The sequence below is a fragment of the Embleya sp. NPDC050154 genome (assembly GCF_044460165.1).
GTDB lineage: Bacteria > Actinomycetota > Actinomycetes > Streptomycetales > Streptomycetaceae > Embleya.
The window spans coordinates 115344-171987 of record NZ_JBITJP010000023.1; the positions used below are offsets into that span (position 1 = coordinate 115344).

The 56644-nt window shown below is 70.3% G+C and carries 55 protein-coding genes and 5 pseudogenes (1 of these 60 running past the window's edge); 39 read left to right on the top strand and 21 right to left on the bottom strand.

Annotated elements, in window-relative coordinates; translation table 11 throughout:
• Window positions 1–686 precede the first annotated feature (686 nt).
• On the top strand, window positions 687–1424 hold the full coding sequence (locus ACIBSV_RS37380) for a hypothetical protein (RefSeq protein ID WP_395871175.1): 738 nt from the start codon (window positions 687–689) through the stop codon (window positions 1422–1424).
• Between the two features lie 344 nt (window positions 1425–1768).
• Window positions 1769–1930: a hypothetical protein gene (locus ACIBSV_RS37385; RefSeq protein WP_395871177.1), complete on the top strand. Its 162-nt coding sequence runs from the start codon at window positions 1769–1771 to the stop codon at window positions 1928–1930.
• 258 nt (window positions 1931–2188) lie between these two features.
• On the opposite strand, the gene ACIBSV_RS37390 is transcribed toward ACIBSV_RS37385, so the two are convergent.
• Together ACIBSV_RS37390 and ACIBSV_RS37395 are read right to left on the bottom strand one after the other, a co-directional pair.
• The gene (locus ACIBSV_RS37390; protein ID WP_395871178.1) at window positions 2189–2401 is read right to left on the bottom strand and encodes a hypothetical protein; all 213 of its coding nucleotides are present in this window, start codon (window positions 2399–2401) and stop codon (window positions 2189–2191) included.
• A 46-nt stretch (window positions 2402–2447) separates the two neighbouring features.
• Entirely contained in the window at window positions 2448–2705 is a 258-nt protein-coding gene (locus ACIBSV_RS37395) for a hypothetical protein (protein WP_395871180.1), read from the bottom strand.
• A gap of 166 nt (window positions 2706–2871) precedes the next feature.
• Between ACIBSV_RS37395 and ACIBSV_RS37400 the strand changes: the two genes are divergently transcribed.
• Together ACIBSV_RS37400 and ACIBSV_RS37405 are read left to right on the top strand one after the other, a co-directional pair.
• A complete protein-coding gene (locus ACIBSV_RS37400) occupies window positions 2872–3348 on the top strand; it encodes a hypothetical protein (protein WP_395871182.1) in 477 nt (158 codons plus the stop codon).
• A 1034-nt stretch (window positions 3349–4382) separates the two neighbouring features.
• Window positions 4383–4814 (top strand): GNAT family N-acetyltransferase, encoded by a 432-nt coding sequence (locus tag ACIBSV_RS37405; RefSeq protein ID WP_395871184.1) that lies wholly within the window; start codon window positions 4383–4385, stop codon window positions 4812–4814.
• A 7-nt stretch (window positions 4815–4821) separates the two neighbouring features.
• On the opposite strand, the gene ACIBSV_RS37410 is transcribed toward ACIBSV_RS37405, so the two are convergent.
• The gene (locus ACIBSV_RS37410; protein WP_395871294.1) at window positions 4822–4959 is read right to left on the bottom strand and encodes a hypothetical protein; all 138 of its coding nucleotides are present in this window, start codon (window positions 4957–4959) and stop codon (window positions 4822–4824) included.
• On the opposite strand from ACIBSV_RS37410, the pseudogene ACIBSV_RS37415 reads away from it, so the two are divergent.
• Window positions 4913–5494, top strand: a pseudogene (locus ACIBSV_RS37415) (phosphotransferase); the annotation flags it as partial. The gene ACIBSV_RS37410 and the pseudogene ACIBSV_RS37415 sit on opposite strands and share 47 nt — an antisense overlap.
• A 44-nt stretch (window positions 5495–5538) precedes the next feature.
• Here the strand turns inward: ACIBSV_RS37415 and ACIBSV_RS37420 are convergent.
• Window positions 5539–6078 (bottom strand): hypothetical protein, encoded by a 540-nt coding sequence (locus tag ACIBSV_RS37420; protein WP_395871296.1) that lies wholly within the window; start codon window positions 6076–6078, stop codon window positions 5539–5541.
• 206 nt (window positions 6079–6284) lie between these two features.
• Between ACIBSV_RS37420 and ACIBSV_RS37425 the strand changes: the two genes are divergently transcribed.
• Window positions 6285–6542: a hypothetical protein gene (locus ACIBSV_RS37425; RefSeq protein WP_395871298.1), complete on the top strand. Its 258-nt coding sequence runs from the start codon at window positions 6285–6287 to the stop codon at window positions 6540–6542.
• Between the two features lie 15 nt (window positions 6543–6557).
• Here the strand turns inward: ACIBSV_RS37425 and ACIBSV_RS37430 are convergent, their stop codons facing one another.
• Window positions 6558–6704, bottom strand: coding sequence for a hypothetical protein (locus ACIBSV_RS37430; protein WP_395871186.1), 147 nt, complete (start codon window positions 6702–6704; stop codon window positions 6558–6560).
• Window positions 6705–6965: 261 nt separating this feature from the next.
• Between ACIBSV_RS37430 and ACIBSV_RS37435 the strand changes: the two genes are divergently transcribed.
• Window positions 6966–7088, top strand: coding sequence for a hypothetical protein (locus ACIBSV_RS37435; protein ID WP_395871187.1), 123 nt, complete (start codon window positions 6966–6968; stop codon window positions 7086–7088).
• A gap of 364 nt (window positions 7089–7452) precedes the next feature.
• Here ACIBSV_RS37435 and ACIBSV_RS37440 read toward each other — a convergent pair whose 3' ends face one another.
• A complete protein-coding gene (locus tag ACIBSV_RS37440) occupies window positions 7453–7689 on the bottom strand; it encodes a hypothetical protein (RefSeq protein ID WP_395871188.1) in 237 nt (78 codons plus the stop codon).
• A gap of 378 nt (window positions 7690–8067) precedes the next feature.
• Between ACIBSV_RS37440 and ACIBSV_RS37445 the strand changes: the two genes are divergently transcribed.
• The gene (locus tag ACIBSV_RS37445) at window positions 8068–10560 is read left to right on the top strand and encodes an NACHT domain-containing protein (RefSeq protein WP_395871190.1); all 2493 of its coding nucleotides are present in this window, start codon (window positions 8068–8070) and stop codon (window positions 10558–10560) included.
• Window positions 10554–11033, top strand: a complete 480-nt coding sequence (locus ACIBSV_RS37450) for a hypothetical protein (protein WP_395871192.1) — start codon at window positions 10554–10556, stop codon at window positions 11031–11033. The genes ACIBSV_RS37445 and ACIBSV_RS37450 overlap by 7 nt, the downstream gene beginning before the upstream one ends.
• Before the next feature lie 13 nt (window positions 11034–11046).
• Here the strand turns inward: ACIBSV_RS37450 and ACIBSV_RS37455 are convergent, their stop codons facing one another.
• Both ACIBSV_RS37455 and ACIBSV_RS37460 read right to left on the bottom strand, forming a co-directional pair.
• Window positions 11047–11850, bottom strand: coding sequence for a tetratricopeptide repeat protein (locus tag ACIBSV_RS37455; RefSeq protein WP_395871194.1), 804 nt, complete (start codon window positions 11848–11850; stop codon window positions 11047–11049).
• A gap of 19 nt (window positions 11851–11869) precedes the next feature.
• Complete coding sequence (locus ACIBSV_RS37460; RefSeq protein WP_395871196.1) at window positions 11870–12298, bottom strand: hypothetical protein; 429 nt, start codon at window positions 12296–12298, stop codon at window positions 11870–11872.
• A gap of 395 nt (window positions 12299–12693) precedes the next feature.
• Here ACIBSV_RS37460 and ACIBSV_RS37465 point away from each other — a divergent pair, with 395 nt between their 5' ends.
• The 3 genes from ACIBSV_RS37465 (at window position 12694) to ACIBSV_RS37475 (ending at window position 14982) form a co-directional block, all read left to right on the top strand.
• Window positions 12694–12993, top strand: a complete 300-nt coding sequence (locus tag ACIBSV_RS37465; protein WP_395871198.1) for a hypothetical protein — start codon at window positions 12694–12696, stop codon at window positions 12991–12993.
• Complete coding sequence (locus ACIBSV_RS37470) at window positions 12990–14111, top strand: methyltransferase domain-containing protein (RefSeq protein ID WP_395871200.1); 1122 nt, start codon at window positions 12990–12992, stop codon at window positions 14109–14111. The genes ACIBSV_RS37465 and ACIBSV_RS37470 overlap by 4 nt, the downstream gene beginning before the upstream one ends.
• Before the next feature lie 409 nt (window positions 14112–14520).
• On the top strand, window positions 14521–14982 hold the full coding sequence (locus ACIBSV_RS37475) for a DUF4238 domain-containing protein (RefSeq protein ID WP_395871288.1): 462 nt from the start codon (window positions 14521–14523) through the stop codon (window positions 14980–14982).
• Here the strand turns inward: ACIBSV_RS37475 and ACIBSV_RS37480 are convergent.
• The 3 genes from ACIBSV_RS37480 to ACIBSV_RS37490 all read right to left on the bottom strand — a co-directional run bounded on the left by ACIBSV_RS37480 (window position 14957) and on the right by ACIBSV_RS37490 (window position 18172).
• A complete protein-coding gene (locus ACIBSV_RS37480) occupies window positions 14957–15835 on the bottom strand; it encodes a DUF6461 domain-containing protein (protein ID WP_395871202.1) in 879 nt (292 codons plus the stop codon). The two genes, ACIBSV_RS37475 and ACIBSV_RS37480, sit on opposite strands and share 26 nt — an antisense overlap.
• Before the next feature lie 508 nt (window positions 15836–16343).
• Window positions 16344–17201, bottom strand: coding sequence for a helix-turn-helix domain-containing protein (locus tag ACIBSV_RS37485; protein WP_395871204.1), 858 nt, complete (start codon window positions 17199–17201; stop codon window positions 16344–16346).
• Window positions 17198–18172, bottom strand: coding sequence for a helix-turn-helix domain-containing protein (locus ACIBSV_RS37490; RefSeq protein ID WP_395871205.1), 975 nt, complete (start codon window positions 18170–18172; stop codon window positions 17198–17200). The genes ACIBSV_RS37485 and ACIBSV_RS37490 overlap by 4 nt, the downstream gene beginning before the upstream one ends.
• A 1303-nt stretch (window positions 18173–19475) precedes the next feature.
• Between ACIBSV_RS37490 and ACIBSV_RS37495 the strand changes: the two genes are divergently transcribed.
• From ACIBSV_RS37495 to ACIBSV_RS37560, 14 genes and pseudogenes are all read left to right on the top strand, one after another.
• A complete protein-coding gene (locus ACIBSV_RS37495; protein WP_395871207.1) occupies window positions 19476–20246 on the top strand; it encodes a helix-turn-helix domain-containing protein in 771 nt (256 codons plus the stop codon).
• A 100-nt stretch (window positions 20247–20346) separates the two neighbouring features.
• On the top strand, window positions 20347–20535 hold the full coding sequence (locus ACIBSV_RS37500; protein ID WP_380028313.1) for a hypothetical protein: 189 nt from the start codon (window positions 20347–20349) through the stop codon (window positions 20533–20535).
• A 139-nt stretch (window positions 20536–20674) separates the two neighbouring features.
• Window positions 20675–21235 (top strand): MauE/DoxX family redox-associated membrane protein, encoded by a 561-nt coding sequence (locus ACIBSV_RS37505; RefSeq protein WP_395871209.1) that lies wholly within the window; start codon window positions 20675–20677, stop codon window positions 21233–21235.
• Between the two features lie 18 nt (window positions 21236–21253).
• A complete protein-coding gene (locus ACIBSV_RS37510) occupies window positions 21254–21799 on the top strand; it encodes a TlpA disulfide reductase family protein (RefSeq protein WP_395871211.1) in 546 nt (181 codons plus the stop codon).
• Window positions 21796–23703: an ABC transporter ATP-binding protein gene (locus ACIBSV_RS37515; protein ID WP_395871213.1), complete on the top strand. Its 1908-nt coding sequence runs from the start codon at window positions 21796–21798 to the stop codon at window positions 23701–23703. Before ACIBSV_RS37510 ends, ACIBSV_RS37515 begins: the two co-directional genes overlap by 4 nt.
• Window positions 23700–24239 (top strand): S26 family signal peptidase, encoded by a 540-nt coding sequence (locus ACIBSV_RS37520; protein WP_355546266.1) that lies wholly within the window; start codon window positions 23700–23702, stop codon window positions 24237–24239. Before ACIBSV_RS37515 ends, ACIBSV_RS37520 begins: the two co-directional genes overlap by 4 nt.
• A 279-nt stretch (window positions 24240–24518) precedes the next feature.
• A pseudogene (locus tag ACIBSV_RS37525) lies at window positions 24519–24659 on the top strand (helix-turn-helix domain-containing protein); the annotation flags it as partial.
• Between the two features lie 392 nt (window positions 24660–25051).
• Window positions 25052–25783 (top strand): ATP-binding protein, encoded by a 732-nt coding sequence (locus ACIBSV_RS37530; RefSeq protein ID WP_395871215.1) that lies wholly within the window; start codon window positions 25052–25054, stop codon window positions 25781–25783.
• 151 nt (window positions 25784–25934) lie between these two features.
• A pseudogene (locus ACIBSV_RS37535) lies at window positions 25935–27484 on the top strand (Mu transposase C-terminal domain-containing protein); the annotation flags it as partial.
• 30 nt (window positions 27485–27514) lie between these two features.
• Window positions 27515–29068 (top strand): AAA family ATPase, encoded by a 1554-nt coding sequence (locus tag ACIBSV_RS37540; protein ID WP_395871290.1) that lies wholly within the window; start codon window positions 27515–27517, stop codon window positions 29066–29068.
• 1101 nt (window positions 29069–30169) lie between these two features.
• Window positions 30170–31288 carry a DUF4037 domain-containing protein gene (locus ACIBSV_RS37545; protein WP_395871217.1) on the top strand — a complete coding sequence of 373 codons (1119 nt, stop codon included), beginning with the start codon at window positions 30170–30172 and terminating at the stop codon, window positions 31286–31288.
• A gap of 1155 nt (window positions 31289–32443) precedes the next feature.
• A pseudogene (locus ACIBSV_RS37550) lies at window positions 32444–32554 on the top strand (replication-relaxation family protein); the annotation flags it as partial.
• Window positions 32555–32612: 58 nt separating this feature from the next.
• Entirely contained in the window at window positions 32613–33320 is a 708-nt protein-coding gene (locus ACIBSV_RS37555) for a replication-relaxation family protein (protein WP_395871219.1), read from the top strand.
• A gap of 589 nt (window positions 33321–33909) precedes the next feature.
• On the top strand, window positions 33910–35262 hold the full coding sequence (locus ACIBSV_RS37560) for an IS4 family transposase (protein WP_395871221.1): 1353 nt from the start codon (window positions 33910–33912) through the stop codon (window positions 35260–35262).
• 240 nt (window positions 35263–35502) lie between these two features.
• Here the strand turns inward: ACIBSV_RS37560 and ACIBSV_RS37565 are convergent, their stop codons facing one another.
• Entirely contained in the window at window positions 35503–36708 is a 1206-nt protein-coding gene (locus ACIBSV_RS37565; RefSeq protein WP_395871223.1) for an IS701 family transposase, read from the bottom strand.
• Between the two features lie 214 nt (window positions 36709–36922).
• On the opposite strand from ACIBSV_RS37565, the gene ACIBSV_RS37570 reads away from it, so the two are divergent.
• The gene (locus tag ACIBSV_RS37570) at window positions 36923–37297 is read left to right on the top strand and encodes a hypothetical protein (protein ID WP_395871224.1); all 375 of its coding nucleotides are present in this window, start codon (window positions 36923–36925) and stop codon (window positions 37295–37297) included.
• Here ACIBSV_RS37570 and ACIBSV_RS37575 read toward each other — a convergent pair.
• Together ACIBSV_RS37575 and ACIBSV_RS37580 are read right to left on the bottom strand one after the other, a co-directional pair.
• A complete protein-coding gene (locus tag ACIBSV_RS37575) occupies window positions 37281–37787 on the bottom strand; it encodes a hypothetical protein (RefSeq protein ID WP_395871226.1) in 507 nt (168 codons plus the stop codon). The genes ACIBSV_RS37570 and ACIBSV_RS37575 overlap by 17 nt on opposite strands.
• Window positions 37784–37996, bottom strand: a complete 213-nt coding sequence (locus tag ACIBSV_RS37580; protein ID WP_395871228.1) for a hypothetical protein — start codon at window positions 37994–37996, stop codon at window positions 37784–37786. The genes ACIBSV_RS37575 and ACIBSV_RS37580 overlap by 4 nt, the downstream gene beginning before the upstream one ends.
• 76 nt (window positions 37997–38072) lie before the next feature.
• Between ACIBSV_RS37580 and ACIBSV_RS37585 the strand changes: the two are divergent.
• A pseudogene (locus ACIBSV_RS37585) lies at window positions 38073–38944 on the top strand (IS5 family transposase).
• Between the two features lie 699 nt (window positions 38945–39643).
• Window positions 39644–40399 (top strand): MerR family transcriptional regulator, encoded by a 756-nt coding sequence (locus ACIBSV_RS37590; protein WP_395871229.1) that lies wholly within the window; start codon window positions 39644–39646, stop codon window positions 40397–40399.
• Between the two features lie 1202 nt (window positions 40400–41601).
• On the opposite strand, the gene ACIBSV_RS37595 is transcribed toward ACIBSV_RS37590, so the two are convergent.
• Window positions 41602–42225, bottom strand: coding sequence for a class I SAM-dependent methyltransferase (locus ACIBSV_RS37595; RefSeq protein WP_395871231.1), 624 nt, complete (start codon window positions 42223–42225; stop codon window positions 41602–41604).
• A 63-nt stretch (window positions 42226–42288) separates the two neighbouring features.
• Here ACIBSV_RS37595 and ACIBSV_RS37600 point away from each other — a divergent pair, with 63 nt between their 5' ends.
• Both ACIBSV_RS37600 and ACIBSV_RS37605 read left to right on the top strand, forming a co-directional pair.
• Window positions 42289–42951 (top strand): TetR/AcrR family transcriptional regulator, encoded by a 663-nt coding sequence (locus tag ACIBSV_RS37600; RefSeq protein WP_395871233.1) that lies wholly within the window; start codon window positions 42289–42291, stop codon window positions 42949–42951.
• A 466-nt stretch (window positions 42952–43417) separates the two neighbouring features.
• A complete protein-coding gene (locus ACIBSV_RS37605) occupies window positions 43418–43720 on the top strand; it encodes a hypothetical protein (RefSeq protein ID WP_395871235.1) in 303 nt (100 codons plus the stop codon).
• 444 nt (window positions 43721–44164) lie between these two features.
• Here ACIBSV_RS37605 and ACIBSV_RS37610 read toward each other — a convergent pair whose 3' ends face one another.
• The 3 genes from ACIBSV_RS37610 to ACIBSV_RS37620 form a co-directional block, all read right to left on the bottom strand.
• On the bottom strand, window positions 44165–46945 hold the full coding sequence (locus tag ACIBSV_RS37610; RefSeq protein ID WP_395871237.1) for a Helicase associated domain protein: 2781 nt from the start codon (window positions 46943–46945) through the stop codon (window positions 44165–44167).
• Between the two features lie 117 nt (window positions 46946–47062).
• The gene (locus tag ACIBSV_RS37615) at window positions 47063–47383 is read right to left on the bottom strand and encodes a type II toxin-antitoxin system PemK/MazF family toxin (RefSeq protein WP_395871239.1); all 321 of its coding nucleotides are present in this window, start codon (window positions 47381–47383) and stop codon (window positions 47063–47065) included.
• Window positions 47380–47592, bottom strand: coding sequence for a type II toxin-antitoxin system CcdA family antitoxin (locus ACIBSV_RS37620; protein WP_395871241.1), 213 nt, complete (start codon window positions 47590–47592; stop codon window positions 47380–47382). The genes ACIBSV_RS37615 and ACIBSV_RS37620 overlap by 4 nt, the downstream gene beginning before the upstream one ends.
• 120 nt (window positions 47593–47712) lie before the next feature.
• On the opposite strand from ACIBSV_RS37620, the gene ACIBSV_RS37625 reads away from it, so the two are divergent.
• Entirely contained in the window at window positions 47713–48141 is a 429-nt protein-coding gene (locus tag ACIBSV_RS37625) for a hypothetical protein (RefSeq protein ID WP_395871243.1), read from the top strand.
• A 190-nt stretch (window positions 48142–48331) separates the two neighbouring features.
• On the opposite strand, the gene ACIBSV_RS37630 is transcribed toward ACIBSV_RS37625, so the two are convergent.
• Window positions 48332–48553 carry a hypothetical protein gene (locus ACIBSV_RS37630; RefSeq protein WP_395871245.1) on the bottom strand — a complete coding sequence of 74 codons (222 nt, stop codon included), beginning with the start codon at window positions 48551–48553 and terminating at the stop codon, window positions 48332–48334.
• 212 nt (window positions 48554–48765) lie between these two features.
• Here ACIBSV_RS37630 and ACIBSV_RS37635 point away from each other — a divergent pair, with 212 nt between their 5' ends.
• The 3 genes from ACIBSV_RS37635 (at window position 48766) to ACIBSV_RS37645 (ending at window position 50630) form a co-directional block, all read left to right on the top strand.
• Complete coding sequence (locus tag ACIBSV_RS37635; protein ID WP_395871246.1) at window positions 48766–49629, top strand: phosphotransferase family protein; 864 nt, start codon at window positions 48766–48768, stop codon at window positions 49627–49629.
• 360 nt (window positions 49630–49989) lie between these two features.
• Entirely contained in the window at window positions 49990–50232 is a 243-nt protein-coding gene (locus ACIBSV_RS37640; RefSeq protein WP_395871248.1) for a hypothetical protein, read from the top strand.
• Window positions 50229–50630, top strand: a complete 402-nt coding sequence (locus ACIBSV_RS37645; RefSeq protein WP_395871250.1) for a hypothetical protein — start codon at window positions 50229–50231, stop codon at window positions 50628–50630. Before ACIBSV_RS37640 ends, ACIBSV_RS37645 begins: the two co-directional genes overlap by 4 nt.
• Window positions 50631–50971: 341 nt before the next feature.
• On the opposite strand, the gene ACIBSV_RS37650 is transcribed toward ACIBSV_RS37645, so the two are convergent.
• Window positions 50972–51568 (bottom strand): hypothetical protein, encoded by a 597-nt coding sequence (locus ACIBSV_RS37650; RefSeq protein ID WP_395871252.1) that lies wholly within the window; start codon window positions 51566–51568, stop codon window positions 50972–50974.
• 248 nt (window positions 51569–51816) lie between these two features.
• Here ACIBSV_RS37650 and ACIBSV_RS37655 point away from each other — a divergent pair, with 248 nt between their 5' ends.
• From ACIBSV_RS37655 to ACIBSV_RS37670, 4 genes are all read left to right on the top strand, one after another.
• Complete coding sequence (locus tag ACIBSV_RS37655; protein ID WP_395871254.1) at window positions 51817–52263, top strand: dihydrofolate reductase family protein; 447 nt, start codon at window positions 51817–51819, stop codon at window positions 52261–52263.
• A 601-nt stretch (window positions 52264–52864) separates the two neighbouring features.
• Complete coding sequence (locus ACIBSV_RS37660; RefSeq protein ID WP_395871256.1) at window positions 52865–53506, top strand: ABC transporter ATP-binding protein; 642 nt, start codon at window positions 52865–52867, stop codon at window positions 53504–53506.
• Entirely contained in the window at window positions 53503–55167 is a 1665-nt protein-coding gene (locus tag ACIBSV_RS37665) for a hypothetical protein (protein WP_395871258.1), read from the top strand. The genes ACIBSV_RS37660 and ACIBSV_RS37665 overlap by 4 nt, the downstream gene beginning before the upstream one ends.
• A gap of 200 nt (window positions 55168–55367) precedes the next feature.
• Complete coding sequence (locus ACIBSV_RS37670; RefSeq protein WP_395871260.1) at window positions 55368–56375, top strand: TerC family protein; 1008 nt, start codon at window positions 55368–55370, stop codon at window positions 56373–56375.
• A 229-nt stretch (window positions 56376–56604) separates the two neighbouring features.
• Here the strand turns inward: ACIBSV_RS37670 and ACIBSV_RS37675 are convergent, their stop codons facing one another.
• Window positions 56605–56644: the final stretch of a hypothetical protein gene (locus tag ACIBSV_RS37675; RefSeq protein ID WP_395871262.1), read on the bottom strand. It continues 140 nt past the right edge of the window; the window shows 40 of its 180 coding nt (coding positions 141–180); its start codon lies beyond the right edge, outside the window; it ends in the stop codon at window positions 56605–56607.

A 56644-nucleotide genomic window follows, 5' to 3' on the forward strand; every position in this document is an offset into this window, starting at 1 on the left:
TCGATACCGAACCCTTCTGGTTGTTCCTCGGGTGGTCCGGTCTCAGGCCTCCCAGTCAGTCCCGGATCCGAGATGAGTTGGCCGCACACGGCATCATGATCCGGGGCGGTCGCAACGGGGCGCTCGAGTCGTTGGCCTGCGATCTCCCGGCCGCGGTTCCGGCGGACCTCACAGGGATGACCATCGAGAGCGCGACTCGGTGGACCTGCCGCAGCCGCGGCAACTGGCACGACTACCTTGCCGAACGTCGACACGAGAACTTGCGCTCGGTCGAGTCGGGTGGGGCTGGGACGCAGGCGTTGCCGGACGAGTAGACGCAGGTGTGCGGTGATCGTCTGAGACCGGATGATGATCTTGGCGACAAGTGCCGTGTGGACCCGGCGGGAGACCTGCCCGCGCTGCTTTGGAGCCGCGATCGACCGCGCGAGGTCGGTGATCCATAGGATTTCTTCGGTGCCTGGGAGGCACTGGGTTCGACATGAGGGGGATGCGTGCGGGCTGCCATCGAGATCACGAAGGTCTGGCGTCCGCCTGTCGCGGACGTGTGGGCCGGGCGTCGTACCTTGTGGTGGAGTGTCGGGCCGACAGGGGAGCTTGTCGTTCTGCAAGTCCATCGGCGGCATCTGACCGAAAGCCGATACGTCAAAGGCTGGGTCGGATGGGGTCCGAAGGTTCCCTTCGACGGCGTGCTGGTGACCCGCCACACCGACGGTTCCCTCGACCGTCGACCGCTCGGGGACCTGTACATACGTCCCGGTCACATCGCGATCCTTCCGGACTCTCGACTTCTCGTGGCCGGCGGTGGCGCGGACCGCAGCGGGGCGGGCGTATGGGAGCCGAACGCCGTGGTGTATTCGCCGGAAGGCGAACCCGAGCGCAGCTTCTGCCTGGGCGATGACATCACCGTGCTGGCGACCGACCGCAGCGGGGGGATCTGGACGGCGTACGGCGACCGGGGTATCTACGGAGGCCACCTCGAGTCGGCGGCCGGGCTTGCGGGTTGGAGTTCCGCCGGACAGGCCGTCTGGGCACCGGGAGCGGAACTTCCCGACGTACCCCTGCACGGGTGCACCGCCGCCACCGACGGTGACAACGTATGGCTGGTCTGGTACGCCGGCACCCGCCCCGGCGGCACGTTCCTCACACGTGTCACCCCGTCCACCGGCGAGGTGACCAGTTGGCCCAGTCCGGTGGGCGACCCGGACGGATTGGCCGTGCGCGACCGTCGGGCGGTTCTGACGAGTCGGGACCACAATCGGCGATCAACGCAAGTGACACGCGCCGAACTGGTCGGCGACGCGTGGAACATCACCGACCAGCGCAGGATCCGGGTCCCCGGCCGCATGCTTCTCCACTGCGGTCAGGGCCGCGACGGCACCCTGTGGCTTCGCGCCGGCGACGCCTGGCTCCGCATCGAAGCGTGACTGAGATCAAACAAGTTGCACAGGGGCTCGATCTACGGGTGGTCGAGTCGGACGGCCCGAAGCCGAGGAATAGCGCACCTCGGGAATAACGTCCCTCCGCCAGTAACGCGGGACACGACGGAGGCGGTGGTCGGAGCGGTCGCCGGAAGCCTGGCGAATCCGACCACGGTCCTGTTTGACCGGTTTGACACCACCGAGTCGCTGCGGTTCGTGGGCCGCAGTACAGTCCTGGACCGCCGCGTCCACGCCGCCCTGGTGCAGCGCGGCTGACCGCGGCCGCGCCCGACCACCCTTGGCACGGGCGTACGTTCTCGCCTTCCTGGGGCTCTCGCGACAGACACCCGATGATCCCGGTCGCCCCGGAACTCGTCGCGGAGATCGCGGTCGACTCCGCGTTCGAGCACGGGAAATGGCGCCATCCGATCCGTCTGCTGCGCCTGCGGGATGACCTGGACCCGGCGGACGTGGCCCTCTTCGGCGAGGGAGTTCGGCCGGCCGCCAGCTGACGGCGTCCGGGCCGCGGCCTGGGGGTTCACCCGATCGGGTGCGTGCGGTCGGCTGCCGGCGGGGCAGGGATCAGGCGCGGTTCCTCCCCTTCCAGGGGCTCCGGAGGATCGCGGTGGTGGGTGGGCGTCTCCTCCAGACCGAAGGGGGAGACGCCCGACCGCGTGCTCGGTGCCCGCGCCCACGCCGCTTCGCCGCAGGGCAGGGCGTTCAGGAGGGTTCGCGGCCGCGGAGTTGCGAGACCCTGCCGGCGGAGGCGATCACGACGAACGGGTGGCCGTCGGCCGGCTCTTCTCGTCCGGGCGCAGGACCCCTTCGGTGCCCTCAGGCAGGGGCGGGCCGTCGTCGACGACCGCGGTCCAGGCCCCCGGTATGGCGCTGCGCGGGTCGGGCCAGTCGAACAGGTCGACGGTGACCTCGGCGCCGGTGCCGTCGGCGAGTTCGAGGTAGGTGTGTACTCCGGCCCTGTCCACCCGTCGATTCTGCGACGACGCCCGCGTCCCGCGCGCGGCGGTTCGATCAGGTCGAGGCGCTCTCGTCGGCGAGGACGGCCATGGCGGCCTTCTTGAGGGCGTCGCGGTCCTCGGCGCCGGCGGCGCCCGCTTCCTCGCGGGCGGCGATCAGCGCCCACATGGCGTTCGTCCGCGCGGCTCGCGCCCGCTCCAGGGCCTCGGCGTCGTCGGTGGCCGCGACCCGTAGGCATTCGAGGTGGGCGCGTTCGAACGCGAGCTGGTGGTCGAGCAGGGGACGCAGACGTTCGGGCAATGCTTCGGACATGCGTTCGATGGTATGTACGGCGCCCCGCTCGCTGCCGCGACGCCCCGGCGGGCCGGCTTGATTTCGCTCGGACGGATCACCCGGCGGGCACCGTCGGCATTGGTGAGGCGGGAGAGGACACGCCGACGGTGTGCCTTTTCGGCCGGTGAAACCGATAATCGAACATATGTACGGTGGCGACGATGACGATGGCGACGGCTCCCCGGCGTGGGAGCGCCCGAGTCGTTTCGCCCGCGTCCTCGCCGAGCAGGGAGCCCCGGCGAAGCCGCAGGGCCGGGTCGGCGTTGCCCCGCCGGGGTGGCCGCCCGCGGTGCGGCCGCCGGGTGTCGAGGGCTGGGAGGCGACGGCTGTGACCTGGTTGTTCGACCTGTGCCCGCCCGGCTATCGGGGGCACGCTCTGCTGCGCAGGTATCCGGTGGTGCTGGCGCGGATGGCGCGTCAACATGTGTCGGCGGCGTTGGCGGCGGCGCGTCACGGGTACGGCACCGCCCGCGAGGAGTTGGGCCCTGTTGTGCCGGCCTCGGTGGTGGGGGCGGTGTTGCGGATGTACGAGGTCGAGGGTGCGCGTGCGGCGGCGACCGAGCGTGCGGTTCGCCTGGTGGAGGAGGCCTTGGTCGGAGAGCGGTGGGAGCCGCGTTTGTGATGCCGAACGCGGGATCGGCCGACGTGCTCGAGGCGCCTCGTCGAACGTGGTGCGGCCGGCCTGTGGGAGGAAGGTCCGGGCCGAGCGGCGACGGATCGGCGTTCGCGGTCGGGGTGGTCGGCGCCGGTGTCGCGCAACCGGCGCCGACCGTTCCCGTTTCCCGGTGGCTTCGGGGGAGGGGCCGCCGGGTGTGGTGCGAGCCGGCGACGGGGGGACGCCGGACCTTTACGGTCGGCACAACGAGCGATGCGGCCCCGGGTGACGGCACGCGCCGCCGACCCGACAGGCGGATTGCCTGCACTGTGGAGCAGGTGCCACGCCTGTCGGTTCCCCCCGCCGGCGCCCCGACGGGGGTCTCCTGTCGGGGCGGGCGGGTAGTGTTCGCGGCCACCGGCGGCCTTTCCTCCCCGAGAGGTGTCTGGTGGTTGTGGTCGGCCCGCCCTTCCCCACGCGGCACCCCCCCCTCGGGTGGGCGGGCCGCCCCACGTTGCCGTGCGGCCCACGCGGGGGTGGGGCCGCGCGGCCGCCCTCCGGTCGTGCCCGCCGCGACCGGGACTGCGGGCGCGGCTCGGCGGGGAATGATTCCGGGCCGGGGCCGGTTGTGCTTCTCGTCGGTGAGGGTGTGCCCCCGGGCCCAACCATTGCCTCCGTGGAATACCAGTCCGGCTGGAGCCACGGTGTGCCTTCCGCCGTGAGGCGGCCACGCTCACCGACCTTCGACTTGTCGCGGCGCCACCCCGAACCTTCGGGGCGGCGCCGTTTCGCATGTCTTGTGACCGGGACTGCGCGCGAGTAACCCCGGACCCGGCCGTGGCCTCGGCCCGACGTGTCCGCCGGAATCGGAGTGTTGGGTGTGGTGCGGGTCGTTACGGTGATGGGGTGAGCGCCGAGCGGCTGTCGAGTCCCCCGGTCCGATTCTCTCGTTCGGTTCGGGTGTCGGGTCGTGGTGTGGTCCTGCGTGATCTCGTTCCCGGCGATGTCCGTGCGGTGGGGGAGGGGTCCGACGCGGAGGTGGTGCGGTCCTGGGGTTCGGGGTGCGTGACGAGGCGGCGACCCGCGCCTATGTGGAGGAGAACATCGAACTCGCCCGGCGCGAACCGCGGACGAAGTACCTGCTGGTGATCGAGTCCGCCGAGGACGCTTCGGTGGTGGGGACGATCGCGTTGGTGATCGAGTCGCCGGGCGTGGGCAGCGTCGGGTTCGCAGTGCGGCGGTCGGCGTGGGGCCGCGGCTACGCGGGCGCCGCCCTGGAGGCGTTGCTCGGCTACGCGTTCACGACGTTGGGTCTGCATCGGGTGTGGGCCGGTCACGAGCCGGACAACACGGCGTCGGGCCGGGTGTTGAAACGGCCCGGGATGTACCTGGAGGGGACGCGCCGTCAGGACGTGTTCCTGCGGGGCGCGTGGCGGGACACGATCGTGTACGCGGCGCTGGCCCCCGAGTGGTCGCCGGACACGGCGCGTTGAGTCCTCGTCAGGCGGTGCGCAGGGCGGGGCTGGTGCGGGCCTTGTCGAGGTAGTCGCGCACGGCGGGCACGCCTCGGTGGGGTGCGAGGAGGGTGACGGTGTCGCGGACGTGGTCGAGTCCGCGGCCGGACGGGAGGTTCTTCAAGCGGACCGGCGGCGCCGACCTGCGCGAGGAGGCGCGATTCCAGCGCCGGATCGGCGAACTCGGCTATCCCGTCCCGCGCGTCGTGGACGAGGGCACCAAGGCCGGCCGGTCGTACTTCGTCGAGGAGTCCCTGGGGTCGGCGTCGCTGCACGACACTGCCCTCGCCGCCCCATGCGGGCAACCCGCCGTCATGACCGATGAAGTGGTCGAGGACGCGGCCGCGATCGCCGCCCGGCTCCTCGCGGCACAGGCCGCCCACCCGCGGCCCGCCTCGCCCGGTGCGCTGCGCGGGTGGGTCGAGCGGGCCGGGTTCACCGCCGACGTGTTCGCCGAGAACCCCGACCTCGACACCCCGCGCGTGCGCGCGCTGACCGGCAGGGCCCTGGACCGGCTGGGGTCGGTTCCGCTGGTGTGGTCGCACTTCGACTACGGGCTGCCGAACGCTTTCCGCGCCGGGGTCATCGACTGGCAGCACCACTGCCCGGCGCCGCTCGGGTACGACGTCGTCCCGGCGCTGGAGATCATCGCGTTCAACGGCGGCAGCAAGGGCTACACCGCCGGCGCCGCCCAACGCTCCCGCTACCTTGCCGCCCTGGACGCGGTGTCGCTCCCGGCCACCGGCCACCGGGTGAGCGAGCACCTGGGCGAGTTCCTGCTCGTCAAGTCCCTGTTCTTCCTGGCCCTCATGAAGCCGGCCGACCCGACCCGCACCGACAAGCTCCGGCCGCCGCGGGCCGGGTCGGTGGAGGCGACCGAGCGGGCCACCAGCGGGCCCAGGTCCAGGCGGCGCATCCGCTCGTACTGTTCGAAGGTGGGATCGATCAACCGCCGCGAATCCGGCAACCACAAGACGCAGTGCCCGGTGAACTCGGTGCCCGCCGCGTTCCACGACGGTCGCGGGGAACCGTGCACCACGACCGCGCCCGAGGCGTCCTCGATCGTCAGGTCGACCGGCTGGAGCAGGCTCTCGATCCCGAACTGCCCGAACGCGAAACTCAACGTGATGCACGCGTCCACGCACACGTTCGCCGGGAACCCGTCCGCGAGGGCCAACCACAACTGCGGCAGCAACTGCTCCACCAGGCGATCCGGCGGCGCCTGCGCCAACACGCCCGCCACCCGCTCCTCGTCCGCCCGCGTTGTCGCCTGCGGACTCCGGATACCCGGACCGGGCCAACGCCCGCGCCCGAGCCGCAGCCGTCGGCATCTTCGCCTTGCGCCCCCGCGATTTCCCCATCCCACGGCGGTAGGGCGCGCGCCCCGAGCCCCACAGGACCGGAACCGGCCGGCTTCCCTCCCGCGTCCACACCCTGGCGGTCTGCACGGTGGTCATGCTGCCGGAGGCGTTCGGCCGCCCGCCCGCCCTGGAGCGGCTCGACGAACAGGCAGTGGAGTACGAGCGGACGGGTCACGGCGGTGTGTTCGGGCGCCTCGGTCGCGGTCAGGAACGGGGCAAAAACTCCGACGAGGCGGGCGAGTTTGCCCATCTCGAGGAATGCGGCGGTGGGTCCCCCCAGGAGTTCGGCGTCCTTGGCGCCCTCGGCGCGGCCCTGGGTGATGTACCTGCAGAGCAGGTGAAGTAGCCGGTGTAGCCCAACTCAGTCAGCCCCCGGCGCGAGCAGCGGCCCGCGCCGGCTCTCGTTCGGCTTGTCCCAGCCGGGACGCCGCCGGGCGACTTGCCGGCCGATCCCGGTACCGCGGTGCGCGACGTCCAGGCCGGCGCCGTCGAGCCGGCCGTTGCGCACGACTTGCGTTTCCTCAAGCACGGCCCGCGCCGGACGACCGTGGGGGCGGATTGCGTCCGGGTTGTCTTCCGGTACCCGACGGGCACCTGCCGATGGTCCGCTGCGAGCCCCCACATCGACAGCCGGCGAAATATTGCCCGTGGTGGTCGCGTTCGTCGACCTCCGTGCGGCAGGTCGCCCACCGTGTTGCCGACACGATCCCACCGGCATGTTCCCCCGAATCCCGCCCACGCCCCGGCTGTGCCGGCTACGGTCGGTTCCATGACGATGGACGACACCCTCGAGGGCCTGCGGACCTGGTACGGCCACGATCCCTGTATGCCCGACCTCGACCCCGGCCGGGCCGGGAGCCGGCTGACCGGCGGACCCCTGGACGGTGAGTGACCGGCCCTGATCGACGATCACGACCCGCCGTACCCGGGTGGGGACGCGCCCGAAGCCGACGGCGGTGTCCGGGAGTACGGCCGCTCCCACTACGAACACGCCGATCCCCGGACGGCCGGCTGCACCGGGTACACGGCACGTTTGACCACTCGCCCGGTTCAAACAGATCAACAAGACGAAGCTGTATCTACCGTGCCGGGGCGAGGACTTCTCCCATCCGTTGCTCGGACCGGCGCTGGCCCCTCGCAACCCGCCGACGGGAGGTCCTGGTTGGTTGGATCAGGCTGTCGAAGTTCCGTGACACCCTTCAGGACCCGGTGATGGGTCGCGGTGATCATGTACCTCCGCGACCCTCACATGGGCCCTATCGGCGACGCGTGTCCGTGCGTTCGGAGCCGCGCCGGTGCTTGATCGTGCTCCGTGCCATGTGGAGCAGGCACTCGGCGAAGCTGCTGAGCAGCGCCGGCCGCTCACCGGGATCGCTGCCGCGCAGCACCAGTGCAAGCGCCGCCACCATCATCAGACGCAGCAGCACGGTGCGGACCAGACCCAGCGTCACTACCGCCAGGAGATACGTCTCATACGGACTGAGGACATCCACGATTCTCGCCCTTTCGAGGTCGGGGGTAAGGGTTCGGCCGGCCGGTGTCCTCAGTTGTAGAGCGTGCGGAACCCGCCCGGTAAGGGGTTCCGACCAGCAGTGAATGCCAGTGAATGAACGATCGACGCCGCCAACCGGCAAGAGGGGGAAGCGCAGATGGCGCGTGGTGGAAGGCGCAATCCGGGAGTCGCTCGTCCTGATCCCGGTGCCGGGCCGTGGGCTGAACTCGCCTGCAGGTTGCACGACGAGTTGTACGTTCCGGCCGACCGTCCGGGGGTCGCAAAGATCGCCGGCAGGACCGGCATATCCGCAGGGCATGTACACAACATCCTCACCGGCAAGGGACGTTCGCGATGGATGCCCACGGGGGAGGCGCTGGTGACGTTTCTCGGCGGGGATATCGGCGAATGGGAGCAGCACTGGGCCGTCGCCGAACAGCGCCAGCAGGAGATCGAAGCCAACGGCGGGGTCGAGCCGCTCCCCTGGGTCGACGAGGACGACGAAGACGGCGCCCGGAACAGGGCAGTGGCCGACTGGGGAGTAAGACGAGCTCTGGCCCCCCGCATGCTGCGCCGGGTGGTCGACATCGTCGCTGCCATGGCTGCGATGGCTGCCGCGTTACGGGGCCGTTTCAACAAGAAGATAGGCGTTGCCCAACGGCGCCATCAGGTGATGCTGAAGCGGGTTCGGGGTGACGCGCAGCAGACCCTCGCCCATGCCGAGACCGGCTACTACATACCGCCCTCCTTCACCCTGCTGAAGGAGCGCCCCACCACCGCGCGCCCACGCCGCGGAAGAGGCAAGCGCGAGCACAAAGACGCGCCGGGTGTGGTTTTCCTGCCCTTCGACGGAAGCATCCGGGAGCTGTTCGACCGGGCGGCCGACGATCTTGTGCTGATCGGTGACGCGGGAATGGGAAAGTCAACCCAGTTGGCCAAGCTGGCCGAGGCGCTCACCACCGACGCGCTGGATGAACTCAACCGACGCGGACGCGTCGACAATCATGACGGGCTGCCGCCGATACCTGTACTGCTGAGCTTGTCCAACTACCAGGGACAGCCCCTGGAAGACTGGCTCGTAGACCAGATCAAGAACACTTACGACGTCGCGGAGCAGCTGAGCAGAGCCTGGCTTGCGGGGGGCCTGATCCTTCCGCTGCTCGACGGCCTGGACCGGGTTGCCACGGAGCATCGCCGGGAATGCACGAGACAGATCCGACGGCACCGCACCGCATGTTCGGGCATCGTCGTCACCTGCCGCGATCGCGACTTGGCGCTGACCTTGAAGATCGGCGGCACCCTGGCGAGCCTGGAACCGCCGACCCGGCGCAATGTCCAGGATTACCTGGCCGGGGACCCAGCGACCGGAACCGACGCCTATGCGGACGTGCGCGCGGCCTTGGAGGCCGACAAGAATCTCTGGAAGCTGCTGCGCTCGCCGCTGATGCTCAACATCATTCACCACACGTACGCGGGCCGAACCGCACACGAACTCCACCCAACATCCGGCATGTCGATCGAACAGCGTCAACGTCGGATCTTCGACGCGTATCTGAACCGCATGCTCGCAGCGCCAAGCCGCTACTCCGACGAGGACACGATCAAGTGGCTGACCTGGCTCTCCCGCCAGCTCGGCAGCCGCGGTGAGGATGTGCTGTACCTCGATCGGCTCGACGACTCCTGGATCCCGATAGAGCACCGCAAACTCCCGCGCGTTCTGTCCAGGTACGCGGTACAGGTGCTGGCCTGCGGCCTTGCTATGGCCTGGCTGGCCCTTGGTGTGCAGTCCGGCTTTATCAGCGTCGATCTTCGAGGGCCGGCGGCCCTGATGGCGGCACTGCTGGTCCTTTCCGCGTTCCAGGCCCCGTCATCCTCGCCGACCTCCACAGGCCTCGTCGTCACGGTCTCAGCCACCTCGGGTGCGGCAATGGGCGCCTGGGTCGCCGGTGTCTGGTCCCCAACAGGCTCCGCAGCGCGGTTGTCCTTGGGGTTCCTCGTAATGGGGGCCTGCTGGGGGATGATCCTGCGCGCCGCCTCCCAATCATCGTCACCACTCTCCACCGCTGCCACGGCATCGATCTCTGCCCTGGCGGGAGAGCTGGTGGGACCCTGGACATTCAGCACCGAGTTCTCCGCACCGGCGGTGGCCGTCGTGACGCTCGCCTACCTGTGGGCCATGGTCACTACCTCCGAGGGCCTACTGCACACCTCCCACAGGCCGATCGAGGAACTCCGCTGGAAATGGCTACCATCCATGAACGCGCCCCCGACATCCACAAAAGGGGCCATAGGCCTTGGTCTCGGCCTCGGCATGCTTGCCGGGCTCCTCCAAGTCGGTCTGTTCGGCATCGCCCTAGGCCTGGTCATCCCGGACACAGGGTGGCTGCTACCCGCGGCCGTATGCCTCCTCACGGTTGCCTACCTGCTCGGGAATCAATTCGAGGCGACACTCCTCGACAAGCGGCCCAGACCAAACGAAGGGATCCGCCGATCCGCACGCTACGCCGTGTTCCACGGTTCACTGAACGCCCTGATCGTCGGGCTGCTGCTCAGCGCCCTGATCACACTTGCCGATGCGGACGCCTCCCTCACACGGACTCTGTTCACCGCGGCCCTCGCAAGTGCGATGTACGGGATCTCACGCGGCTTCCGATTCGGCGGGGCGGCCTTCACGTATCACTGGACCCTCCGCGCCAGCCTCACCTGGAGCGGGAACACACCCCGTCGCTATCAGCACTTCCTGCATGATGCCGAACAACGGATCCTTCTGCGGCGAGCCGGTAGTGGGTTCGCCTTCCCGCACCAGACTCTCCAGGAACACCTTCGCGACACCCGCGCCCAGTTCGGTACGCAGCGGCCCTACGAGTGCTAGTTTCCGCTGCGGGCAAGCCGGTCCTGGTACCGAGGAAGGTCGACGCCTACCGCTTCCTCACCTTCTATCCGGGTGAGAACAGCGCCAACTTCGACGACTTCTACCACAAGGTTGTCGACCCGCTGTGGCTCGCCAACAGCGACGCCCCGGACGCCACCGCCCTGCGCCAGGCCCGGCAGAGCACCGCGAAGCCGCCGTGCTGGCGGATCCTGCACCGAGTCACCTTCCTCAGCCGGGTGCTCCCGGCCGTCCCGCCGCCCGGCGCGCCGCCGCTGGAGAAGACGATGCGCGCCGAGAACATCGACAACAACTACGAACTGATCAAGCGCCTCGAACCCTACGTCCGCACCGCCACCACCACCAGCGCCTCCGACCTCGCAGCCGCCACCCGCGGCGCACTCGCCGCGCACCTGCCGGAACTCGTGCCGCACCGGGGCGAGATCATCGAATACCTCGGGAGTATCAGGATTTAGCGGACACACCCGCTCACGGCGCGGGTGGTCGTCCGTGGGTGTCGACGGCCCGGGGCAGGGCGTGTAGCCGTTGCCGGAGTTCGTCGCCGGCGCGTACGTCCCTGGGCATGCCCAATGCGAGGCGGTCGAGGCGTTCGCGGGTGGTGGCGCGCAGGTGTTGCGCGGGGACACGGTCGAGGAGGTCGTGGGCGCGGGCGGCCGCGTCGCCGGGCGCGGCGCAGGCTTCGGCCAAGGCCAGGACGGCGGTGGCCGCCGCCCACCCCGGGGACGCGTGTGGGGCGGCGGACATCGATGCGCGCGCGTGCCCACTCGCCGTCTCGCCCTGCCCGAGGGCGATATGGGTCTCGGCCGTGTGCAGAAGATGCTCGGCATGGTCGAAGCCGAACCGGCCCGGAGCCTGTGCCGGAGCGGCGTCCAGGGCGTCGTCGGCGTCGGCGACCACGCGCCGGGCGTCCTCGCCGCGGCCCAACGCGGCAAGGGACGGCGCGAGCGCCCAAGACGACAGTTGCGCGCGCCGCAACGCGGTGCCCGCGAGGGCGAGGCCGCGCTCGGCATGGGCGAGCGCGGCCTCGTGACGTCGGTCGGCACGGGCGACCATGGACGCGGCACCGAACGTCCACGCCCGCAGGTCGTCCTCCCCGCAGCGTTCGCCCAGAAGCGCGGCGGCGGTCAGGTGTGCCCGGGCGCCGGTGTGGTCGCCCAGATGGAACGCGACGTTGCCCAACAGCGCCGAGAGTCGGGCCGCGACCAGCCGCAGACCCGTCACCGCGGTGCCTGTCCCACCGCCGGTGGGGTGTTCGAGAACGGGGACCAACATGCCGCGTACGCGGTGAAGTTCACCGAACAGCACCTGCGCGACGGTACCCGAGCCGATCCGAGGGATCCCTCGTTTCGTCCCTTCCGCATGCGCACCGTGTCGTCAACCCCAGCCGATGTTCGGTGGTGCCGTACGCCCTTGCGAGGACCTGCGCGTACTCGGGCCCGGGCCGATCCGGCCCGTGTTCGAAGCGGCACAACTGCTCCGCCGAGAGTCCCGGCACGCGCAGCCCGTCGTCGGCGTAGACACGGGCGACGGTGGCCAGGGTCTGCGCGCGCGTCCAGCCCAGCGCCAGGCGCCACCCCTCCAACGCGGACAGTTCGGGGATGCGTTCCCCGATGGTGTCCGCGATCTCCTCGACCGGCCGGCCTTCGCACTCGCAGCGGGCCCGGATGGTCGCGGCCTCGCGTCGTATCTGTTCACGTCGCGCCCGGGTCGGCCTCGACATCACGCCCCCCGACGGTGCGTCACCGAACGATGACCGCACCGTAACCCGAACCGGCCGCCATCCGGGAGGCATTCATCCCGACCCCACCCCCTATTGACACCCGACCTCAATGCCGCGCTTGTTCACCCGCAATGACCGCCGGCACCGGGCCGACGCACGCTGACACCACGACGCCGCGCCGCCAGGCACGGCTCGCCGACGAAGGGGATCGCCATGAGGATCGTATTCGAACCCGAGCCCGCGACGTCCGAGACAACCGAAGCCGCCCTGATCCCGTTGCTGTTGGACCGGGCCCGCCTCGCCGGGACCGCGATCGAACGTCCCGGCGCGCTGCCACCGCACACCTCGTCCAAGCCGAAGTTCGTGAACGGGCGTTCGAGTACCGCGTCGCCGTCGTGGGGGAGCGCCTGTTCGTCACGGAGATCCACGTCGACGTCCCCTACCTCGACATCCGCACCGCACTCGACGAACACACCACCTACCGGCCCGGAACACTGCGTGCCGCACTCGCGCGCCGCGTAGTGTCCGTCACCCGGAACTTCGGGCTCGTCTTCGCCGCCTGGGACCTCATCGCCACCCGAGACCACCGCGTCCTTGCTCTCGAACTCAACCCGGGAGGCCAGTGGGGCTTCGTCCCCGGCCACCACCACATCACCACCGCCATCGTCGACCACTTGGAGCACAGCATCCGATGACCACCCACCCACCCGCGGGCACGACCCCCGCGGCGTCGCCTGCCGACACCGACGAGACCCGCCGACTGCGCCACGCCATGGTCGACACGATGACCACCGAAGGCATCCGCCCCGACGTGCTGGACGCGTTCCGCGCCGAACCGCGGCACGTGTACGTACCCCGCTTCGTCCGCCGGGTCGAGACCGCCCCGCATACGTGGGAGACCCGCGTCTTCACCTGCGACCACCCCGACTGGACACGCGAGGTCTACACCGACCAGCTCCTGGTCACGGCGACGATGTTCGGCGACGACGGCCCACCGCTGTCGTCCTCCACCGTCCCCTCCCTGATGGCCGCCATGCTCGACGCCCTCGCCGTCGAACCCGGCATGCACGTGGTCGAGATCGGCGCCGGCACCGGCTACAACGCCGGCCTCCTCGCCCGCCTCGCCGGCGACGACAACGTCACCACCGTCGACATCGAACCCGACGTCGCCACCACTGCCCGCCGCGCCCTGACCGCGGCGGGACACCCGAACGTGACCGTCGTCCACACTGACGGCAGCCACCCACCCGCCGCGCCCCGCAGTCTCGACCGCCTCATCGCCACCTGCGGCGTGGACCGCGTCCCACCCGGCTGGCTCGCCGCCGTCAGGCCCGGCGGCCGCCTCGTGCTGCCGCTCGGTACCGGCATCGCCTGCCTGACGGTCGACGAACACGGCCACGCCGAAGGCCCGTTTCTGGCAACACCGGCCTATTTCATGGGCCTACGCACCACTGCGGGCACCAACAACATTCCCTACCCGGGCGACCCGACCGGATCCCGGGAGCCGTGCGCGATGCCGCTCGACGCGTGGCACGACGACGATCTCCGCTTCCCCCTCGGTCTCGCCCTGCCCGCGTCCGACCTCGGCCAACGCGACCTTCCCGACGCGCTGACCCTGTGGACCGGTGACGGCTCCGTCGCCACCATCCACGCCAACGGCACCAGCCGCCAGTCCGGCCCGCGCCGCCTCGCCGACGAACTCGCGAACGTCCGGCGCGACTTCGAGAGCGCCGGCAGACCCGGGCGTGAGCACCACCGGCTCCGGATCGACTCACAAGGACGCCACACGACCTCGTTCACGCCCTCGGCGTAGCCCGCCGATGCGCCGGCCCCGCAGGACAATCACCTCGGTCGGGCCGGTACTCCGTTGTGGTCGAACCGCCCGGGCCGCGTCCGGGAGCGGGCCGAGCGGTCCCTTGGCTGCGGTGCCGTGCCGTGGCGTCGGCCGGTGGCGATTCGCGCACTCGCCCCGCCCGTCTGGCCACTTGAAGGCTGCACGCCATCCGTCGGGAGCAGCGCTGAAGGCGGTGATCCGGGGTTCCGAAGTCATGTCGATCAGGGTCCCAGGCACGCGCCTCGGTGGTACAGGGATTCGCTTCCCTATCGGCCGCCTCCGCCTGCAGCCACGCCAGGACCAGACGCAATGCCCGCGGGGCAAAAGGCGGCGACGCAGAAAAGCCGGCGACGTAGTCGGTGGTGCCTGCGACAGTGATTCGGTGGACATGCGGAAGATCGACGAATGGGATCCGACAGTTGGCGTCGGCGCCCGCCACCACACCGTGCCGCGGTTCCTGATCGAGCCGTTCGCCGATACGCGCGGGCGTGTGTGGGTCCGAGACCGCCGCACGGGCCGGCCTGGGCTGCGCATGCCGGCGGACTTGGCTGTGAAGGACTTCTACACTTTCATCCACGTCGACGGTTACCCCGACGGGCGTATGGAGCAGCTCCTGGCCTCGGTGGAGGCGAGCGGCGCGGCAGCCCTACGGTTCCTGGCCGCCCCCGGGAGGGCCTCTTCCCCCACGGCCCGCCGCGCCGCGGAGGCGGACCTGGGCACACTGGTCGGATTCCCGGTGGTCCGCGGCCAGTACGATCGCCTTCGGCGGGTGGCCCGTCCCCGGCCGGTCTCCAACGTGCGGGGCGGTACGTATCCCAGACGGGTCAGCTCGATGGGGACATGTTCGTAACGTCCCTCCAACCGATACCCCCACCCCGGCCGCTCCCCCTGGGCACGGTCCGGATCCAAGACGGCTTGGTGGCGGGTGCGGCGATCGGGCGCTTCGCGGGCGGTCCGCGTCGGTGTGTCGGCATCGTGGGAGGCGGGAAGGAGCGGAATTCCTTACTGTCGTCTACTCGCCGGGTGGTTCGGCGACGGCCGTGGCCGTCAGGGTGATGGGTCCTGTGTCGGGGATCGGTTGTGGTGGCGAGGTGTCGACGGGCAGTGGTGCGGAGAGTCCTTCCCGCAGTCCGGCCGCGAGGAGTGCCGTGGACGACCGTGTCGTGGGGGAGGTCGAGGCCGAACACGGACTCCGCCATGCGCAGTTCGCAACCCCGCGTCGGGGCGTCGTCGTCGGGTGTCGTGCCGTGCGGGGTGAGGAGTCCGGCGGCGATCATGTGGGGGAGGAGCCGGTCGGGGTCCGTGCCGATGCGGTCCTCGGGAGCGTCTTCCTCGAAGCCGCACACGATCGCGCCGTTCTGGGCGTGGAGCAGGTACGCGACGGGGTTGCAGTCGCTGTATACCAGGACCGCCTCGGTGCCGGTGGAGACCGCGGCCAGGACACCCTCCTCGAATCCGCGGTTTCCGGTGGTTTCCACGGCGTACGCCCACCCGCGCGAGGTGCCGGCCCGGATGGTCTCCACCCCGGTGTCGAAGTACGTCTCGGTGGCGTCGACGAGCCCCATCGGCGCGGCCGTGCCGGGGTCGCAGCCCATCCGGGTCAGCAACTCCAGGGGCTCCAGCCCCCGGGCGAACGTCACGCAGTAGTCCGATCCGAACTCGCGGGCCTCACGCAACCACGCGATACCGTCCCAGGCACTCATGCACACACCGTAGAGCCGGTATCCGACACCCGCCGCGCCCCACACGTGGGGAACATGCCTCGACCCACCCGCGATCCGTGAGGCAGTGTCGGTGCGTTCGAGGTCGTACACGAGCAACGCCCGCAGTCGGGCGACCTTTGCGTAAGACGAGCCAGGGGGCACACGGACGGTGCGGTGGCGGCGGCTTCGAGCATGTGCCCTGTCAGGGGAGGGTTGGGCACGTCGGGGGGCGTTTTGATCCTGCGGGAGCGCCCGGGTGCGGCGCGGCTTGTTCCAGGACCTTGGCCAAGGCCGAGTAGTTAGCGTTTTCGCAGGTCACGCGAGGGGTTCTTCGTCCTCCGCGAGCGGCCCGTCCCGCTCCGGATCGTGCCCCGCGACCCACTCCTCGCTCCACCGCTCCAGAAATGGCCGCCACGCCGTGCGCTCACCCATCGTCCCGGTCCCTCCTCACCGACGGTCCGCCATCACCCACCACAGGGATACGACAACCGCCTTCGCGGGTGTGTCCTCAGATGTCGAAGCACTCCCTGCTCGTACCCCCCGCCGGAATGAAGCACAGTCGTAGTCCGGTCCGGGCCGGGGCGCCGATCATCGGGGTGAAGCGGTAGGCGTCGGTGTCGGTGGTGTGGGTGACGACGAATCGCTGCGGACGGGTGCCGAGGGCAGAGATCTCGATCGTGTCCCCGACCTTCGAGTGCCAGATCCGGCCCCACGCGGCGGCACATACCGAGCTGTAGCGGACCTCCACGCGTGTACCGGTCGCGGTGTGGTGCTGTGCTCCGAGCGAGTCGTCCCGGCCGGGCAGCCCGCAGGACATCTCGTCGGGGTCCCTCCCGTCACACGTATCCGCACGGCATCCGGGAGCGGGGTCCAGTACGGGGGAGCGCAGGATCGGCGGCGGTCCCGCGTCGTGGCTCCGCAGGGCCGTCAGCACCGGGATCGAGGCGATGGTCGCCGCGGCCACGCCGGTGACGACGAGGACGAACAACCACCCGTGCCGAGGCCGTCGTTGCACGCCCGTGTTGCCAGTGGCGACGGTGGGGGCCGATGCGGGCGTGGGCAGTGACGGGGGCGACGGCGCGGGTGCGGGTGGGCCGGCGGGGCGGGCCTGGCGGGCGCGTCCACTCCATTCGGCGTCCGCCAGTTCCCACAGCGCGAGCAGTCGTCCGGTGGGCTCGCCCGCGATCGCGCACAATGCCTCGACGGCGTGGCGGGGTACCGGCGTCTTGCCGTTGAGACAGCGTTCCCACGACGACTTGCTGTACGCGGTGCGTTCGGCCAGCGCGGCCAGGCTCAGGCCCGTACGCGCCCTCAGCTCGCGGAGCCCTTCGGCCAGTGCCGCGCACTCCGGCGCGGGAGCGCTCATCCGCGCAGCACCTGCCAGGTGTGGGGGCCCACGATGCCGTCCGCCGGCAATCCGGCCTCCTTCTGCATGCGCATCACGGCCGCGATGGTCTGTTGCCCGTACACCCCGTCGACGATGCCCGGATCCATCCGGTGATGGTCCAGCAGGCACTGGGCCTCCACCACGTCCCAGCCCGGTCCGGCGAGCTCGACGGTCCGGGTGGCGCTGTATCCGGCGGACAGCCCCCCGTCCACCGCGTCGGCCCTACGAACCTCGCAGGGGTAGGACTTGCCCGGCTGGAAGCGGTAGCGGCCGGGCCCTCCGGCGGTGGTCGGAGGACCGTCGGTCGGGCGCGGGCCCAGGGTCCCCACCCCCGTTGTGTCCCTGCGGCGTCCGTCGTCGTCGCCCCGGGGCTGGCCGATCAGCATGCCGACGCCCACCCCCACGAGCGCGGCGATCACGACGGCGGCGAGGACGACGGGCCGGCGTACGCCCGACGGTCGGGCCGTGCCGGGCGAGTCCTCCGAGGCGGCGGGCTCCTCCGAGGCGCCGGCTCGCTCCGCCGCCGGCGCGCGATCCGGCGCCGGCGCGGAGCCCTCGACCGCACCGGAGTGCCCTGCCGTACCGAAATCCTCGGCCGGACCGGGCCCTTCGGCCGCGGCCCCGCCACGTGCTCCCGGCGCGGCTTCGTCCCGCACGACGGTCGCCGCGGTCGGCGCCGTCGACTGCCGCCAGGCCTCCTCGGCCACCTCGTGCAGCACCAGCAGCCGGACCGGATCCGCGCCCACGATCCGCGCCAGCTCCTCCACCACGTGCCGCGGCGGCAGCGCCCTGCCGTTGAGGCAGCGCTCCCACGACGAGCGGCTGTATCCGGTCCTGGCCGCGAGCGAGACCAGGCTCAGCCCGCTGCGGTCCTTCAAACTCCGTAACTGCACCACGAGTTGCCGAACCCTCCGGTCCAGCGAATCCGGTAATGCCTGCCAACGCGACATGCTCCACCCCGTACGGCGTCAAGGATCCCCAAGGTCTTCACCCTCTTGTTCTCCGGTGGCACACCGTCTGCACACGCTACGGGCCCGGCCGAGACGCCGCGCCGATTCCAGCGCACGACCCCGCATCGGTACGGACGTCCCGGCGCTGCCGCGTTCCGCCGGACGTCCCCGCAGGTCAGCGCCCCGAGCGTCCCACGGTGTTCCAACGGGACGGACTTCGCCGATCCGGCTCCGGAATGGCCGGCAAGCTCGGTGGTGCGAGCCGGACGGCGCGATCCACCACACATCGTCCTCGCATCCCCCGACCGCGTACCCCACGGGGGTGGGCGCGCGGACGCGGCGAGCAGGCGCGGCCCGGTCAACGCCCACCCACACGAAAACGGAGAGACCGATGCGTGTCATCACAAAGACCGTTCTTGGCGCGGATGGCGCTGGCAGGCCTGACGGGCAACGCTCTGCCGGCCGGCTCGACCGCCACCGCCGAGGAGTCCGTCTCCTCGGCCGCGGCGTGCAAGAAGTCCGTCAAGTTCGGGACACGTCCCGAACATGTTTCGAACAGGCCCGGAACTGTTCCCGGCCGGCCCGCTTGCCAGTCTGAGCGACGCCAACGGGTCGGCCCGACCACGGGACCGGACCCATTCGCGCCGAACGGATGGAGAGAACATGGAAGCCTGTCGAAGGATTCTCGCCGGCACGCTCGCCGGAGTCGCGGCCACGGTCGCGCTTGCCTTCGTGGCTCCACCGGCGCAAGCCGAGTCGCAAAGCACTGCGGCGACGACTCGGGTGCAACAGACCGACGGTCGCGTCGGGACCCTTGGCTTTGGCGAATGCGCAGACGTCCTCAGCGCAGCCGGCTACACCGTGTACTACGCGAGGGCGGCTGCCTGTTCCGTGGGAACGGTGGGCACCGTAAGCGCGATCGCGGCACGTGGTGTCGCACTCACATCCACGTTCGTGATGCCGTTCGTCGCCGGAGCGGCCTGCGCCGCAGCAGCCCTTCCGTAGCCCCCGGCTGACCGCCTCGAGACATCTTCCTCGTGGCAACCCTGGAACTCCTGCTCTGCACCCACGACTCCGGATTGGCGCCGGCCGCCGGCGCCCGGCAGCGACACCCTCCTGGCGCGTTCGCGCCATCCATCTCCGGCCGAGAGGACCGATCGTGCGCAATTCGGCATGCACTGACGGGACATGGCAAGTGGCATCCGCCTCACCTCATCCCAGGCTGCGCCCAGGTGTGAGCTGCTATCGGGGGTTCCGGCTCGGCCCGGACCGACTGCACAGGGCCAAGGAAGTGCCCGTAGGTATGGCGGTGGCCCTGGTGATCCCCTTCGACGAGAAACTGCAACTCACCCCGTCGCAGTTACCTTCGGGGCCGGTGGACGCGAACGCCTCGACCTCCCCGATCGGCGGCCCGAAGACCAGCAGGACGGGCGAGGAGGACAATGGCTGCTGGTCCGAAGTGGAGGTGACCTTCGCCCCCTGGGCCGCTCTCACGATCTTCGGTACAACCCTGCAGCAGTTGGCGAACGTGGCCATCGAGCCTCGCGCATTGCTCGGCCCCCGCGCCGACGACCTCACTGAGGCGCTCGCGACCGCGGTGGACTGGAACGAACGCTTCGCTCTGCTCGACGTCGTGCTCACCGAATGGGCCCGGAGTGGCCCTGCGTCCTCGACGCGCGTGGCCTGGGCCTGGCAGGAACTCGCCCATAGGGCCGGCGCCGTTCCCATCCCGGCACTCGCCCGAAGGGTGGGATGGTCGCAGCGACAGCTGGAGAAACGATTTCGGGAACAGATCGGCCTCACTCCCAAAGCCATCGCTCGCGTCTTTCGGCTTCAACGCGCACTCCAACTTCTCGACAGCGGGCTTCCCTCGGCCGAAGTGGCGACGCTGGCGGGCTACCACGATCAGGCCCACTTCGGCCATGACTGCAAGGCGATGACCGGTCATGCTCCAGGTCGCTTTATTGCCTGCCGGGTATCCGGCAGTCCGGGCCCCTGGTCCGCGGACCGCGGCAAGGGGCAGGCCCCAGGCGTGCCGATGCCTGCCTCTGTCCGGACCGCAACCTCCGTCTGACGAGAGTGCGGTTAATTACAAGACGTCACCGGCCAGCTCGCGCGAGTCTCGTGCTGCGGGCGCTTCCGGCCCGGAACGAATCAAGCGAAGGAGTACGGACGTGTTCAAGAAGCTTGAATCGATGGGGGACAGCCTCCTCGAACGATTCGCCCCCAAGGTCGACGCGGCGGCAGCAGTACGCCGGTGCTGGAGCTGGCCGGCCTGCTACCAGTGCCAGAACCAGTGCGGCTACCACGCCTCCTGCACACGCTGCGACAGCGCTCCCAACCTCTACATCTGCGACTGCTGAGCATTCGCCCTCGACGGGGGCAGCGGCGCACGTCAACGCAGGCGTAGGACCAGGGGCACCGGGTTGGGTCTCGGAGCCCCTGGTCCCCCTCTCCCAAGCCGTGGGACGACGACACGGAAGACGACACGGAAGGTGTGCGGTGCACTATCTGGAGCTCGGGATCCGCTCCCTGATCGCAGTGGTGTTCCTTGCCTCGTCCGTCGGCAAGACGGCGGGGAGAGGCGCGTTCGGCGCGTTCGTAGCTTCGCTGCGTGGTCTGGAACTGCTGCCGGCGAAGGCATGCCGACCGGTGGCACTGCTCGTGGTTGTCGCCGAATACGCCGTGTGGTTGCTGCTGTTGCTGGGTTCGACGACGGTCGCTGCGACCGGATTTCTGGTTGCGGCAGGGTTGCTGGTGATGTTCGCGACGGCGATCGCCCTCACGGCCCGTCGGGGCATCCGTCCACCGTGCCGGTGCTTCGGCGCCTCAACGACCCCACTCGGTGCCCGGCACATCGTGCGTAACGTCGTCCTCGCGGCCGTCGCGTGCCTCGGTGCGGTCACCGTACCGGCGACGAATACGTCTTCGGACCCCGGCGCACTTGTGGTGGCCATACTCGCCGGCCTGCTGTTGGGCGCGGTGGTTGCGCTGTTCGACGACATCCTCGAACTGTTCGAGCCCCTCGGCGACGGCCCGGGCGCTGCCCGGAGACGTCCATGACCCAGAAGGAGATTCACGATGCCCTTGTTGATCGCGGCCCTGACGCTCGTGGGTTCGCTGTGCCTGCTCAACCTGATCCTGACGGTAGGAGTGATCAAGCGGCTGCGTGAGCACACGGAGATGCTGGCCAACGTGGGCGGTGCGGGCAACGGCCGGGCCTCGATCACGGTGGGGGAGGAGGTCGGTGATTTCACGGCCTCCACGGTGGACGGTGAACAACTCGCCCGTGACCTCCTGGTCGGTGAGACACTGGTGGCCTTCTTCTCGCCCACCTGTAAGCCCTGCAAGGAGAAGCTGCCGAAGTTCCTGGACTTCGCGGCGACGCTGCCCGGTGGGCGCGACCGGGTGCTGGCAACGGTGGTCGGCGACACTGAAGCGTCCGCCGCGCTCGTCGCCGAGCTCACTCCGGTGGCGCGCGTGATCGTCGAGGAGTACGACGGGGCGCTGAGTGCCGCGTTCCAGGCCAAGGCGTACCCGACCTTGCTCATGGTCGCCCGGGACGGCGCCGGGCGGCTGGTCGTCACAGAGGACGAGGTCCGGCTGGGCCATCTCGCCATCGCATGACCGCCCTCGTGACCGAACAGCAGCCGCAGAAGCGGTCCGGCGCGGGGCGGCAGGCGGTCGCCGCGTTTTCGCTCGCCGTCCGGGCAGCTCCCGGCACACTCGCGCTGTACGCGGCGCTGGCACTGATCGTGGGTCTGCTTCCGGTGGTGGTCGCCTGGCTGACCAAGCTGGTGCTGGACCGCCTTGCCGCAGGTGCCGACGTCGGGGCCCTGACCGGGCTGGGAGTGGGACTCGCCCTGGCCGGACTGGTCACCGCGGTAGCTCCACAGGTGACCCGGTATCTGCGGGCGGGGATCGACCGGGAGGTGGGGATGGTCGCCCAGGACCGGTTGTTCACCGCTGTGGAGGGTTTCGTCGGACTGAGCCGGTTCGAGGACCCGCGTTTCCTCGACCGGCTGCGGTTGGCCCAGCAATCCGGCGGGACGGCCCCCACTCTGGTGGTGGACGGGGTCCTCGGCATGACCCGGGCGGCCCTCACCGTCACCGGTTTCCTCGGCTCGTTGATTCTGCTCAGCCCGATGATGACCGTGCTGGTGCTCGCCTCGGGAGTGCCGACTCTGCTTGCGGAAATTGCGCTGTCGCGGAGGCGGGCACGGATGTTCTGGGATGTCGGTCCCGTCGAGCGGCGAGAACTCTTCTACGGCCAGTTGCTGTCCAGTGTGGAAGCGGCCAAGGAGGTACGGCTGTTCGGCGCCGGTGCCTTTCTGCGGCACCGCATGCTGACCGAGCGCCGTACGGCCAACGCCGCGAAGCGGGCCATGGACAGGCGCGAGGTCGTCGTCCAGGCCGGGTTGGGAGTACTCGCCGCCCTGGTGTCCGGCGGTGGGCTGCTGTGGGCAGTTGGCGCGGCGCGGACCGGGGCGTTATCCGTGGGAGGCATCACCATGTTCGTGGCAGCGGTCGGCGGAGTGCAGGGCGCGCTCGCCGCACTCGCCGGCGAGGTGGCCCGCTCTCACCAGGCGGTGCTGATGTTCCGACACTACGCGACGGTCACCACGGCCGGTCCGGAGCTGCCGGTGCCCGCCGCACCTCGCGCGCTGCCTGAGCTGCGCGACGCGATCGAGCTGCGTGACGTGTGGTTCCGCTACTCGGAGGAGCATCCCTGGGTGTTGCGCGGCGTCAGCCTGCGCATACCCCACGACCAAGCGGTGGCACTGGTCGGGCTGAATGGCGCCGGTAAGTCCACACTGGTCAAGCTCCTGTGCCGGTTCTATGACCCCACCCGGGGGGCGATTCTGTGGGACGGCGTGGACTTGCGCGACACCGATCCGGTCGAACTGCGGCGGAGGATCGGCGCGGTGTTCCAGGACTACATGGAATACGACCTGACGGCGGCGGACAACATAGCCCTGGGCGGTCTGGGTTCCTCCGACAATCCGGACTCCCTCCCCGACGACCGTGTGCCGATTCAGGCCGCAGCGAAACGGGCGGGCATCCACCACAAGCTCGCAGGCCTGCCCCACGGCTACGACACGCTGCTGTCTCGCATGTTCTTCATGGAATCCGACAAGGACAATCCGGCCACCGGCGTGATGCTGTCGGGCGGCCAATGGCAACGGCTCGCCCTGGCTCGGGCTTTCCTGCGGGACGAGCAGGGCAAACGAGACCTGATGATCCTCGACGAACCCTCCGCCGGACTCGACGCCGAGGCCGAGCACGAGATCCACGCCGAGCTGCGGCGGCACCGCACGGGGCGGACCAGCCTGCTGATCTCGCACCGACTCGGCGCCGTGCGCGAGGCCGACCTTATTGTCGTGCTCTCCGAGGGATGTGTAGCCGAGCGGGGCGACCACGCCGCTCTCATGGCAACCGGTGGGGAGTATGCCCGATTGTTCACGCTTCAGGCAACCGGCTACCAGGACGACTCGGAAGCCGAATCAGTCTTCACTGGAGGAAACCGATGATCCCCGCGCGACCGCGCGACGGGACGCTGCGAGTCGCCGGAGTCACCAGGGTCGCGCTGCTTTGCGGAGCACCGGCAGCGCTTCTGGGGCTGGCGGGCCTGGTCGTCTCGGTACTGCAGGCGCGCAGGCTGGTCGTGGTAACCGTGCGTGGGGCGAGCATGGAACCGGCGTACCGCGATGGTGACCGGGTCCTCGTACGTCGTGACCTGGCCCCATCGCCGGGGCAGGTGATCGTGATGGAACACCCCGGTACCGGGATGGTTCCCGGCTCCGCCTGGTACGGCCCGCCCGTGGGGCGCACTGCACGGGCGCCCGCCATCACAGGGCGGCAGTGGTTGATCAAGCGTGTGGCGGCCGCACCGGGCGACCCCGTACCGCGCGACCGGTTCCCCGCCTTGGCTGGAGTGCTCGAAACCCGGGTCCCCGCCAGCAGTTTGGTCCTGCTGGGCGACAACGAGGAGATCAGCTTCGACTCCCGGCAAGCCGGCTACTTTCCGGCGGAGCGCGTGCTGGGGACGGTGCTTCGCCACCTGTGAGTGTGCGTCGTGGTGGCGGTGGTTGGTCGTCAGTCGAGTGGGGGTGTGGTGTGGGTGTTTGTGTGCTGGTCGGGGTGTGGATGACCGTGATCGTTTCGACTGTCACGGGGGTGACCATCGACTGACGTCGGGTGCTCAACACAAGCGGGTTGTTCTGTCATGGAGTTGCCCATTCCTGTGTCCGGGATCCGGGGGCACCGGTGTGCTTCTCTCATGGCGAGGGATCGGTCTTCGATATCGGTACATCCTGCTGCCGGTTTTTCGGATGCGGCCGTGGTGATGCGGCCGTTGGTGGTGCGGCGTCTGCTGGCCGTGAGCGAGGCCGGTGGTGTCACCCGCGCGCACGTGGCGGTAGCCGCCGAGGCGGTGGGGGTGTCGGAGCGCACGGTGTGGCGCTGGTTGGCGGCAGCGCGCGCCTCGGGCCACGCGGACCCGCCGGGACGTGACCGGTTCACGTTGGACGATGCCCTCTGGGCGTGTCTGGCGGACCTGGGCGGGAACGTGAAGGCCTTGCAACGCTGGATGTGCGCCCGAGCCGACAGGAACACCGAAGGCGAAACCCCCTCGCAGCCGCCCCGGGTCGTGTCGTTGACGACGCTTCATCACGCGGTACGTCGTGATCTCCGCTCGGGACGTGTGCTTCGGATCGCGCGTCCGATCCACGGGTCGGCCGCGGACGGCTACGACCGCGCGTTGACCTGGCCCTGCCGGGAACGGTGGACGAACGGGGCCGGGCCACGCCGCCGATTCCGGCTGTGGAAGCCGTTCGGGGGACCGATCCGAACGCGGGGCCGGCACCCATCGATGATGGTGTGCGGCTGTACGCGCCCGGCGCGCACCTGGTGTCGACACGCCAACTCGGCCAGGTCGCCGAAGCACTCACCCATACCGTCGCCGCCCGCGGGATCGCCTGCGTCTACGGCGACCCCGGCCACGGCAAGATGGTCGTCGTTCACCAAGCGTTGCGTCTGCTGCCCAGGCGGGTCCCGGTTCATCGCGCGCAGGTGGCGGTCAAACCCGCGCTGCCCCAGTTGCGCGCCGCGTTGCTCACGGCGTTCGGCTTGCCGGCCGCCCACTTGACGAACCGCACCGACGCGGCCGACCGCGTGCTCATCGAGGCGCTGAAGGAGCCGGGCGTCCTGGTCGTCGACGACGTCCAGCGTATCGCCGCTCCCGAGCTGGACTATCTGCGCCTGCTGGTCGACGCATCCACCACCCGGACGTCGTTGGTGTTGTGTGGAGCCGGCGCCGAGCGCACCCTCGCCCGGGCTCCCGCGCTGGCTTCCCGCGTCTTGACCCGGCAACAGGTGCCGCGTCTGGACGCGTCTCAAGTCCCGGGCGTGCTGCGCCTGTTCCACCCGCTGTGGGATGCCGTGGCCGACGAGGATGTGGCCCATGCGGACCAGACGTGCGCGCGGGGGAACTTCCGTGCCTGGGCGAAGATCACGTCCCACCTGTATCCCGTTCGTCACCGCGACTCGGGCAAGAACGTGGACCGCGCCCTCCTGGCCTGGGCCTGCTCCCGCCCGGGCCTGCCCTTGTGACGACATACCGCCCCCCGTACGGCCAACCGCGATCGAAGGACGAACCGTGGGCCCGGACGACACGCACCGGCAGGCCGACGAGACCCGTCTCGTCCCTGTCGCCTCACCGGAACTCGACGCCATTTCGCGGACGGCATTGCGGGCGCCGGCCGTGAGAAGCCTCCTGGGCTTGCGTTCCCGGCGTGAACTCACCACCGGTCACGTCCGTACGACGGCGCAATGTCTGGGAGTGTCGGAGCGCACGGTGTGGCGATGGCTGGCCGATGCCACCACCACGCCCGCGCACCCGGGTGCCCGCGGCGACGACCGGTTCGAGATCACCCCGGACATCCGGGTGTTGCTGGCGTACTGGCGCGGCAACGCCTCTGCGGTCCACCGTGAGCTCGTCACCCGCGCCCGTACGGGCGCCAGGCCGGGCGGCGCGCTGCTCCCGGGCGGCGCGCCGCAGGCCGCCGCGCCGTTGCTGGATCCGGTGCCGTCGTTGTCGACGTTCCTGCGCGCACTGCGCCGGGATCTGACGGCGGGGGAGCGGGTCGGCTACCGCAAGGGTCCCGAAGCCGCCCGCGCGTTGGACGTGTTCGCCAAGCGTCCCCGGACCTGGCGCAACCACACCTGGGAAGCCGACCACGTCCAGGCCCCGCTGCGTGTGGACGCCGACGGCGACCTCGTCCACCCGTATGTCACGTGGTTCATCGATTGCGCGACCAAGGCGATCACCGGCGTCACCGTCACCCCCGGCTACCCGACGCGGGCCTCGGTCCTGGCCGCGTTGCGCTCCGCGATCGTGCGCACCGACCCCTACGGCCCGTTCGGCGGGCTGCCCGAGCACGTGCGGTTCGACCGCGGCAGGGACTTCCTCTCCCGCACCGTGACCACCGCGCTCACCGCCCTGGACGCCGACATCACCGTCCTGCCGCCCTACAGCCCCCACCTGAAGGGCGGCATCGAGAACCTCACCCACTGCGTGGAGACGATGCTGTTCGCCGCACTGCCCGGCCACACCCCCAAACAACCCCGCCGACGACCCGACCGCACACCCACAGGCCCCGCGCAGTCCTTCCGCGACTTCACCGCCGAACTCCCGGCCTGGGCGACGTGGTGGAACACCGAGCACCGCCCCGCCGCCCTGAACGGCGCCACCCCACTACAGGCATGGCAGGCCGACCCGACCCCGCTCAACGACATCCCCGCGGCGGACGTATGGTCCTTCACCCTCGAAGACGACGGCCGCACTCGAACGATCACCAGCCACGGTGTGTGCTTCCGCAACCGCGACTACATCGCCGACTGGATGACCGGGCAGGCCGGCCGCGAGGTCAGGGTGCGGTTCACGCCCCACCACACCCACGAGATCGAGGTCTGCACCCTCCACGGCCGCCGCCTGGGCACCGCACACCTCGCCGACCAGGCCACCGACGAACAACGCACCGCACTGCGCCGCGCCCGCGCGGCCCGCGCCCGTCGCCTGCGCGCCGAGGCCAAAGCCGCCGAGCAACTGCGCCGGGACCGCTTCGCCCCCGCCACGACCCCCACCAACCCCCGCCGCCTGGACGCCGTCACCGCCGGCGAGGCCGCCCGGGAACTGGCCCGCCACCACGACGGCGACCTCGCCGAGCTGGCGCTGCCCGACCTGATCCCGCCCGCACCGCCACCGGCCGACTGGGCCACCCCTGACACGCTCAAAGCCCGCACCCGCGACCCGGCACCCACCCCCGCCCGAGAGGACACCCCATGACCCCTCGCCTGCCACCCGCCCCCACCGACCAGTACGTCGCTCTCCCCGACGCACGTCTGGTGGCCACCCGCGCGTTGCTCACCGTGCGGGAGAACCTGGCCGACACGATCGCCGCCCGCGCGATGACGTGCATCCACGGCGGCGCCGGCTTCGGCAAGACCGTGGCGGTCACCAGCTGTCTGCGCGAACTCGAACCCGACCAGGACATCCACCGCATCACCTTCCACGCCCGTCCCACCACCCGCGCGGTGCGCCACGAGCTGTTCACCAGCCTCGGGCTGCCGGGCCGGCCCCCGCGCTACGCCGGCGAGTTCGACCACCTCCTCAAGACCGAACTCGCCGCCCGCCCCCGCACCCTCGTCCTCGACGAGGCACAGTGGCTCTCCAGCGACCAACTGGAATACGTCCGCTACATCTGGGATGACCCGTACACCCGGGTCGCGATCGTCTTCGTGGGAAGAGAAGGCTGCCACCGGACCCTGCGCAAGGAGCCGATGCTGTCCTCCCGGATCTTCATCTGGCAGCGCATCAGCCGTCTCACCCCCGAGGAGGTCCTGGACGTCATCCCGCTCTACCACCCCATCTGGGCCGACGCCGACCGGAACGACATCGCCTACGCCGACCAGCACGCCGCCCACGGCAACTTCCGCAACTGGGCCCGCCTGACCGCCCACGCCCACACAGCCCTCGAACCCACCGGCCGTACCCGCGTCGACCGGGAGGTGCTCCGCTGGGCCTTCAGCCGTCTCGGCTCCACCGGCTCGAAGGCTTCGACTTTCCATGCTCTCGTCGTCATGTACATGTCGTCGGCCTGGCACAGCATGGGGTCGCTGCGTACCCCGGTCGACGTGGTCGAGGCCCTGCACCGCGCGGGCCGAACCGAGGACACGGTCAAGGTGTTGCGCCATCCCGGCATCTCGATGCGGCAGGAACGCCGCAGTCTGCGCAGACAACTGCGCAACCAGGGCCTGGCGCACCTTGCCCACCACCTCTACCGCCGTCCGAAGCGCCACCCCGTGCTCCCCGCGGTGTGGTGCCCACGGCCCGGATACCGCAGGCACACCGAAAGCCCCATGACCGTGGACCAATACGTCGACGAGGGCGGCGGGTTCGCCATGGTCGCCCCCTTGCCCTCGCCGCGCCCTGGCTCGCCGTCATGGTGTTCGGCCTGCCCCCGCTGTGGGCCCTCGCCGCGACCGCGGCGATCGCCGCGCCGCCGCTCCTCCTGTGGGCGTGGTCAGCCGACACCGGGAACCGATCGCACCTGGTGGTACGGCTTCCCCAGCCGGGCCCGCGCGCGCCACCACGACCACGGTGACTACGACTTGTCCACTCGCACCGGTCCGCCGGCGGGATCCTCCGGCAAGGAGATCATGCCGTGGACACCCCCACCGGGCCACGTCGGCCCCCACCCCACAGGCCGACACGAGGACTCCGTGGCGTACCTGATCCGAACCACCGGCAGATTCCGCCTCGTCCCCACCCCCACCGCCCGCCCACGACACAACCGATCCCGCACCGCAACGCCCTCCACATCCACGTCGCAGTAGGCCTCACAACCCGGCCCCGAGCTTCCCCGTCGGAAGGTCGCCAAAGGGCGTTGCCGGCCCCGCAACACCCCGATTGCCACGGCCGGCTCCGGAACTCGAAGCCCCCATCGAGCACGCGAGCCACCACCGTGCGGTCCTCGCGAGCACCGGACGGGCCGGCGATGACCCGAACGCCGCAACGTACGTCCGCATCCCACACCGCCTCGATCACGTTGGGACGTTCGCCGGCGCCGGGTCAGGACAGGTGGCGCGTAAGGGGCACGGCGTTGGGTCGTCCTTTCCCGGGGTTCCGCCGCTGCGCCCGCCGTGTTCCCGCCCGAGTTCCGGCGCCGGACGGTGTGTCGCCCCTGGACGAGTGGGTCGATCGATCGGCCGCCTGGTCTCGCCCGGGCTATGCCGGGCCTGCCGTGAGCATGTCCAGGAATCGGCGCAGGGTGCGCAGGGCGGGGTCGCCGTCGTGGACGTATGCGGGGAGTCGGGGCAGGGGGTTGGACGACGTGGAGCAGGCGGCCGGCGCTCACGTGGGGTCCGGCGTCGCGCAGGGCGTGTTCGACGGCGCTTTGCGTCCGGGTGGTCGCGTGCAGGTGTTGTGCGCAGTGGAGTTCGTCGCGGTGGGGCAGCCATCGGCCGGCTCTGTGGTCCCTGCCCGAGGTGGTGATCTCGCGTTCGAGGAAGGCCCGGGTCCAGTCGTGGGCGACGAGTTCGCCGCTCGCGCGGCCGGGCCGGATGTTCCGGCAACGCGCGCACAGTCGTACCGGCCGGGGTGAACCGTGCACGGGTCGCAGGGTCACGGCCGGTTCGTCGTCGCCGGGGCCTGGTCCTCGCACAGGTGGCAGACCGCAACGACGACGGTCAGGCGCGAGCGGGGCGAATCGGTGGTCACCACGGACCCAACGACACCGCCTGTCGGCGTACACGGGAACGTTTTCAGCCGCGTACGGATGAGCGCGGACAGGTTCTGGTGTGCTGACGGATGTCGCCCGGCCGCGGCTGCAGCTGCAGTGGGCGGTTCGGACCGGACGTACGCGCAGTCGACGGCGGCTCTGCCGGACGTGGAAAAGCCTTCGACCGTCCGCACGCCGATCAGGCACCCTCCCTGGCATGACCACGCCGTCCTTCGTTCCCGGACTGGAACTCTCCCTCCGCTTCTACCTCGAAGCCGTACGGCCCCTCCTGGACGAGGCCGCCCCCGGGATCGCGCACTCCGCCGCCCGCCTCGGCAGCGGTTCGGAAGTCCTCGGGTTCGACACCGACCGCTCCGCCGACCACGAGTGGGGACCCCGCCTGCAGATCCACCTGCACCCGCGGGACGTCGCCCGCCACGGCGCGAGGATCACGGCACTGCTTTCCGAACGCCTGCCGAAGACCTTCCTCGGCTACCCGACGCACTTCGCCGCCACCGGCGACGCGGGCATCCGCGTCATGCAGGCAACCGACGGACCGGTCCACCACCGCGTCGAAGTCACCGACCCGGGCGCCTGGTTCACCGCACAACTGGGCTTCGACCCGCGTACGGACGTCACCCCGGCGGACTGGCTCGCCACCCCCACCCAGCTCCTCGCCGAGGTCACCGCCGGCGCCGTCTTCCACGACGGACTCGGTCAACTGGCACCGGCACGCGCCAACCTCGCCTGGTACCCCCACGACCTCTGGCTCCACCTGCTCGCCTGCCAGTGGCAGCGCATCTCCCAGGAGGAGGCCTTTGTCGGCCGCTGCGGCGAAGTCGGCGACGAACTCGGCTCAGCCGTCGTCGCGGCCCGGCTGGTGCGCGATCTGATGCGGCTCTGCCTGCTCATGGAGCGCCGCTACCCGCCCTACGGCAAGTGGCTCGGCAGCGCCTTCGCCCGCACTCCCCGGGCACCCGCCCTCACCCCGGTCCTCACCGCGGTCCTCGCCGCCACCGACTGGCACACCCGTGAGCACCACTTGGCCCGCGCCTACGAGACCGTCGCGGCCGTACACAACGAGCTCGGCCTCACCGACCCTGTCGACCCCGCCCCACGGCCCTACCACAGCAGGCCGTTTCGGGTTCTGCACGCCGAGCGTTTCACCGCGGCGCTGCGGACCCGCATCACCGACCCGGGGATCGGTTCCCTGCCCACGATCGGCACCGTCGACCAGTTCGTCGACAGCACCGACGTGCTCAGCCGTCCGGAACTGACGCGCGCCGCCACGTGCGCAACGATCCCGCCGCCCGGGAACTCCGTCTCAAGCGGCTAAAGGGAGAAGACGAAGCGGCCCGAGAATCGGGAACGTTGGTCTGTAGGCAGCTGGGGAATCCGAGGCCGTACGCCGACACCGCCGGTCACAAGTCGCGCGCCGGACCCGCACCGCCACGGCGAGAAGCCGGACGCGCCCACTACCACCCGGCCATGCAACCTCCCGCGCACCTCCCGCGCACCTTCGACGCACCTGCCCGCGTGGTGCCGTTCACCGCTGCTGTGCCGGGCCGTCGTCGGTCGCGCCCTACCAGTTGGCCGTGCCACTTCCGTGCCACCTTCGCGCCAGGTGCGTGCACTCTCGATGCATCCTCGGCGGCGAGGCCGCGCGGCATGGCCGGACACCAACCCCGCGCGAGCATCCGGCGGCGCGGCGAGCGCGGGGAGGACACCGCACACCGCCCGATGAAGGTCTTGCGCCGGCGGGGGCAGGTGGTGCCTACTGGAAGTCGTCCGCGTTCGGGGTGTGTTGCCGATCGCGGGTGCGATCCGCCGATGTTCGCCGCATGCGGGTCGCTCCTGGTTCCCTGTGGGGCCGCCGTCGGGTCTTGCCCGAGTCTGCGCCGCGCCCCCGGATTCCCGCCTCCGGCGATGGCTCGCCCACGTCCGGGCGTCGCGGCCAACTGGTACCGGATTCGTTCTCGGACACGCCCCGGCAACTCGGGCGGCAATCCGGTCGGCAACTCGGGCGGACGCTCTCATCGTCCGGGGTTCTCTCCACGTCTGCGCAGGCCAGGGCGCCTGTGTGCAGGCCGGTGATGTCCCGGACTCTTTGTAGAGAAGTGTTCTCTCTCCAATCCTGCGGCGGCCGCGCGGATTGATGTCCACGCCCCGTCGCCACGGTCGATCGTCACCTCTCACGACCTGCTCTGCTGGCTTTCCCGGCCCGGCCCGGTCTGTTCCTCCCATTACCGGTCCCGCCCGCCTCGGGACTTCTCGACCCGCCCCCGCTCGCCGTGCCAGGGCTCGCCGTGCGCTGCTCCGCCCTCCTGCGCCGGCCGGCCGCCGCACCCGGCCGCGCCGCCTTGTTCCCCGTTCCGGAAGAGGAAGGTTCACGATGTCCGCCGACGAAGTCGCGTTGTCCCGTATCCAAAAGCTCAACGTCACGCTGACCGATCGGGATCGTCTGATCCTGAGCACGTTGGCCACCCATCGCATGTTGACCACCCCTCAGATCGCCGAGTTGGCGTTCGACAGCCCGGTCACCGCCCGCCACCGGATGCAGCAACTCGAAGCCATGCAGGCCGTGCACCGGTTCCGCCCCAGGGCGGACCGCGGCTCGTATCCCTCGCACTTCGTCCTGGCCCCCGCAGGCGCCGACGGCGGTGGCCATCGACGCGGAAGAGGAGACGAAGCCGGCGATCCGCCGGGCCCGCCGCGACCGCGAACTCGGCCTCAAATCCCCCAGCCGCCTCCGCCACCTCTTGGGCGTCAACGGTTTCCACACCGCCCTGGAAGCCCACGCCCGCACCCACCCCGACACCGAGGTCGAACGCTGGCTCAGCGAACGGGAGATGCCCGATCCCGGCATCCATTCGCACCAGGCACGCCCCGATGCCGTCCTGACCTGGCGGGAGGGCGACGCCCGATCCACCGTCGCCCTTGAGTACGACACCGGCACGGAACGCCTGGCCCGCCTCGTCGACAAGATCGACCGCTACGCCGCCCTGTTGTCCCTCGATCCCCGCGCCGCGAACGGTTGGGAGGTCGACGAGCTGTTCGGCCACGAACGCCCCCTCGTGCTGTTCGTCTTCACCACCACCCGCCGTGCGACCGAGGCCCGCGCCGCACTCGAACGCACCTCCACCGCTGTGCCGATCGCCACCGGCGTGTGGACACCGGGAACCTCCCCGGCCGAAACCCTGTGGCTCCCACTGAACGCACGACCTCCCCGCCTGCGCCTGGCACAGCTCACACCGGGCACACCTTCGCCCTTCGAGACCGGGACGACCCGTGCGCCCGGCCGGGCTCGGTCCGATGCACCGTCGGCGGCCGACGCCTGGTTCGACGCCGACGAATCCGACCCCTGGTAGTACCCGCACCGCACCGGCACCGCACGGCACCGCACCGCACCGGCACCGCGCACCGCAGTGCACCGCGCGGTCCGCAGCGCACCGCACCGCACCGTTCTTGGTGCGCACTCACGCGCCTTGCCACCACGCCGGGCCGTCCGGTGTGCGGTGGCGGTGGCGGTGGTTCCGGCGAATCAGGACAACACGGGGTGGTCAAGGGGGCAACCGTCTTGAACCGCCCTGGCCAAGGCAAAAAACGGATGTATCGGACCCCGTGTCCGATGTCTGTCGGTGTTTCGACCGCACGCGCGTTCGTGCTGGTCACAGCGTCGTACAGACGGCGGCCAAGGGGGTGGGTGCACTCTCCGACGCACCGGGTGCCCAGTGGGGGCGCCCCGGCATTGAGGAGTCCGCCATGCCCGAACGACGTCGACCGGAACCGCGGCACGAACCCCGCCCGAAGGCCGCACCCACGCCCGCACCCGTGTTAGTACCAACGCCGTTCAGTTAGGTGCGGGCGCGGGTTTGTCAAGGCCGGCAAACAGAGCAGCGGAGCTGCCGTAGAAGAGGTCTGTCACTCCAAGACATCCTCACCACGGGAGCTCCGCTGTTGGAACAGACTGCCACAAGGCGGACGGTCAAGGTGGCGGCCGGGGTTTTCGCACCCGGCCACATCGGCGAGTTGACCCGGATCGTGCCCTTCGAGATGGTCGACGACGTGCTCGTGGCGACCAGGACGGTCGAGCGACGGGTCCGGCTGGTGCCGGCGCGGGTCACCATGTATCTGCTGTTGGCCGGGGCGTTGTTCGCCGATCTGGGCTACCGGCAGGTCTTCGAGCGGTTGTGCGCCGGCCTGGCCGGTCCCACGCCCGCCCGACCGAGCGGCAGCGCGTTGCGCCAGGCCCGACAGCGCTTGGGGGCGGCGCCGTTGAAGGCGTTGTTCGACCTGCTGCGCGGGCCGGTGGCCACGACAGCCGCCCAGGCGCGGTGGCGCGGGCTGCTGCTGGTTGCGGTCGACGGCACGCTGCTGCCGGTGCCGGACACTCCGGCGAACCTCGCCGTCTTCGCCAAGCAGCGGTGCAACAGCGGGGCCGGGGGCTATCCGCAGATCCGGCTGACGGCACTGGTGGCCTGCGGCACCCGTGCCGTGATCGGTGCGGTGTTCGGTCCGGCCACCACCGGCGAGCTGGAGTACGCCGGCCGCCTTGCGGGTGATCTGCGTGCCGGGATGTTGCTGCTGGGCGACCGGAACTTCGCCGCGGCCCACCTGTTGAACCGTTTTGCCGCCACCGGCGCGCACCTGCTGGTGCGGTGCAAGTCCGGTCGCAGACTGCCGGTGGTGGCCCGCTGCGGCGACGGTTCGTTCCTCACCCGGATCGGCGCGCTGACCGTACGGGTCGTCGACGCCGAGATCGGCGTCGTCACGTCCCGGGAGACCCGCACCGGCCACTACCGGCTGCTGACCACCCTCACCGATCCGTCGGCGCACCCCGCCGCCGAACTCGTCCGGCTCTACCACGAACGCTGGGAGATCGAGACGGCCTACGCGGAACTCAAGTCCACGATCCTGGGCGGGCGGGTCCTGCGCGCCCGCACCCCGGCCGGGGTCGAGCAGGAGGTCTGGGCACTGCTGGTCGCCTACCAGGTGCTGCGGACCGCGATGACGGATGCCACCGACAGCGTTCCGGGCACCGACCCCGACCGGGCCGGTTTCACCGTCGCGCTCTCCGCCGCCCGCGACCAACTCGTCCTGGCCGCAGGCATCATCGCCGACACCGTCGTCGACCTGGTCGGCGCCATCGGCCGGCAAGTCCTGGCCCAACTCCTGCCCGAGCGGCGGGTCCGCACCAAAGACCGCATCGTCAAACGAGCGATCTCCAAATACAACGCACGCGGACCCACCATCGATCGGACCACCTACAAGGCCACCATCGGCATCAACGTGCTCATGACCGACCCTTGACACCACCCACCCCGCCCTAACTGAACGGCGTTGGTGTTAGTACTCCAGCAGCACTTCGGTATATCCACAGGTCAGGTGCCATATAGAGCCGCTCCTAGTCTATCCGGGATGTCTCGGTGGGCGCTGGGTATCGGCGGATTCTGCGTTGGTAGTGGCAGCGGCGGGCGACGGCCTGGCGGCGTCTGCGCCAGAGTGACCAGTGGAGGATGTGCCGGGGGAGGCGGTGTGTCGGAGGTGGGTTCAGAGTTGCCAGGAGTCGCCGGATCTCCGCCACGGTGAACGGGACAACATCGGGTTGGGTGGGGTCGTTTCCCCCTTTTCCGCCGCGTCGGCCGCGAGGGCGGCGAGGAACGCGTGGGCGAGCATCGACAATGTGATGTGCCGGTACCAGCCCGGGTAGCGGCGAACCTCGTACTCGTCCAGGCCGCACTCGTTCTTCGCCGCTTGGAACGACTCCTCGATCGCCCACCGTGCGCCCGCGACGCGGACGAGTTCGGCGAGCGGGGTGTCGTCGGGGCCGGTTGCCATGTAGTACGCGATCTCGGTGGGATCGCTGAGGCTTCGGCGGGCCAACACCCAACGCCCACGGCCGAGTTCCTCGTCGTCGAAGTCCGGGACCGCAGGCTGTCTCGCGCACGCCCAGTCGTACATTCGCGGGCCCTTCGCGCCGTCGCCGCACGACAGGCGACGCCAGGCCTCGGGAGGCGCATGGCCGAACAGGGCGTCGATCCGCCAGAACGCGGTCGCCGAGAGGACGTGCTGCGACTTCGGCACCGCCACGACGTAGCCGACACGGTGTTCCTCGCACGAGCGCCGGAACCTGAAGTCCGCTCCGAACGCCTCGTCGGCCGCGACCCACCCCACCGGCATCCCGGCCCCAAGGGTCCTCGCGAGCATGACGCGGGCGATCTCGGGCTTGGTCGCGAAGGTTCGCCCGGTGGGGATCCGCGCCGCCTCGCACCGATCCCGGTCGGCCGTCCAGGACTTGGGCAGGTAGAGCTCACGGTCGACCAACGCCCGGCCCCTCCGGGAAGCGTAGGCGACGAACACGCCGATCTGGCAGTTGTCGATCTTTCCGGACGTGCCGGTGTACTGCCGTCCGACGCCGGCGGACGTGACGCCCTTCTTGACGAAACCCGTGTCGTCGACGATGAGCACCCCGTCGGGCTCGCCGAGCCGTTCGGCAACGAACTCCCGCACATCGTCACGCAGTTCATCCGGGTCCCACGACGCCGACGCCAACAATCGTTGGATCCCGTCGGGCGTCGTGTGACCCGCGTACTCGGCGAGCTGCCATCCGTTCTTGCGTCCGACCGGGCCCAACAGGCCCCGGACGTAGTCCCGCATCCGCATCCGCGGCTCCCGCCGGCCGAAACGGTGCCCCACCCGCGAGAGCAACGACTCCAACTCGGCCGACCACGGCTCCACAACCTCGATCCCCGTCATGACCGGACCAACGCGAGACACCAGACCACGTCACGGATCACGGCCCGGGAAACGCGATCGATCCCCGAGAGCAAGCCGAGAACGAGTACAATCGAGGACCATTCCAAGGCCTTGACCTGCGGATATACCGAAGTGCTGCTGGAGTATTAGGGCGTGTTTCAGAAGTGACCACAGTGAACTGCGGGCGGGTTCAGTGTTGGGTGAGAATGATCAAGTGACTGAAGCCGGCGTGGTGCACGTTTTCGTCTCGCGCGGCCGGTTCTCCTCGTTCGAAGACATCCGCGACTACGTCGACGCGGGGCGGTCGGAGGACGGGGATGCGGAGCCGTCCGTCTTTATGGGAGAGGCTGGGATTGCCGAGCTCGAACCGATGTGCGTCGAAGCCGTCCACGCCCGGGACGACGGTCACCTCGGGCTGGTTGTCCCCGAGGTACTCCTTCGAGGGGCCTCGTACGCCGACCAGTGGCTGCCGCAAGTGGAGTCGACCGAGCCGGCCGACGCCGCGATCTGTGTCTTCGCCCCTAACATGGTCACTAACCCGCACGGGACCGCTCTGCACTACCTCGGCCGGTTCACCTATCGTGCCTGAGGGTCTCTCTCTGCGGGTTGTCATAGCCACTCATTGATGGCCGCGACCGGCACGGTTGCCTCATAGCGGACGGCGAGTGTGTCGTATCTGGTTGCCACCGCGCGGTGGCGTGGTGCTCCGACCCGAGGGTCTGCGCCAGGTACTCGGACAACACGGTCGCCTCGGGTCGAACGTCGAGGTGGTCGGCGATGGCGAGCGCGGTGTCACGAGCCTGCCTCTTGGTGCCCAAGACCATCAGGACGCTGCCGGCCGCGGTGAGCGACGCGGCGCTGGCCGCGAAGACCTTGTAGTTGGCGATGCCTCCCGCCAGGCCGGTCCGGGAGTTCCACCGCCGCGGATCGGGGGAGGCGAACCGCCGCTTTCCCACCTCGCCGGTGGTCAGGCGCGTGATTTCGGAGGCGGCGGTCGGCCGCACGTCCAAGCAGGCCGCGACCGGCACGACGGCAAGCGTGGTGGAAGGCTGCTTCGCCGAAGGTGATCGATCGCTCAACTCGGCACCTCGGGGTCGAGCGCGGCCAACCCGTGTACATACCACGCCGTGCCGAGGAGCCGGTCCGTGATGTTCCGGTCGCCGCGGAACGCGCCGACCTCCATCTCGGTCATCCTCGCCAGCAGATCCTCCGCGCTGGGGAGCACACCACCGGGCCGGAACTCACCGAGCGCCGACGCGAGCACATCCGGATCTGGAGTGCGCTCCACACGTACTCCCTCACGTCCTTGGCGAAGTCCTTAGGGTCTGTTTCAGAAGTTGATCTTGATCTGCCATGATCATCGTGTGGGACGGGGAGATCTGACCGATGGCCAATGCGCGCCTGGAACCGCTGTTGCCGGTCGGCGTCAAGTCCGGACGACCACCGATATGGACGAAACGGCAGCTGATCGACGGGATCCGGTGGCGGACACGGGCCGGGGTTCCGTGGCGTGATGTTCCGGAGCGGTACGGGGCGTGGCAGACGGTCTACGGCCTGTTCCGCAGGTGGCAGCGTGACGGCACGTGGAAGCGCATCCTGGAGCAACTGCAGGCCGAGGCCGACGCGCGGGGGCTGATCACCTGGGACGTCAACGTCGACTCCACGATCTGCCGCGCCCACCAACACGCCGCCGGCGCCCGCAAAAGGGGGCACTCCAGAAGGAGCCGCCCGGCGGTGTCGCCGTCGAACCGGACGACCACGCCCTCGGGCGCTCGCGGGGCGGGCTGACGACGAAGATCCACCTGGCATGTGAACAGGGCCAAAAGCCCCTGTCGATGCTGGTCACGGCCGGGCAGCGGGGCGACTCGCCGCAGTTCGAGGCGGTCCTGAACGGGATCCGGGTTCCCCGGATCGGGCCCGGCCGGCCGCGCACCCGACCCGATCGGGTGCGCGGCGACAAGGCCTACAGCTCCCGAGCCAACCGCGCGCTCCTGCGGCGCCGCCGCATCGCCTGCACATCCCGGAGAAGGTCGACCAGGCCCGAAACCGCCGCCAACGCGGCCACAGAGGCGGCCGGCCGCCCGCGTTCGACCGCGAGGACTACAAGGCCCGCCACGCGGTCGAATGCGGCATCAACCGCCTGAAGAGGAACCGGGCCGTCGCGACGAGGTACGACAAACTCGCCGTCCGATTCGAAGCAACCATCACCATCGCCGCCATCGGCGAATGGCTATGAAGCAAGATCAACTTCTGAAACAGACCCTAGGGGTAAACCGGGGCGTGTCCCCAGGGGTGCACCGAGCCGACCGCGCCCCCGGGGACGAACAGGCTGGTCAACCCCCTTGTCCGCGCAGCCGCGATCACGCCGACACCTCTACTCGCATCCTTCGGTGCGGGGAGACGTCCTTCTTTCTCGCCCTGCCCGAGGCCCTGCCGAGGCATCGACGAACAACGGCTCGTCTCCTCACCCGTTTCCTCCGGCGGCGCAGGCCTCGGCGGCGCAGGCCTCGGCGGCGCAGGCCTCGGCGGGGCAGGGCGGGGCGCGCAGCAGGCAGGGCTGCGCCTCAAGTTGAGGTCGCATATGTGAAACCTGGGTTCCAGGGGCCCACGCCTTCGGGCGGCATCTGACGACGTTGTCGCAAATCGCGGGCGAAAGGGCGAGGGAGGGTGGATGTGCGGGGACTGGCTCTGTTCACGAGAGACGACAGCGTTTCCACGGCGGTTCGGGAGGCACCGTGGCTCTGGGCCCGGGTCGGATGTTCACGAGAGAGTTTTCGGCAGCAATCGGAGGCTGTTCCGGCTGGGTTGTGGACCGTGCGCGTTCGATTGCGAGGATCTCGGGTCTCGGGGTTGAAGTTGCCGTTGCGGCAGCTCCTACCGTCGTGACCAGGGCCGGAGAAACCGGCCCGGCGACAACACATGTGCGGGAGTCGTGATGGACTGGCCGATCTCGGAGGTGGCCCGGATGTCGGGCGTGACCGCCCGGACACTGCGTCACTACGACGAGACGGGTTTGCTGCCGCCGGCCCGGATCGGGGCCAACGGGCACCGCTACTACGAGGAGCGTCAGCTGCTGCGGCTGCAACAGATCCTCGTGTTGCGGGCGCTGGGCGTCGGGCTGCCGGAGATCGGCCGGATCCTGTCGGACGAGGTCGACGAGGTGAACGCCCTGCGGGGCCACCACCGGCGCCTCCTCGCGGAACGGGACCGCCTCGATGCACTGGCCGCCACCGTCTCCCGCACGATCGCCGAACTGGAACAGTCCAGGAAGGACGGCAACCCCGTGACCATCAACCGACCGGAGAACCTCTTCGAAGGCGTGGCGCCCTCCCATTACGAGGAGAACATGCGCGACTTCCCCGAACTCGCCGAAGAGGTCGCACGACGCGCCGACGCGATGAGCCAGGCCGACGCCGACGCCGCGCACCGTGAGCGCACCGCGCAGATGATCCGGCTGGCCGAACTCATGACCGCAGGCCACCGGGCCGACGCCGACCCGGTCCTGGCCGAAATCGACACCCAGTACCGGGCACTGACCGCACTGCGCGCAGCCACCGCCGAGGACTACCGGGCCATCGGACGCTCCGTCGTCGACAACGAGACGTGGCGCGCCGCGTACGAGGCCATCGCTTCCGGCCTGGCCGCGTACCAGCGCGACGCCATCGAGGCCTACACCACCCGACTGAACTGAGACACGACGCGACCGCCATCGGGGGAAGAACCGCGATGGCGGTCGCGTGACGTCACGGGCGGTCCGGCGATGTTCGATCCCGATGACCGGCTGGGGGCGCCTCGACACGGTGCCGCCCATTCCCGGGAACAACGACTTCCCTCACGAAAGACCGCCTCCCGACGCGCTGAACAATCGCTGTCGGAAGTCGTGAACAAAGCCACGGGGACGCCCGACCAGGGAGTGCCGTGATCGTCTTCGACACCAACGCCGTCGGAACGACGTCGCGAGCGAGTCGACGGCGACAATCCCGGATTGTCGCCGCCGACTCACGGCGGTGCCATCGCACGACGCTCGCGAGGGCGGGGACGGCGCCGGTCATCAGGTGGTGACCGGCCTCCTCACCGATGCCCATGAGCACCGCCACGAGCATCGTCCCCGGCACGCTGTACGCCCAGCGGCGCCACCGGGGCCGGGCGCTGACCGGCGGCCGCCCCCGTGCGTCGCCGGGCCGCCCACCCTTGCGTGACCGAGGACGGAAGCGGGGCCGGACGGGTGAATCCCGTGATCGCCGGCTTCTTCTTTCAAGATGCCCGAATCCCGCGCCTCTCCGCGCCTGTGGCCTCAGGGTGATCGTTGCGGGGCTTCGTGCGGGCGGCGTGCGAGTGCTTCTCCCGCGACCGGACCAGCGCGGGCGTCGCGTGCTTCGGCCCACCCGCCCCGACTGTGACGGTCTCGACCCGACGTGAGCGCAACGGCGCCGCGAGTGCCGGCTCCGGCGCTGCCCGTCCCGTGTGCCTCGGGGGGCGCCCCCCGAGACGCGACGGCGGGCCCGGTGCCCGCTTGCCCGGCGGGCGTGCGTCGGCCGATCGGTTCGATCCGGCTTTCGGCAGGGCTCCTCCCGCCGAGCCGTGCGGTGGTGTGGTCCCGCGGCCCCTCGCCGAGGGGAAGTCGAGGGCCCCGGGCCTGCCCCGAGTACGCCGACAAGGGACCGCCGGCCACTACGATCCCGACACCGGCCGCCTTGACCTGCACGCCGCCTCGTCCACCTACGCCACCCGACTACGCCTCCTGGAGCGCGTGTTGATCGGGCGTTTCAACGCCGCCGTCGGCACCGGCGCCGTGCGCTCGCTGCGTGTGGTTCCGGGAGGGCGCGCGGAATCAGGCGACGCCCGAGGCCCCGCCGCCGACGGGCTCCGAGAAGTTGCCCGGTGCGACCGGGCTCATGCGGCGGTGGCACGGCGCAGCGTGAACCAGAACGTGGGGACCGGGTTCGTACCCGGCGTCACGTCGGTTAGCTCCCACCCGGCGAACCTGGCGGTGAGTTCGTCGGCGGTGGCGCCGGACCACGTGTCGTCGAACGCCCCGGGCCCGTATCCGAACATCAGCAGTCGTGCGCCGGGAGCGGCACGCTCGGTGAGGCCGGCGGCGTAGGCGTCGCGGCGGTGCGGTGGTATTCCGCAGTAGCAGCTCAGGTCGAAGAACAGGTCGTACGGGCCGGGCACGCCCACCTCGTCGAGTCGGGTGGCGTCCCCGCACAGCACGGTGACGTCCGCTCCGGCCGCGTCGGCCTTCTCCCTCGCCTGCCGGACCGCGCGGTCGACCAGGTCGACGGCCGTCACCCGCCACCCGTGCCGGGCCAGGTACACGGCGTTGGTCCCGGTGCCGCAGCCGAGTTCGAGGACCCGGCCCGGCATCAGCGCACCGGGCCCCTCTACCAGGGCCACCAGCTCGGGCGGCGTGATGCCGCTGTCCCACGGCGGCTTGCCGTCCCGGTAGAAGTCCTCCAACACGCGGCGCACCAATGCCTCTTGGTCGAGTTCCGCAGGCGTTCGAGTCTCACTCATCACTACCCCTACAAGAATCTAGAGTTCAGCTCTAATGACGAACTCTAGAGATATACTCCCGGCATGGACACGGTCAAGGGATCCGACGAACAAGACGTCAAGCGTCCCGACAAGCGGGCCGAGCGCTCGCGGCTCACCCGCGAGAGGATCGTCGCGGCGGCGCGGGACCTGTTCGTCGCGCAGGGATACGGCGCGACAAGCCTTCAGGAGGTCGCGGATCGCGCGGGAGTGGCCGTCCAGACCGTGTACTTCGTGTTCCGCAACAAGCGCGCGCTGTTCAAGGACGTCGTCGACACGTCCATCGCGGGCGACGCCGAGCCGGTCGCCACGATGGACCGGGACTGGTTCCACAGCGCGTGCGCGGAGCCCACCGCGGCCGGGCAACTGCGCGCCCACATACGGGGCGTGCGCGACATCCTCGGCCGGGTCGCCCCGATCGTGCCGCTGATCGCGGCTGCCGCCGCCACGGACCCGGAGATCGCCGCGCAGTGGCCCGCCGGCCCCGACCCGCGCTACACCGTCCAGCACGCCGCGGCGAAGGCCCTGACCTCCAAGCCCGACGCCCGCCCCGACATCGACGCCGCGCGGGCCGCCGACCTGCTGTACGGGCTTCTCAGCCCGGAGCTGTACCTGATCTTCGTCCGCGACCGGGGCTGGTCCCCCGACGCCTGGGAGGAGTGGGTTGGTGCGACCCTGACCGCCCACCTCTGTACCGACCACAAGTAGGTCGGCGACCCGGCTGCGGCTACCGGAACGCTCGCCCCGCTGCACCGAACACAACCCGCCGGGAGCGAAGGGCCCCTGCTTCATCGATGCGGACCGCGAACATCCACGAGCGCGACCTCGGGTACCGCGCGGGTTTCTCGTTCCACGACGACCTCGGCGTGCCCATCGAGGAGTTGGCCTCGATCACCGTGCACGACCTCCGCACGCGCCTCGAAGAGTGGATCAAAGCCGGCCCTCGCAGCACGCCGTCGCCCGATCCGCACCACGTGTCTTCGGCAAGCTGCGCCGGCCCACTTCAGCAAAGTGCCGTCACGAGTATCGCCATCGCTCGTCATCCTCACTGCATCCCCCGCCCCCACGGGCCCGGACCGCGGGCACCGACGGCCCCGGCAACCCGCGACGCGACCCCTCTTCTGCTTGTCGGATCGGGGGAGTACCGGTCCCGGTCCCGATCCCGGGAGGTCACGTGTGGGTCATCCGTGAATGGACCGACGACGAAGGCCACACCCGCAAAGCCGTCACGAGCGAAGAGCCCGCAGCCCGCTCCGACGAGGAACTCCGCGCGATGCATCGCCGCCTCGAACTCCGCGCCCGACAGCCCCCCGACCCCGCGCTCGAACCCGTCGACCATGTCCTCGACAGCAACCTCGACGCCTTCGTCCCGGAGCGCTTCGAAGGCCTGAACACCCCCGGCCGGCACATCGGCCTCGACGACCTGGTCCCCGGCCTGCTCCACCCGGATCCGGCCCGCAGTTGGTGGCGACCATGAACCGCATGTTCGATCAACACATCGAGACCGTCGCGGACCGAATCAGACGCGGCGAGACACCCTGACCCGTCCACGGGCACCGACCGGTCGTCCCCTCCACCGAAGTGCCCGCGCGACGAACAGGAATGGCTCCGGCCACGCGTTGCCGCGGCCGGAGCCATTCCCTCGTCTCCGTCGCGGGGCACAGCCCGCACCACACGCCACGAGGCGAAAAGTGTGGACCCCACGAAGGGCACCCACCCACCCTCGCCCCAAACCGGCCCCCGGTGCGGGCGGTTCATCCGAACGAGACGAACACGCCCTTCCGGCGGACAAACCGGCCACCCGGCCCGGACCCGGAGCCGGGCGCACCGACCCAAGCGCGCGAACCTCTCCCGAACGCAACCACCACACCCTCGGACGGCCGAGGCGACCTCGAATCCCATCCGGCCCGACGCCCGAAACTCACGCCCACCGCATACCGAGCGCGGAAAGCGCCTGGAGTCGCTCGGGCGGGTATGTGGCGCGTCGTTGTCGCGCGTTCGCGAGGGCGACCCCCAACTTGACCTGGTGCGCCTCGCCGCCGTGTTCGACGAATTCGACGTGCTTGCGGGGGACGGTGAGGTGCCCCTCGCGCTCCCGAAACGCCGCCGCCGCGGCGAGGGTGAGCGCCCACCGATCCGCCCGCACCACCCCTGCCGCCGACACCGCGGGCCGCTCCTCCCGCGCGGTGACGTCGACACCCACACCCGCCAACGCCGCCCGCTGCGCCGGCGTCAGGTCCGCCCCGCTGCGCCGTTGCCGCCGGAGCCATGCTCCGATGTCCTCGCCGCCCACGGTGTGTCCGGGCACCAGGTCGTCGACGCGGCCGCCGGCCTCGGTGTGCAGGCGTACGGCGGCGAGCATGCGTTGCCAATCCAGCGACCACCGCTGCGCCGGATCCGGCCGTCCGGTGGGGTTCCAGTCGGGGTCGATCTCGGCCAGGCGTTGCCAGCGTTCGCGCCAGCGTTCGGGGTTCTTGCGTGTCTCCAGCGGCCGTCGGCAGTTGGCGAGGAATTGCCCGACGGGATACCCGTTGATCGCGGCGGGTTTGGGCGCGGCCAGGTGCCCGTGGACGGCGAAGTACGCGCGGCTTATGGCGAGTCCGTCCTCGAAGGCGGTGTCGTCGGTGTTCCACACCATTCCCAACCGCTCCAGCAGCTCGACGCGGTGCGGGGTGATCGACCCCGCCGCCCGGGCCCGCCGCTGGTCCCCGATCCATTGCCCGATCGGGTACGAGGTCCCGGTCTCGGCGTCGTAGTCGATGCTCTCCAGCGGCACCCGCAGGTGGCCGTGGGCCGTGTGCCAGCGTTTGGCAGCGTGGTATCCCCGGCGCCAGTCGCGGCGTTCGGGGTTGATGACGCGCAGGTTGATGAAGTCGCGGAGCAGGGTGGGGTCGCGGTCGGTCATGAACCGCACCAGGAACCGCTCCTCCTGACCGCCGGCGTCGCTTCCGTCGCCGTCACCGGGCTCGACGTCGCCCCGTTCCTCGATGTCCTCGGTATCGGTCACCGCTCTCGCCCAGGTCTTGGGTCCGCTCGGGGCCGGCGTGGCGAGCATGTCCAGGACGCGGGCGTCGTGCGCGGCGAGGGCGTGCAGGGTGCGCACCAGCGGGTGGTAGCTGTCGGAGACGAGCATGTCATCGGGTCGTTCGCCGGGGGCGAGGAACACGGGGACGATGATCGTGGCGGTGCGTCCCTCGCCCGGGTGTTGGCGCAGGGCGCGGCCGATGGCCTGGACGATCTCCACGATGCTGAACTTGGGGTCCATGAAGGCCACCGCGCGGGCCCGCAGGTCGACGCCTTCGGCCAACACACGCACGTTGCTGAGGATCGCGCGGGGTGCGATGGTGCCGTGGGGGTCTGCGCGTTCGACGAACCGGGTCAGGACGTCGCGCCGGTGGTCGGTGGGGTGTTCGCCACTCAACCAGTCGGCCCACACGTGAGCGGGGTGGCGCCCCGGCTCGCCCTGATGCAGGCGCGCGGCCACGTCCGGCAGGCTCGCCGCACAGGCCTGGGCCTCCAGGGTGCGGGAGTGGTAGGCGATGACCGTGTCCAGGTCGTCGTCGGCGGCGGCGCGCAGGAGCGCGGTCTGCAACGCGACCAGGCGCGCGGCGCGGTACTGCTCGACCTCGTCGATGCCGCGCCGGCCGAGGCCCCGGTTGAGGTTGCTGCCGGTGGCCGCCGCGAGTTCCTGGACCTGCGGGTCGGTGATCTCCACGACGACCACCCTGGGCCGTGCGATCAGGCCCATGCGGGCCGCCGCGGCGAGTTCGAGGCGGTGGACGACGGGGCCGAAGATCGCCTCGTCGTCCATCGACGCGACCGCGCGGGCCTCCAGCGCCGAGTGCACGGGCCGCCCGCCCCGCACGCGGACCGGCCGATCGTCCTCGCCCTCGTCGTCCCACTCCGAGTCCGGGGCGCCGCCGCCGGCATCGTCTGGGCCGGCGACGGGGTCGGGGTCCTCCCACGCTTCGTCCTGGGCCAGGGCGGGGGGCAGTTCGGGGTCGGCGTCCGACAGTGTGGCTTCGCTGTAGGCGCTGTTGGCGGGTGGTTCCCACACGCGGGGCGTGGCGGTGAGGTACAGCCGTCGCGTGGCGGGAAGTCGGGTGTTGTCGTGGACCGCGGCCCATTCCTTCCCGACGGATCCGCTGGTGCGGTGGGCCTCGTCGACGACCACGAGGTCGAAACCGGCGAGGGCGAGGCCGTAGGCGCCCTGGTGGGCGGTCAGGACGGCGCCGAGTGACTGGTAGGTGGCGTACACGGTCACAGGCCCCGAGACGCCTGCCCACAAGGCGATTCGGGGTGCGCTGGTGGTGCATCGCACGCCGGCTTCGTCCAGGGTGCGGTCGCCGCCCAGCGAGCACACGGCGATCTGCGTTCCCGCGGTGCGCCCGGCGTTTCGCCAGGCGGTGACGGTCTGGGTGAGGAGGTCGAGGGTGGGGACCAGGACGAGCACCCGCCCGCGTGGGGCGAGGGCGGCGGCCACGGCCGCGGCGATCCGCGTCTTGCCGGTGCCGCAGGCCATCACCGCGGTGGCCCGGGCACCACCGCTCGGCCCGCCCGGGACCATGTCCGCGTCGGGGTTCTCCAGGGCGCGGACGATGGCGTCGACGGCTTCGCGTTGGTGCGGACGCAGGGGCGACGCGATCCGGCGCGTGGGATGCGGTGCGGGCTCGGGTGGGAAAAGCGGCAAGGAATGCTGCACGGTTTCTCTCTTCGTGTCGCCGGCTCCCGCGGGCGCTCCCGCGCTATGGCGTTCGCCCGGCCGGTGCTCACCTGCGTACCTGCACGCCGGGTCGATGGGCCGGCCGCGACCCCAGGTTCAGTCGGTGAGTTCGAGGACGACGCGCAGTGCGGCGGACACGCGGGTCATCACGGCGGGGTCGGCGGTTCCCAGGAAGGTACCCGAGCGGATGCGTTTGTCGGTGAGGGCGACCAGGTCGACCGCGACGGCTGCCCCCGCCACGGGTTCGCCGATGGGTACCGTGACGACGGTGTCGGGGGCGCCTCCGGTCCGGTCGATCATCATGCACACCAGTGTTCCGGGCAGGGCGCGGATGGCTGCGTCGGATTCGACGATCAGGACGGCCCTGACCTTGGTGGCCAGGGGGACTTCCCAGATCTGGCCGCGTGCGAGCCTCACGCGATGTCCTCGCCGAACACGTCCGCGAGTTCCTCGACGTCCTCGCCGTGTCGGCCGCGCCAGGCCTCGATCGCCTCGCCAGCCTCGCGCAGGGCCTCGGCGCGTAGCGCGCGCTCGACGTAGGCGGACAGGTTCCCCGCCGCGGCGGCCTTTGCGGTGGCCAGCAGGTCTGCGGGAAGCGTCACCGTGACCCGTTCCTTGATCGTCATACCTCGGATCATACGCGAAGTATGATCCGGGAGTCGTTACCTGGTGTCGGCCGCGACCCGGGTTCCACTCGTTCGGGTGGGTCTCGCGTATCCCACCGCGGCTGTGGAGAGGATTGGGCCATGGCTGGCATCGGTCCCGGTTTCGACGTTCCCGAGTTCGACGACCACGACGCGGCCCAAAGCGCTGGGGACTCGCCGTTTCGGCGGTGGCTGGTCGGCGATCTCGACGGTCCCGAAACCGAGTTCGACGATTGCGACCCGGCTTGGCGTACCCGGGACACGCCGTTCCGGCGGTGGCTGGTCGACAGGCTTGCCGCGGCCGGCTCCACTCTCCCTGCCGAGGCCGTCTCCTGCTATGCCCCCGCGAACCGCTACCGCGGCCTGAGCGACACCGATGTGGAACTGCTCGCGATCGTCACCGACACCACCGGCGACATGGCGGCGCACAAGGCCGACCTCGAGGACTGGGCGCGCGGACTGCAACTGCGGGAACATCCCGACCTCGTCGTCCTGGACCCGGACCTCGACCGCATTCGACACCGCTCCTGACCCGTGCCTCGCGCGGCTGTGCCGGCTCCTGCGGGAGCAGGTTCAGGAGCCGGCACCTGCGGGAGCAGGTTCAGGAGCCGGCACCTGTGGGAGCAGGTTCAGGAGCCGGCACCTGTGGGAGCAGGTTCAGGAGCCGGCGCGGCGGGTGTCGTGGTCCGGGGCATTCGCTCGGGGTCGGGTTGGTGGGGTGTCAGTTCCATGGGTCGGTGTTGGGGTCTTCTCCGAGCATTTGGGCTGCGGTGATGCACAGGTCCGTGCCGTAGATCTGGTTGCTGCCCCATGTGGAGCCCCACAGGTCGGTCGCGGCTTGGGCGACGGCGCGGTAGGTGTATTCCTCGTCGACTCGCCAGGTGCGGATTTGGGCGGCCATTTCGGGTGTCATCGTGGCCGGGTCGTCGGGGTCGTGTGTCATGCCGCCGACATTAGGTACAGCGCGTGGAGGGTGGCCATCGCATTACGTCGGTTGTCGACCGTAGTGGCCCAGGATTTCCTGTCCGATTTTCTTACGACTTTCGGGCGTGGTTTCCGGTTGGGGCGGGCCGGGGTGTTGTGCCGGGACACGGTAGTTGGCATCTGGCCACGCTGGTTGACATCGCCCTCGCTCATCCGTGCCAAGATTCGCCGGTGGAGATATCCGACCTCACGCGTGCGATCGCGGCTGCGACATCGGTTGCCGCATCGCTGGACCTGCCGGCCGACGACGCAGTCGTTCTCCACAACTCGAACAGGCTCGCGCTGCGGCTGACGCCGTGCGGCGTCCTTGCCCGGGTCGCTCCAGCGGGGCAGGCCGCACAACTGGAAGTCGACCTCGCTCGACGGCTCGCCGAGGCCGGATGCCCTGTGGGCGCCTTGGAGCCTCGGGTGGACCCGCGTGTGTACACACGCGATGGCTTCGCAGTGACGTTGTGGACCTACTACGAACCCGTGACACCTCACGTCTCGGCAGTCGACTACGCCAAGGCGCTGGAGCGGCTGCACGCCGGCATGCGCGAGGTCGATGTGCCGAGCCCACGGTTCACGGATCGGATCGCGGAGGCGGAGGAAGTCGTCGCCGACCCGGATCGCTCGCCGGAACTCGCCGACGCGGACCGTGTGTTCCTCGGCAGCAGACTGGAAAGCCTGCGCCGGGCGATCGAGGACCGCGGCGTCGTGGAGCAGCCGCTCCACGGCGAGCCGCATCCGGGCAATGTGCTGGGCACGAAGAACGGCCCGTTGTTCATCGACCTCGAGACGTACTGCCGTGGACCGGTCGAGTTCGATCTCGCCCATGTTGCGGAGGCGGTCTGCGAGCATTATCCGAGCATTGACCAAGGACTGCTGGACGAGTGCCGACAGCTCGTCCTCGCGATGGTCGCAGCGTGGCGTTGGGAGCGTGGCGACCAGTTTCCGAACGGGAGGCGATTCGGGGAAGAATTCCTGCGCCTGCTGCGAGAGGGCCCTCCTTGGCCGACACTCGACGCAGCGACCAGGCAACTGGACGGTCGGTAGAAATCGCCGAGGGTACATGCCTGATGTCCGGGCTTCGCGAGATTCGCCAATGCCAACAGCCCTGACGATTCATTGCTGCCGAGAATCTTGGCCGGACGGAGCAGGTCCGCCTGCGCCATGGCCGCACGGGCTGTGCACAGACACGGAGAACTGACGGAGGATCGACATCGCACGGTCCTTGCCCCGTTGACTGCCGCCGGCGTCGCCGAGCCCGTGGAGTGTTCCTACCTCGGGGTACGCCGGGATGATCCGCGACGGCGCACTGTGCCCGCTGGGTCCTGAGCTGCCGACTGCCCGTAGCCTTCGCCCATACAGGCAACTTTGATGATCCACGACGGCACAGCCGCGCCCGATGCGGACGTGCCACGTACCGGGGGTGTGCCGCTGGCTCCCGAGGGGTTCACCGGGCCGGTGTGCGGCGACTACTGCGGAGGGCCGATGCAGTTCTTCGCGCATCTGCCGGTGGAGTACGGCGTCCTGTCGGTGTTCGTGTGCCAGAACGATCCGGGCGCCTGCGAGCTGTGGGACGCGACCTCCGGGGCGAATCGGGTCCTTCTTTTCCCGTCCGCGGGACCGGTACCGGTGGCCGTGAGGAGGGCGTGACGCTGCTGCCCGCAGTGTCGGCGATCACGACCCGGGTCGTGACGCTCGAACCGGAGGACGACGACAGCGAGGATATCCCGCGCGACACGTACGACCTCGCCCGTTCAGGGTGGAAGCGGGAGCCCGGAGAGCGGTTCGGGAAGCAACGCGCGGTGCTCGGATCGCTCGGCGGCAGCCCCTCCTGCCTGGACGACGACCGCCGGCCCGGGTGCCCCTCCTACTCCGGCACGACGGAATTCGCCGCCGCGGCGCTGCCCGCGACCGAGGGCAGCGCCACCGTGCCCGCGCCACACCTGGAAGAGGGGATCGACCGGCAGGCCGCGATGAACCTCGGCGGCCGGTTGGGCTACGTATTCGTCTGCCGTCCCTGCTCCGAGGGCGCCTTCCTCACAGGCTGAGCGCGCCTGTGGCGGTAGGTCCCGCCGCCTACGCCGACGGGCCGCCCCCGCTCTCCTCCTCCGCCACAGTCTCCTCCGGGTGGCCGTGAGTGTTCGGTGCGATCCCCGAAGATTTATCGGTGTCCGGTGAGCACGTGACGGAGGCGGAGACCGCCGAGAGTCGGTGGTGCGGGCTACAGGCCGTAGAACCTTCGGCTGACCGAAGAGGGGGCTCCTTCAGTGGCTGACGAAGTGGCTGCCCCTGTCCGAGCGGTGGTCGGGATCGCGACGACCTCGGCTCCGACGGAGCACTGTCCGTGTTCTGCGTCAAAGGGGGCGGAGCGCGGGCAAGGGCAGCGGCGTCACCCTGGTGTGCCACCGCCGTTGGTGTCGAATTTCTCGAGCGGCGTGCGGGCGCCGTCGCGGAACGCGTCGAGGCCCGTCTCGAAGTCGACCGCTGACCCCGCGAACAGCGCCGATTCGTCGGGTGCGACGTAAATCTTGCCTCCGCCGCGTACGGCGTGCACCAGGCAGACGCCGAGCCCGTCGGGCAGCTCGACGACGTTCAACACCGGGTCGGTCCTGAGCTGAGCGAAGTGCGCTCTGCCCACCACTATGAGCCGGTCGACGCCCTCGGATGCCGCGTCGCTGCCGCCCGCGGCAGGCGCCAACGGTGCCTTGCGGTCCTCGACCGCCTCGACTGCGTAGCCGCAACGCCGGGCAGCGTCGAGGAACGCGTGGAGATCGGATGCCGCGCGCAGGAGCGCCCCGAGCTCGCCCTCGCATTCGGCCACGTGGAACGTTCCGGCGGCGAACGGATGCGTGACCGGTGCGGCCCCTGGCACCGGCGGCGGGGTTGACGTGCTTACGAGCACCCCTGGTTCGCCCCTGATTCCCATCGCGAGCCGCCTGCCGTAAAAGAGGCGGTATGTGCGCGCCGACCCGGTCGGATCACTCACGACGTCTGCTCCTTAACCTGATCATCGCTCGTAGGGCTCCGCGTACGCACTGCCGGGCAGGACAACTCTCCCGCAGCCGCGCTGCCCGCAACCGCAGACGTTCTCGACTTCCGAAACGCCGGTTGCCGGCCGGTACCTCGCAGTGAGCCCGGCGCGGCCGCCTACTCGGATCCGACGAGGACCGCGATGGCGGGTTCGACCGGGGCGGCTGGATATTGCCCTACGTCGACACGGTGGTGGAGAAGTTCATGAGCGACTCCACCGCCGGGGCGGCCGGACTGCTCCTCGGCCGCAGAACGTACGAGATTTTCACGGCAACCTGGCCGTACGCCGACGACACCGACCCCGCGGTGGCGGCCATGAACACCATGCCCAAGTACGTGGCCTCCCGTACGCTCACCCACCTCGAATGGGCGAACTCCACCCTGCTCGGGGCCGACGTCGCGGCGGAGGTCATCGGCATCAAGGACCGAGCCGACGGCGAGTTCCTGGTGCTGGGCAGCGGGGAGTTCCTCCGGACTCTCATCGAACACGATCTCGTCGACGAGTACCGCCTGCTGGTCTTCCCGCTCCTCTTGGGAGACGGCAAGAAGCTGTTCGACGACGGCACGACGCGACGCCCGCTCGCACTCGTGGACACGACAGCCTCGACGAGCGGGGTGCTGATCAACACCTACCGCCGCGCCGACGGGTAGCCGACCGGAGGGCGGGTCACGGGTGCCGCCGTCCTCGTTGCCCCACGCGTCGTCGAGCGCGTGTGCCGACTCGCGCCGAGACGGCCACCGCGCCCGGCGCGATCCGGCTTGCCGGCGGGGCGGTCACGAACAGCCCCTGCCGTGCCGGCGTCTTCGTCGTCATCGACCCGACCGCGCTACGGGTCCCGGGGACTACAAGCCCGGGGGGCCAAGCGGAGGCAGACCCATGGAACACAAATCCCCTCAATCGCGGCCACCCCCGGCACCCACCGGCACCCACCGTCGCCGCGCGGCCGGCCGCCGCGGCTGTCCCGCCGGCCACTCGGGCGAGGCCCGGCCCGATGTTCGCGCCGGTCGGGCGACGATGCGCACCCGGCGTGCGGCCCGGTCGAGTGACACGGCCGAAACGCCGGGCGGGGCGCGGGGAGAGCGTCGCCTTGGCCCGACCACTCCGTGGGTTGGGCCAGGGCCGGGCCAATAGAGTGGCGAGGAAGACGGCTTCGGACACGGTTTTCACGAGCACGGTTTCGATCAGGACGTGCCGGCAGGCCGAGGGAACGCGCGCAAGGGGTGAAGAAAGAGTTTGCTGACGCTAGCGGGTGTGAGCCGTCGGTTCGGTGAGCGGGAGGCGTTGAAACCCCTGGATCTTCATGTGGTCGCGGGTGAGCGCGTAGCCCTGATGGGGTCGAATGGGTCCGGGAAGTCCACGCTGCTGCGTCTCGCGTGCGGACATGATCGGCCGACGACCGGCACGGTCCGATTCGACGGGCTGCTCATGACCGAGGACGACCCGCGTGTGCGGTCCCGGGTCGCGGTGGTGGGGGAGGCGCTCACCTGCTATCCCGATCTGACGGTGCGACAGCACCTGGAGTTGGTCGCGGTGGGACACGCCGTGGCCGACCACGAGGCCGTGATCGAACGCTGTCTGGACGACCAACGTCTGCTGCGCCATGCCGACGCGCTGCCCGGCGCCCTGTCCTCCGGGCAGACGCAGGCCATGCTGTTGGCGGCGGCATGGGTGCGCCCGCGTGATCTGCTGGTGCTTGACGAGCCGGAACAGCGCTTGGATCCCGCCGCACGCGAGCGCCTCGCGAACCGGTTGCGCGCCGAGGGGGACCGGGACACGACCGTGCTCTTCGCAACCCACCATCGGGAACTCGCGGGTTCGGTGGCGGATCGCGTGCTCGTGCTCGACGACGGCCGCGTGGTCGCGGACGGCCCGCCGGCGACGACGCATCCGTGACAGGCCCCGCACCGGACGTCCGCGTCGGCGCCTCGACGCCGGTACTCGCGCAGGATCCCACGGATGCGACGACCGCCTGGTTGCGGCTGCGGCGCGGCAGGGGCAGGGCCCGCCGATTCGGCTACGCCGTGTACATCGTCGTGCTTCTGCTCGGCAGCACCTATGGCGTGTATGTGGCGGGCGCGATCCACGAGGTGCGCCGGCAGCCGCTCGCCGCCTACGCGGACGAACTGGCGGCCGTGCTGCCCTCCGGCCTGGTCCTCGCCGCCATCACCGTCCTGGCCCTTGCCGCCTGGGACGGGCTCTGGCGCGGCCCGGTGACGCCGCCACGCCCGGACGTGGACTGGCTCCTCACGCTTTCGGTGCGTCGCGGCCGGGTGCTCCTGCCGTGGTTCGCGCTGTCCGCCGGTGTCTGGATTGCGGCGGCGCTCCTCCTGGGCCTGGTCGGGGCCCTGGTGATCGCCGCCGCCGGCCTGGGGGGCGTCGGGGCCGGGCTCCTCGCGTTCGCGGCTCTCGGGGTGGGCGTCGCCACGCTCGCCGTGACCGGCGCGGCAGTGGTGGAGCGTTCACGACGGGTGGCCGATCGGCTGCGTCGGCTCGTGCCGGTCCTGGTGCTGGGGATAGTCCTCGGTATCGTCCAGGTCGTCGCGGCCGCGCGCGGTCACCGTTCGCGAGGCGTGGAGACGGCGCAGCTGTGGTCCGGCCCATGGGGCTGGGCGGCACAGCCCGTGCTCGCCGCCGCCGGCGGGTCCGTGCCGCTGTGGCCGCTCGCCCTCGCGCTGCTGATCCTGTCGACATCGGCCGCCGTGTGGGCCGTGCCCCGACTGGTCGCGGGCATCCCCACCGCCGAACTCCGCGTGCGCACGCGGGCGTCCACGGGAGTCCTGGCAGGACTCTGGGCACTGGACCTGCGCGCCGCCAGGCTCGGTGCGACAGGCGCCGCCGACACGCGCCGCGCGGGACGGGCCCAGCGGTGGGCCGCCCGACTGCGCGCCCCGCGCCGGGCAGCGTTGCTCGTCGTCTGGCGGGACGCCGTGGCCCTGCTCGCGGCACCGCGACGAACGGGCCTGATGCTGCTGCTCCTGGCGTTCTCGACCGCGACCGCGACCGTCGCGGCACACACCGAGGGAACGGCGGCGACCCCGCTCACGGTCGCCGCCGCGCTGATGGGGTACTTCGCCGCCGCGGCGCTCCTGGAGTCCGCACGCCTGGACGGGGACGACACGCGCCGCGCCGCGTGGTTGCCACGACCGTTCGCGCGTGTGGCCCTGGAGCACGCGCCGGTCCCGATCCTGCTCCTTGTGGTCGCCGGCTGCCTGTTCGCGCTGCCCGTGACGGTGCTCGCCCATCCGGGCGCGCTCCTGGTCGTGCCGGCGGCGGCGCCGGTCCTGGTCGCGGCGGGACTGGTCGGCGCCTACCGCCCCCCGACCCCCGCGTGGATGCTGTCCCATCCGGCGTTCGCGCAGGTCGGCCCGGTGATGGCGGTGGTGTGGTACGGAGCCGGCCCCATCGTCGGGGTCACGGGACTCACCGTCCTGCTCGCCCCGTCGTCGATGTCCGGCGCGGGCACGGCCACCGTGTCGGCCCGTCTCGCGGCCTGTTGGGCGCTGGCCGCACTGATGCTGTGGTGGACCCATGCCCGTGCCCGCGCACGGCGCTGAACGAGCCTCGACGCTCCTCCCAAGCACCTGATGCATCCCGCCCCGCGACGACGGAGCTTCAAAAGGTCCTACCAGAGATTCCCACGCGCCACTGATTGGCACTTCTTTGCCCTTTCAGGGGAAACTCTTGGTGTTCTGTCATGGGGCGGATGGAGCTGGTCATCCGTCACGCGTGTTCGGTGGGCGACGGAAGGCTCGACATGGATGTACCTCTGTGGCTGTGGTTCGTCTTCGCTGGGATCGTGGTGGTCTCGCTCGCGGTGGACCTGTTCGCGCATCGCGAGGACCACGTCATCGGATTCCGCGAGGCCGCGTCATGGAGCGCCCTGTGGGTCGGTCTCGCCCTGGGCTTCGGCGGGCTGGTGTTCTGGCAGGTCGGAACGACGGCGGGAGTGGAGTACACGACCGCGTGGCTCCTCGAGAAGAGCCTGTCCGTCGACAACCTGTTCGTGTTCGCGTTGATCTTCGGGTACTTCCGGGTGCCACGCGAGTACCAGCATCGGGTGCTGTTCTTCGGCGTCCTGGGCGCACTGGTCTTTCGCGGCCTGTTCCTCGCGGCCGGTGTGGCCATCGTCAGCAAATTCACGGCCGTGCTGTTCGTGTTCGCGGCCGTGCTGCTCTACAGCGCGTGGAAGCTTCTCAAGGACGAGGAGGACAGTTTCGACCCGGGCCAGAGCCTGGCCGTTCGCCTGGTGCGCAAGGTCGTCCCCGTGCGCGACGAGTACTCCGGCAGCCGCTTCTTCGTCCGCGAGGCGGGTCGGCGGGTGGTGACCCCGCTGTTCGTGGTCCTCGTCGCGATCGAGGCCGCCGACCTGGTGTTCGCCGTCGACAGCGTACCGGCGGTGCTCGCGGTGAGTGACGACGCGTTCATCGTCTACTCGTCCAACGCGTTCGCGATCCTGGGTCTGCGCGCCCTGTACTTCCTGCTGTCGGGTCTTCTCTCGCGATTCCATCTGCTCAGCAAGGGCCTGTCGATCATCCTCGCGTTCATCGGCGTCAAGCTCGTCCTGCAGGCCTCCCACAAGGTGATCAGCGAGTCGGTACCGGAGATTCCCTCCCTGGTCAGCCTGTGCGTGATCATCCTGGTGCTGGCAGCCTCGATCGTGCTGAGCATCCTGCGTCCCCTGCCTCCCGACGAGGAAGCAGCGGACGCTTCCGCGCCGACCGACCGCACGAACAACACCACCCGCGACGACGCGGCGGACTGACATGTGATCCCGGGGATGGTGGTCGGTGGTGTGGCGGTTCGTTGAGGACGCTCGGGTGTGTTGCCCCCAGCCCCTGTGCGTCCACCGTCGTGGATTCGTGGCGAGTCCCCATGTCCACCTCTGCCGCCGCAGCATCGCCCGCTTCCTCACCCACCGCCTGGACAACGCCGACCGCGGCGACAGGGCCCGTGAGCCGAGGCACTCGGTTGTCACCAAGGCAGACCTGCCGTCACGTCGCCTCGGAGTCTCGACCTGTCGGGGAGGCGGAC

Bases quoted from the DNA above. Each gene is read 5' to 3' on its own strand.
- ACIBSV_RS37655 (WP_395871254.1), top strand. From the start codon at position 51,817: ATGAGCGACTCCACCGCCGGGGCGGCCGGACTGCTCCTCGGCCGCAGA.
- ACIBSV_RS37565 (WP_395871223.1), bottom strand. From the start codon at position 36,708: ATGACGGGGATCGAGGTTGTGGAGCCGTGGTCGGCCGAGTTGGAGTCG.
- ACIBSV_RS37435 (WP_395871187.1), top strand. From the start codon at position 6,966: ATGACGATGGACGACACCCTCGAGGGCCTGCGGACCTGGTACGGCCAC.
- ACIBSV_RS37395 (WP_395871180.1), bottom strand. From the start codon at position 2,705: ATGTCCGAAGCATTGCCCGAACGTCTGCGTCCCCTGCTCGACCACCAG.
- ACIBSV_RS37520 (WP_355546266.1), top strand. From the start codon at position 23,700: ATGATCCCCGCGCGACCGCGCGACGGGACGCTGCGAGTCGCCGGAGTC.
- ACIBSV_RS37480 (WP_395871202.1), bottom strand. From the start codon at position 15,835: ATGAGTGCCTGGGACGGTATCGCGTGGTTGCGTGAGGCCCGCGAGTTC.
- ACIBSV_RS37600 (WP_395871233.1), top strand. From the start codon at position 42,289: ATGGACACGGTCAAGGGATCCGACGAACAAGACGTCAAGCGTCCCGAC.
- ACIBSV_RS37540 (WP_395871290.1), top strand. From the start codon at position 27,515: ATGACCCCTCGCCTGCCACCCGCCCCCACCGACCAGTACGTCGCTCTC.
- ACIBSV_RS37510 (WP_395871211.1), top strand. From the start codon at position 21,254: ATGCCCTTGTTGATCGCGGCCCTGACGCTCGTGGGTTCGCTGTGCCTG.
- ACIBSV_RS37490 (WP_395871205.1), bottom strand. From the start codon at position 18,172: ATGTCGCGTTGGCAGGCATTACCGGATTCGCTGGACCGGAGGGTTCGG.
- ACIBSV_RS37495 (WP_395871207.1), top strand. From the start codon at position 19,476: ATGGCGGTGGCCCTGGTGATCCCCTTCGACGAGAAACTGCAACTCACC.
- ACIBSV_RS37595 (WP_395871231.1), bottom strand. From the start codon at position 42,225: ATGAGTGAGACTCGAACGCCTGCGGAACTCGACCAAGAGGCATTGGTG.
- ACIBSV_RS37625 (WP_395871243.1), top strand. From the start codon at position 47,713: ATGGCTGGCATCGGTCCCGGTTTCGACGTTCCCGAGTTCGACGACCAC.
- ACIBSV_RS37670 (WP_395871260.1), top strand. From the start codon at position 55,368: ATGGATGTACCTCTGTGGCTGTGGTTCGTCTTCGCTGGGATCGTGGTG.
- ACIBSV_RS37455 (WP_395871194.1), bottom strand. From the start codon at position 11,850: ATGTTGGTCCCCGTTCTCGAACACCCCACCGGCGGTGGGACAGGCACC.
- ACIBSV_RS37515 (WP_395871213.1), top strand. From the start codon at position 21,796: ATGACCGCCCTCGTGACCGAACAGCAGCCGCAGAAGCGGTCCGGCGCG.
- ACIBSV_RS37620 (WP_395871241.1), bottom strand. From the start codon at position 47,592: ATGACGATCAAGGAACGGGTCACGGTGACGCTTCCCGCAGACCTGCTG.
- ACIBSV_RS37385 (WP_395871177.1), top strand. From the start codon at position 1,769: ATGATCCCGGTCGCCCCGGAACTCGTCGCGGAGATCGCGGTCGACTCC.
- ACIBSV_RS37630 (WP_395871245.1), bottom strand. From the start codon at position 48,553: ATGACACACGACCCCGACGACCCGGCCACGATGACACCCGAAATGGCC.
- ACIBSV_RS37475 (WP_395871288.1), top strand. From the start codon at position 14,521: ATGCGGAAGATCGACGAATGGGATCCGACAGTTGGCGTCGGCGCCCGC.
- ACIBSV_RS37485 (WP_395871204.1), bottom strand. From the start codon at position 17,201: ATGAGCGCTCCCGCGCCGGAGTGCGCGGCACTGGCCGAAGGGCTCCGC.
- ACIBSV_RS37590 (WP_395871229.1), top strand. From the start codon at position 39,644: ATGGACTGGCCGATCTCGGAGGTGGCCCGGATGTCGGGCGTGACCGCC.
- ACIBSV_RS37460 (WP_395871196.1), bottom strand. From the start codon at position 12,298: ATGTCGAGGCCGACCCGGGCGCGACGTGAACAGATACGACGCGAGGCC.
- ACIBSV_RS37400 (WP_395871182.1), top strand. From the start codon at position 2,872: ATGTACGGTGGCGACGATGACGATGGCGACGGCTCCCCGGCGTGGGAG.
- ACIBSV_RS37545 (WP_395871217.1), top strand. From the start codon at position 30,170: ATGACCACGCCGTCCTTCGTTCCCGGACTGGAACTCTCCCTCCGCTTC.
- ACIBSV_RS37470 (WP_395871200.1), top strand. From the start codon at position 12,990: ATGACCACCCACCCACCCGCGGGCACGACCCCCGCGGCGTCGCCTGCC.